Annotated in this window: 45 protein-coding genes (1 of these 45 only partly in view); 32 read left to right on the forward strand and 13 right to left on the reverse strand. The window is 36.4% G+C overall.

Translation table 11 applies throughout. The features are described from left to right. The 4 genes from IPM56_01360 to IPM56_01375 form a co-directional block, all read left to right on the forward strand. Positions 1 to 3,990 carry the 3' portion of an FG-GAP repeat protein gene (locus tag IPM56_01360; GenBank protein QQS36631.1) on the forward strand. Its footprint begins 504 nt before the window's first position, so only the last 3,990 of its 4,494 coding nucleotides appear in the window; its start codon lies beyond the left edge, outside the window; it ends in the stop codon at positions 3,988 to 3,990. Positions 3,991 to 4,223: 233 nt separating this feature from the next. Then, entirely contained in the window at positions 4,224 to 5,645 is a 1,422-nt protein-coding gene (locus tag IPM56_01365) for a GHKL domain-containing protein (GenBank protein QQS36632.1), read from the forward strand. Beyond that, entirely contained in the window at positions 5,642 to 7,303 is a 1,662-nt protein-coding gene (locus tag IPM56_01370; GenBank protein QQS36633.1) for an FAD-dependent oxidoreductase, read from the forward strand. Before IPM56_01365 ends, IPM56_01370 begins: the two co-directional genes overlap by 4 nt. A gap of 193 nt (positions 7,304 to 7,496) precedes the next feature. Beyond that, positions 7,497 to 7,745: a hypothetical protein gene (locus tag IPM56_01375; protein ID QQS36634.1), complete on the forward strand. Its 249-nt coding sequence runs from the start codon at positions 7,497 to 7,499 to the stop codon at positions 7,743 to 7,745. 194 nt (positions 7,746 to 7,939) lie between these two features. Here the strand turns inward: IPM56_01375 and IPM56_01380 are convergent, their stop codons facing one another. Continuing rightward, a complete protein-coding gene (locus tag IPM56_01380) occupies positions 7,940 to 8,434 on the reverse strand; it encodes a hypothetical protein (GenBank protein ID QQS36635.1) in 495 nt (164 codons plus the stop codon). Positions 8,435 to 8,466: 32 nt separating this feature from the next. Beyond that, a complete protein-coding gene (locus IPM56_01385) occupies positions 8,467 to 9,129 on the reverse strand; it encodes a flagellin (protein QQS36636.1) in 663 nt (220 codons plus the stop codon). A gap of 676 nt (positions 9,130 to 9,805) precedes the next feature. On the opposite strand from IPM56_01385, the gene IPM56_01390 reads away from it, so the two are divergent. From IPM56_01390 to IPM56_01485, 20 genes are all read left to right on the forward strand, one after another. Then, positions 9,806 to 10,597 (forward strand): hypothetical protein, encoded by a 792-nt coding sequence (locus IPM56_01390; GenBank protein QQS36637.1) that lies wholly within the window; start codon positions 9,806 to 9,808, stop codon positions 10,595 to 10,597. Between the two features lie 196 nt (positions 10,598 to 10,793). Further along, positions 10,794 to 11,594, forward strand: a complete 801-nt coding sequence (locus IPM56_01395) for a hypothetical protein (protein QQS36638.1) — start codon at positions 10,794 to 10,796, stop codon at positions 11,592 to 11,594. Between the two features lie 152 nt (positions 11,595 to 11,746). Beyond that, entirely contained in the window at positions 11,747 to 13,246 is a 1,500-nt protein-coding gene (locus IPM56_01400; protein QQS36639.1) for a serine hydrolase, read from the forward strand. Between the two features lie 129 nt (positions 13,247 to 13,375). After that, positions 13,376 to 13,864, forward strand: coding sequence for a hypothetical protein (locus IPM56_01405; protein ID QQS36640.1), 489 nt, complete (start codon positions 13,376 to 13,378; stop codon positions 13,862 to 13,864). 32 nt (positions 13,865 to 13,896) lie between these two features. After that, positions 13,897 to 14,733 (forward strand): DUF4097 family beta strand repeat protein, encoded by an 837-nt coding sequence (locus tag IPM56_01410; GenBank protein QQS36641.1) that lies wholly within the window; start codon positions 13,897 to 13,899, stop codon positions 14,731 to 14,733. A 276-nt stretch (positions 14,734 to 15,009) separates the two neighbouring features. Next, the gene (locus IPM56_01415; GenBank protein QQS36642.1) at positions 15,010 to 15,585 is read left to right on the forward strand and encodes a hypothetical protein; all 576 of its coding nucleotides are present in this window, start codon (positions 15,010 to 15,012) and stop codon (positions 15,583 to 15,585) included. Next, positions 15,585 to 16,478: a cytochrome c3 family protein gene (locus tag IPM56_01420; GenBank protein ID QQS36643.1), complete on the forward strand. Its 894-nt coding sequence runs from the start codon at positions 15,585 to 15,587 to the stop codon at positions 16,476 to 16,478. Before IPM56_01415 ends, IPM56_01420 begins: the two co-directional genes overlap by 1 nt. A gap of 38 nt (positions 16,479 to 16,516) precedes the next feature. Continuing rightward, positions 16,517 to 17,422: a cation transporter gene (locus IPM56_01425; GenBank protein QQS36644.1), complete on the forward strand. Its 906-nt coding sequence runs from the start codon at positions 16,517 to 16,519 to the stop codon at positions 17,420 to 17,422. A 474-nt stretch (positions 17,423 to 17,896) separates the two neighbouring features. Beyond that, positions 17,897 to 18,469: an RNA polymerase sigma factor gene (locus IPM56_01430; protein QQS36645.1), complete on the forward strand. Its 573-nt coding sequence runs from the start codon at positions 17,897 to 17,899 to the stop codon at positions 18,467 to 18,469. 55 nt (positions 18,470 to 18,524) lie between these two features. After that, on the forward strand, positions 18,525 to 18,872 hold the full coding sequence (locus IPM56_01435; protein ID QQS36646.1) for a hypothetical protein: 348 nt from the start codon (positions 18,525 to 18,527) through the stop codon (positions 18,870 to 18,872). Position 18,873: 1 nt separating this feature from the next. Then, positions 18,874 to 19,392: a periplasmic heavy metal sensor gene (locus IPM56_01440; GenBank protein QQS36647.1), complete on the forward strand. Its 519-nt coding sequence runs from the start codon at positions 18,874 to 18,876 to the stop codon at positions 19,390 to 19,392. A gap of 1,514 nt (positions 19,393 to 20,906) precedes the next feature. Then, positions 20,907 to 21,410 (forward strand): T9SS type A sorting domain-containing protein, encoded by a 504-nt coding sequence (locus tag IPM56_01445; GenBank protein QQS38198.1) that lies wholly within the window; start codon positions 20,907 to 20,909, stop codon positions 21,408 to 21,410. Positions 21,411 to 21,481: 71 nt separating this feature from the next. Continuing rightward, the gene (locus tag IPM56_01450) at positions 21,482 to 25,657 is read left to right on the forward strand and encodes a helix-turn-helix domain-containing protein (protein ID QQS36648.1); all 4,176 of its coding nucleotides are present in this window, start codon (positions 21,482 to 21,484) and stop codon (positions 25,655 to 25,657) included. A gap of 375 nt (positions 25,658 to 26,032) precedes the next feature. Beyond that, entirely contained in the window at positions 26,033 to 26,209 is a 177-nt protein-coding gene (locus IPM56_01455; GenBank protein QQS36649.1) for a hypothetical protein, read from the forward strand. 235 nt (positions 26,210 to 26,444) lie between these two features. Continuing rightward, positions 26,445 to 27,929 carry a T9SS type A sorting domain-containing protein gene (locus IPM56_01460; protein ID QQS36650.1) on the forward strand — a complete coding sequence of 495 codons (1,485 nt, stop codon included), beginning with the start codon at positions 26,445 to 26,447 and terminating at the stop codon, positions 27,927 to 27,929. 287 nt (positions 27,930 to 28,216) lie between these two features. Beyond that, positions 28,217 to 30,370, forward strand: a complete 2,154-nt coding sequence (locus IPM56_01465) for a T9SS type A sorting domain-containing protein (protein QQS36651.1) — start codon at positions 28,217 to 28,219, stop codon at positions 30,368 to 30,370. Between the two features lie 317 nt (positions 30,371 to 30,687). Beyond that, positions 30,688 to 32,004, forward strand: coding sequence for a T9SS type A sorting domain-containing protein (locus IPM56_01470; GenBank protein ID QQS36652.1), 1,317 nt, complete (start codon positions 30,688 to 30,690; stop codon positions 32,002 to 32,004). Positions 32,005 to 32,441: 437 nt separating this feature from the next. Further along, entirely contained in the window at positions 32,442 to 34,574 is a 2,133-nt protein-coding gene (locus IPM56_01475; protein QQS36653.1) for a T9SS type A sorting domain-containing protein, read from the forward strand. Between the two features lie 16 nt (positions 34,575 to 34,590). Then, entirely contained in the window at positions 34,591 to 35,388 is a 798-nt protein-coding gene (locus IPM56_01480) for an OmpA family protein (protein ID QQS36654.1), read from the forward strand. A 153-nt stretch (positions 35,389 to 35,541) separates the two neighbouring features. Continuing rightward, positions 35,542 to 36,114 carry a hypothetical protein gene (locus IPM56_01485; GenBank protein QQS36655.1) on the forward strand — a complete coding sequence of 191 codons (573 nt, stop codon included), beginning with the start codon at positions 35,542 to 35,544 and terminating at the stop codon, positions 36,112 to 36,114. Positions 36,115 to 36,154: 40 nt separating this feature from the next. On the opposite strand, the gene IPM56_01490 is transcribed toward IPM56_01485, so the two are convergent. Next, positions 36,155 to 37,459, reverse strand: coding sequence for an alkaline phosphatase (locus tag IPM56_01490; GenBank protein ID QQS36656.1), 1,305 nt, complete (start codon positions 37,457 to 37,459; stop codon positions 36,155 to 36,157). A 544-nt stretch (positions 37,460 to 38,003) separates the two neighbouring features. Here IPM56_01490 and IPM56_01495 point away from each other — a divergent pair. The 4 genes from IPM56_01495 (at position 38,004) to IPM56_01510 (ending at position 41,698) form a co-directional block, all read left to right on the forward strand. Next, on the forward strand, positions 38,004 to 38,360 hold the full coding sequence (locus tag IPM56_01495; protein QQS36657.1) for a helix-turn-helix domain-containing protein: 357 nt from the start codon (positions 38,004 to 38,006) through the stop codon (positions 38,358 to 38,360). A 570-nt stretch (positions 38,361 to 38,930) separates the two neighbouring features. After that, positions 38,931 to 39,767, forward strand: a complete 837-nt coding sequence (locus tag IPM56_01500; GenBank protein ID QQS36658.1) for a hypothetical protein — start codon at positions 38,931 to 38,933, stop codon at positions 39,765 to 39,767. Between the two features lie 214 nt (positions 39,768 to 39,981). Next, entirely contained in the window at positions 39,982 to 40,965 is a 984-nt protein-coding gene (locus IPM56_01505) for a hypothetical protein (GenBank protein QQS36659.1), read from the forward strand. Between the two features lie 307 nt (positions 40,966 to 41,272). Continuing rightward, complete coding sequence (locus tag IPM56_01510; protein ID QQS36660.1) at positions 41,273 to 41,698, forward strand: VOC family protein; 426 nt, start codon at positions 41,273 to 41,275, stop codon at positions 41,696 to 41,698. Positions 41,699 to 41,818: 120 nt separating this feature from the next. Here IPM56_01510 and IPM56_01515 read toward each other — a convergent pair whose 3' ends face one another. Further along, positions 41,819 to 42,448: a hypothetical protein gene (locus tag IPM56_01515; protein ID QQS36661.1), complete on the reverse strand. Its 630-nt coding sequence runs from the start codon at positions 42,446 to 42,448 to the stop codon at positions 41,819 to 41,821. A 159-nt stretch (positions 42,449 to 42,607) separates the two neighbouring features. Beyond that, a complete protein-coding gene (locus IPM56_01520; protein ID QQS36662.1) occupies positions 42,608 to 42,802 on the reverse strand; it encodes a YwbE family protein in 195 nt (64 codons plus the stop codon). A 120-nt stretch (positions 42,803 to 42,922) separates the two neighbouring features. On the opposite strand from IPM56_01520, the gene IPM56_01525 reads away from it, so the two are divergent. Then, the gene (locus IPM56_01525) at positions 42,923 to 44,809 is read left to right on the forward strand and encodes an ATP-binding cassette domain-containing protein (protein QQS36663.1); all 1,887 of its coding nucleotides are present in this window, start codon (positions 42,923 to 42,925) and stop codon (positions 44,807 to 44,809) included. Between the two features lie 54 nt (positions 44,810 to 44,863). Here IPM56_01525 and IPM56_01530 read toward each other — a convergent pair whose 3' ends face one another. The 3 genes from IPM56_01530 to IPM56_01540 all read right to left on the reverse strand — a co-directional run bounded on the left by IPM56_01530 (position 44,864) and on the right by IPM56_01540 (position 46,826). Then, complete coding sequence (locus IPM56_01530; protein ID QQS36664.1) at positions 44,864 to 45,409, reverse strand: YceI family protein; 546 nt, start codon at positions 45,407 to 45,409, stop codon at positions 44,864 to 44,866. Between the two features lie 235 nt (positions 45,410 to 45,644). Next, positions 45,645 to 46,223, reverse strand: a complete 579-nt coding sequence (locus IPM56_01535) for a Crp/Fnr family transcriptional regulator (protein QQS36665.1) — start codon at positions 46,221 to 46,223, stop codon at positions 45,645 to 45,647. 30 nt (positions 46,224 to 46,253) lie between these two features. Continuing rightward, on the reverse strand, positions 46,254 to 46,826 hold the full coding sequence (locus IPM56_01540; GenBank protein QQS36666.1) for a GNAT family N-acetyltransferase: 573 nt from the start codon (positions 46,824 to 46,826) through the stop codon (positions 46,254 to 46,256). 72 nt (positions 46,827 to 46,898) lie between these two features. Between IPM56_01540 and IPM56_01545 the strand changes: the two genes are divergently transcribed. Further along, the gene (locus IPM56_01545; protein ID QQS36667.1) at positions 46,899 to 47,273 is read left to right on the forward strand and encodes a hypothetical protein; all 375 of its coding nucleotides are present in this window, start codon (positions 46,899 to 46,901) and stop codon (positions 47,271 to 47,273) included. A 448-nt stretch (positions 47,274 to 47,721) separates the two neighbouring features. Then, positions 47,722 to 51,972 (forward strand): PAS domain S-box protein, encoded by a 4,251-nt coding sequence (locus tag IPM56_01550; GenBank protein QQS36668.1) that lies wholly within the window; start codon positions 47,722 to 47,724, stop codon positions 51,970 to 51,972. A gap of 77 nt (positions 51,973 to 52,049) precedes the next feature. Here IPM56_01550 and IPM56_01555 read toward each other — a convergent pair whose 3' ends face one another. The 5 genes from IPM56_01555 to IPM56_01575 all read right to left on the reverse strand — a co-directional run bounded on the left by IPM56_01555 (position 52,050) and on the right by IPM56_01575 (position 56,271). After that, the gene (locus IPM56_01555) at positions 52,050 to 52,799 is read right to left on the reverse strand and encodes a PEGA domain-containing protein (protein ID QQS36669.1); all 750 of its coding nucleotides are present in this window, start codon (positions 52,797 to 52,799) and stop codon (positions 52,050 to 52,052) included. Positions 52,800 to 52,818: 19 nt separating this feature from the next. Further along, complete coding sequence (locus tag IPM56_01560) at positions 52,819 to 53,319, reverse strand: hypothetical protein (GenBank protein QQS36670.1); 501 nt, start codon at positions 53,317 to 53,319, stop codon at positions 52,819 to 52,821. 153 nt (positions 53,320 to 53,472) lie between these two features. Further along, positions 53,473 to 54,312, reverse strand: coding sequence for a class I SAM-dependent methyltransferase (locus IPM56_01565; GenBank protein ID QQS36671.1), 840 nt, complete (start codon positions 54,310 to 54,312; stop codon positions 53,473 to 53,475). Between the two features lie 23 nt (positions 54,313 to 54,335). Then, entirely contained in the window at positions 54,336 to 55,319 is a 984-nt protein-coding gene (locus tag IPM56_01570; protein QQS36672.1) for a hypothetical protein, read from the reverse strand. Between the two features lie 16 nt (positions 55,320 to 55,335). Next, positions 55,336 to 56,271: an endonuclease/exonuclease/phosphatase family protein gene (locus tag IPM56_01575; GenBank protein ID QQS36673.1), complete on the reverse strand. Its 936-nt coding sequence runs from the start codon at positions 56,269 to 56,271 to the stop codon at positions 55,336 to 55,338. Between the two features lie 403 nt (positions 56,272 to 56,674). Here IPM56_01575 and IPM56_01580 point away from each other — a divergent pair, with 403 nt between their 5' ends. Further along, positions 56,675 to 57,361: a hypothetical protein gene (locus tag IPM56_01580; protein QQS36674.1), complete on the forward strand. Its 687-nt coding sequence runs from the start codon at positions 56,675 to 56,677 to the stop codon at positions 57,359 to 57,361. Positions 57,362 to 57,671 lie beyond the last annotated feature (310 nt).

Raw genomic sequence — 57,671 nt, forward strand, 5'->3', positions numbered from 1 at the left:
GCAGGATCGGCTGCCGGTAGTGCTTTCATTTATTTGGGCGGAAACCCGATGAGTCAGGATTTCTATTTACAAATTAATGGTTCGACAGCCGGAGATCGTCTTGGTATAAGTGTTTCAACAGCAGGTGATGTAAATGGAGATGGTTACTCCGATGTAATTGTCGGAGCTGATAGAAATGATACTGGTGGTGCAAATTCGGGAAGCGCATATATATTTTATGGCGGACAAGTAATGAACAATATTGCTGATGTTATTCTAACAGGAGAAGCCGTTAGTGACGTTTTTGGATACTCAGTTTCTGAGGCGGGAGATGTAAACGGAGATGGATATTCTGATGTAATTGTTGGTGCAATTGGTAATGATGCCGGTGGAACTAGCGCAGGCAGAGCATACATTTATTTAGGAGGATCGCCTATGGATATATTTGCCGACGTGATTCTTACTGGTGAAACTGCCGGTGATTCATTTGGGAGTTCGGTCTCAAGTGCGGGTGATGCAAATGGGGATGGATATTCGGACGCAGTAGTCGGTGCTGATTTAAATGACGTCGCTGGAAATACGGCAGGCAGAGCATATATTTATTTTGGCGGTTCATCAATGGATAACATAACAGATGTCGTTCTTACCGGCGCAGCTTCCAGTGACGTGTTTGGAAGTTCAGTCTCATCAGCAGGCGATATAAACGGAGATGGATATTCTGATGTAATAGTCGGTGCTCAGCAAAATGATACCGGAGGCGATAACGCCGGCAGAGCATATGTTTATTTTGGCGGAGAATCTATGGATAATATCGCAGATGTGATTCTGACAGGCGAGGAAGGAGAAAGGTTTGGTGGTTCGGTTTCCATAGCAGGAGATATGAATGGTGATGGTTATACTGATGTTATCGTTGGGGCTCATTTTAACGATGCTGGTGGAGTGAATGCAGGCAGAGCTTACCTCTACACAAATTCTCTTACCGGTTCAGATATTCCTGATGAATTTTTTACGGGTAGCAACGATCAAGATTTTTTGGGATGTTCGGTTTCTACCGCTGGAGATGTAAATGGCGATGGATATGATGATGTAATCGTCGGTGCATGGGGCACTGGTACCTCAGAACAAGGGAGCGCATATATTTTTTTAGGTGGATCAGGTATGGATAATATTGCAGATATAGTATTAACAGGAGAATCTGCGGGGGATAATTTTGGTTATTCAGTATCAGCTTTAGAAGACGTTAATGGAGATGGATATTCTGATGTAATTGTTGGTGCCAGACAAAATGATGCTGGTGGAAACGAAGCAGGCAGAGCTTACATATATTTTGGCGGAGTGTCAATGGATAATATTGCAGATGTAATTCTGACTGGAGTAGCTTCCGGAGATTTTTTTGGTGAGTCAGTATCCAACGCCGGAGATGTAAATGGAGATGGTTACTTTGATGTAATAGTCGGTGCCCAAAAAAATGATGCTGCAGGAAGTGATGCAGGTAGAGCTTACATTTATTTTGGTGGGGTAAGTATGGATAACATAGCAGATGTAACTTTGACGGGGGAAGCAGCAGGTGATCAGTTTGGTTCTTCGGTCTCAACTTCAGGAGATGTAAACGGAGATGGATATTTTGATGTAATCATTGGTGCCGTCGGTTATCCATTTGGAGGTTCTGACGGCAGAGCTTACATTTATTATGGCGGTCAGCTTATGAATAATGTTGCAGATGTAATAATGACAGGAGGAACTGCAGCAGACTTTCTTGGGAGTTCAGTTTCTACAGCTAAAGATCTAAACAGGGATGGATATGATGATATAATAATTGGTGCCCGGGGAAATGATATGGGTGGAACTAATTCGGGTCAAGTATACATTTATTTTGGTGCGCAAACGATGGATAATATTCCTGATGTAACCTTAAATTCTGAGGCTGCTGGAGACTTCTTCGGGGTATCAGTTCATAGTGCAGGAGATTTTAACCAGGATAGTTACTCTGATGTCATTGTTGGGGCCGATCGCAATGATGCAGCAGGAATCAGCACTGGTCGCGTCTATGTCTATTTTGGCGCTCCTAATATGGATGATGTTGCCGATCTAATATTAACAGGAGAAACCGCAAATAATTTCTTTGGCGGTTCAGTCTCTAATGCAGGAGATGTAAATGGAGATGGATTAATTGATATTATTATAGGTGCAATCGGGTATGACGGTCAAGGGTTTGATTGGGGCAGAGCATATTTACATCTTTCATCTACTCCTCCAATTAAACCTCCACTAAAATCTGTTAAAGATATTCCTAACGATCAGGGTGGTTATGTTAGAGTTAGTTGGAAGAGAAGCGGGTATGATATTCTAGGTCAAAACAGAATTGCAGAATATATTTTGCAAAGAAGTGATCCTCCCGGTACTCCTGGATTTATTTGGGATTATGTTGCTACCATACCGGCAATAAGAGAATTGGAATACTCATATGTTTCTCCAACACCATACGATTCAATGTCAAACACAAGCGGTACTTTTTATTTCCGTGTTATTGCCCGCGGTACACATCCTGATGAACTGTGGTATTCAAATATTAAATATGGACACAGTGTTGATAATCTTTCGCCTTCCGTTCCTCTTAATTTTTATGCAAACATTCTTGGTGATGATGTTAAGCTCGGATGGAAAGCTAACACAGAATCTGACCTTTATAATTATGTTATTTACAGATCGGATGTTGCCGGTGCAAATCCTGATACGCTTGATATTTATACCCAGACTTTTGATACCACTTTTGTTGACACAAATCCTCTTTCAGGAACTGCATACTATTTTCTCAGAGCACAGGATGTTCATAATAATTTAAGTCTGCATACCACTTCAAGTATATCAGCTCAGGCAACGTTTTCATTATCAGTTAGTGTTTACAACGGATGGAACATGGTATCTGTGCCGGGTTTACATCCTGTCGATCAGAATGTTAATACATGGTGGCAATTCAGAAATCCACTCGCAGATGTTTACAGATGGACAACCACTTATGTTCCGGTAACAACAACCGCACCAACTCAGGGTTACTGGATGCTGCACAATGGTTCAGTAACATATAACACCGGCGAAGAGTGGCCTGCAATTCAAAGTGTTCCTAACAATCCTATAACTGTGAATACCGGATGGAATATGATAGGAGGTTATGAAAACTTTGTTCCGGTTAATGCCTTAACTACAACACCACCGGGACTGATAGTGCCGAATACAATTTACGGCTGGGACGGAACATATTTTAATGCTGTCAATCTTGAACCGGGATTTGGTTACTGGATTTTACTAAGTGGAAATGGAGTTATAAATATTTCATCAGACGTACAGCAGCAAAAAATAGTTGCATCTGATTACACAGAGAAATTTGGCAGCATTATTTTTTCTGATGCAAGTGGAAAAAAATTTATTCTTTATACTATCGAAGGGCAAGCAAACCCCGATCATTATTTAATGCCTCCGCTGCCGCCGAAAGGTTCATTTGATATCAGGTATAGTACAGGCAGAAAGGCAGAAGATATAAAAGCCGGATACCAGGTGATCGAGTTTAGGTCGCTGGAATATCCATTTACAATTACTGCTGAAGGAGTTGATTTAAATCTGCAGGATGAAACAGGAAAAATTGTAAACTCTAATCTTAGGTCCGGAGAAAAACTTACAATCCATAATGATCAGATAACTAAACTTTTGGTCAAAGAGAATTTTATCCCGGTTGAATTTTCGCTTAAGCAAAATTACCCAAACCCATTCAACCCAACAACAACAATTTCATATTCAATCCCTTATGTAGAGACGAGGCACGCCTCGTCTCAGCACGTTACGTTAACTGTTTATGATGTACTTGGTAATGAAGTAATAACACTTGTTAATGAAAATAAACCCGGAGGACAATACGAAGTGGAATTCAATGCCGAAGGTTTATCAAGCGGAGTTTATTTTTATCGGTTGAATGCTGGCAGCTTTAGCGAAACAAAAAAACTTGTATTGATGAAATAGGAAAAAAGTTAGAGGTAAGACGTAAAGACGCGAGAGGAAATTGCAAAACTAAAATTAAGGCGATCAATAATGGTCGCCTTTTTTGTTTCCTTTATCCAATTAACAAATCACTTGACTTAGACCGGGTTTTTTCACAATCTTCCTGCGTCCGAATTAATCTCAATTCTCTTAGTAAGTAAAACTCAATCGAATTTACAATCAGCAACTGTTTCAACAACAGTTAAATTTTTTTTATGCAGCCAGCAACAATAGAAGAATTAAAAACAGTAATTGCTCTCAGCGATCTGCCTGACGAACATTTAAACTGGATAATGGATCATTCCTCAACAGTTGAATATGAAGATGGAGAGTTATTAGGCAAAACCGGTGAAGCTGTTGACTGGATGCTTATAATTATTCAGGGTCGTGTGGATTTTTATATGGATGTAAACGGGAGATTGGTTTTTTATCGTTCCTTTGCAAATGATAATGAATCAGGCGGTGTTACCGGTTTACTTCCTTATTCAAGATTGAAAATATCCCCGGGTAATTCTGTTGCGAACGGTAAACTGCGCGGACTTCGCCTTCACAAAGATTTTTTCCCTGAACTTGAGCGGCTGAACCCTGATTTTATTCAACGGTTAATTGGTTATATGACCGAACGTGCAAGAGCCTTTGCAACAACTCAGATGCAGCATGAAAAAGTAAGTGCGTTGGGAAACCTTGCTGCTGGTATTGCACATGAACTTAACAATCCTGCATCCGCAATAAACAGGATATCCTATGAGTTGACAAACCGGTTGTTTCTTAACATAGAACTGACAGAAAAACTGTTGAGTTCAGGCATAGATCCTGACCATATAAAATATTTCAGAAAGAAAATCGAATCGAAAGATAATTCACCCCAGCAAAAACTAAGTGCATTACAGCGGATGAATAAAGAAGATCAGTTAATAAACTGGCTTGAAGAAAAAGGACTTCCTGTTGATCAGTTAGTAGTTCAGACTTTTACTGATGCAGGGTTCTCCGGCAAAGATCTTGAATCAATGGATCAAAATATCCCGAAGGAAAATCTTTCTCAGATACTGATGTGGATTGAAAACCTGTTAAGCTCCCAGAGAATAATAAAAGACCTCGGTGAAGCATCAACAAGAATATCAAATCTTGTCGGCGCTATTAAAAGTCATGTTCATATGGACAGGACAAATGAATTGCAAAGCACGGACATTCATAAAGATATTGACAACACTCTTACTCTGCTTGGTCACAAACTGCGCGATAAAAATATCAAAGTAACAAAAACTTTTTGTAATGATCTAAAAGAAGTCCCGGCGTATATCGGTGAGCTGAACCAGGTTTGGACAAACATTATTGACAATGCTATTTATGCGCTTGGGGCAGGCGGTGAGCTTACAATCGAAACAACTTGTGATAGTAAATATGTTAACGTTAAAATAATTGATAACGGATCAGGAATTCCCCAGGAAATTTTATCAAGAATATTTGATCCTTTCTTCACTACAAAAAAAGTTGGTGAAGGAACAGGCATTGGACTCGACCTTGTAAAGAGAATTATCAAACGTCATAATGCCGAAATAAAAGTTAACTCAAAACCGGGAAGAACAGAATTTCATATCTGTCTGCCTTTATCACACGAAAAACATTCAACAACATGAAACTTCCATTAATAATAATCGTTGATGATGATGAGCAGGTGCTAAGAGCAATTCAAAGAGATGTCCGCTCAAAGTATCACACTGATTACAGGATAACAGCTACTGATTCGGCGAACGAAGCTCTTGAACTTATTAAAGAACTGAAATTGAAAAATGAAACTGTCGCTTTGTTTATCTCCGATCAGCGTATGCCGGAAATGGAAGGCGTAGTGTTTTTGGAAAAAACAAAAGAGATTTATCCCGATGCAAAATTAGTTCTGCTTACTGCTTACTCAGATATCGAAGTTGCGATTAAAGCGATCAACGAGATTAAACTTAATTACTATTTACTGAAACCATGGAATCCACCCGAAGAAAAACTTTATCCTGTTGTTGATGATCTGCTTGAAGAATGGCAGGCACAGTACAAACCGGACCACGAAGGCATACGCATAGTTGGTTTTCAGTGGTCACCCAAATCTCATCAGCTTAAAGAATTTCTTTCAGGAAATCTTATCCCGTATATGTGGATTGATGTTGAAACCAATCCTGATTCCGAAAAATATCTCAGGAGTACCAATGTTAATCGTGATAACCTGCCGTTAGTAGTATTGAAAGACGGTACGTGGGTCAGTGATCCATCCCTTCCTGAAATTGCTGACAGGATCGGACTTCAACAAAAAGCATCTCAAAAAATGTACGATGTTCTTATCATTGGCGGAGGACCTGCAGGTCTTGCAGCCTCTGTTTATGGATCCTGCGAAGGTTTAAAAACTATATTGATTGAAAAAAGTAATCCCGGCGGACAGGCAAGCAGCAGTGCACGTATAGAAAATTATCTCGGCTTTCCTACAGGACTTTCAGGATCAGAGCTAAGCAGAAGAGCGATCACACAGACACTTCGATTCGGAACAGAAATTCTTACTCCCAAAACTGTAAGCAATATTCGCGTACAGGATGGTTATAAAATAACTGAAATGACGGACGGCTCAGAAATTCACAGCAAGTCGGTGGTCATTGCAACAGGTGTGGAGTACACTAAACTTAATATCAACGGATTAGAAAAATTTACAGGCGCCGGAGTTTATTACGGTGCCGCTGCTGTTGAAGCGCATGCGTGCAGGGATGAGATCATCTATATAATCGGCGGAGGAAATTCTGCATGCCAGGCTGCGATGTATATGTGTAAGTTTGCCAAAGAAGTGAACATACTTATCAGGCGCGACTCAATTAAAAGTACAGCAGCAAATTATCTTGCACAGAGTATAATTAAAACCCCGAACATCAAAGTGCATCCGTTTACAGGTATTGATTCAGTTGAAGGTGAAAAAGAATTAGAAAAAATTTCTTTAAAGAATTTACAGACCGGCGAACAATGTATCGTTCCTGCAAAAGCATTGTTTGTATACATAGGTGCTAAACCCGGAACCACCTGGCTGAACAACATTGTTTTTAAAGATGAAAAAGGATTCATCATAACCGGGAACGACCTGGCAAATGTTAAATCATTTCAGTCAATATGGAAACTGGACCGAAAACCTTATCTGCCCGAAACAAGCATTCCCGGAATATTTGCCTGCGGTGACGTCAGGTCGACAGCGTTAACAGGTATTTCATCCGCAGTAGGTGAGGGCGCTATGGCAATTCGTTTTGTACGTAAATATCTTGAAGAGATGTAAGCAGATTACTATTTATGACTTCTAAAAAATTGGATTTAAAAACGTTGTCATTCCGAATTTATTTCGGAATCTTCTCGTTTGATCCTGAAATGAATTCAGGATGACTACTTAATTATAATTTTTTAGAAGCCTCTATTTATAATGATCACCCGGGATAAATATTTTTTATTCATAAAATTTAAAGGAATCAGTTATGCAAAAGTTTTTAGTTATCTCTCCTCACGCGCATGAAGAATGTACACACGTAATCAAACAAACACTCGCCATTGGTTATCTCACTCACTTTTACTGGGGATGTAAATCAGGTGACCATACCGGTTACGCGATAATTGACGCCGACAATGAAAAAGAGGCTCTTCTTTCCATACCGACAGTGATCCGCAGCAAAGGCAGAGCGATAGGCATTGTTCAGTTTGATCCAAAGGTTGTTGAGAAGTGGTGATGGTTAAGCGGCTTAGGATTCGGAGGTGTAAGTTTAGAAGCCAGGAGTAGGAAGCAAGGAATAAGAATTCAGAAGTCAGGAGTAAGAAGTAAGAAAGCAAAAATAACAATTAAGGCGACCTTGACTGGTCGCCTTTTTTAATATTGTTAACCGGAAAACACTATCTATCCGGCAGGTTTATTCCATATTAGTTTTTAACGGAACAAAGTTAGTAATTGCTGCGGTGCAATGTTTACCTGAGCCAGCATTGAAGTACCTATCTGTACGCCTAGACTTCCTTTGGTTGCTTTCAATTGTTCCAATGCCATATCAGCATCAAATAATTTTGATATTGCTGAGTTGTTATTTGCTATAGAAGATGTAAGGAACTCTGTTCGTGATTCTACTATCTGTGACAGATTACCTATCCTGCCAAGCGCAGATTTAACATTGTTTGTAACTGCAGTAAGATTACTTGCTGCCGATAAAACCGCGTCCGGATCAGTTGCGCGTAAACCTGTAGTGCTGGTGGAACCGGTAGAGACTCTAGTTATTCCTAATAGTGTAGTTATGTCTACGCCTGAAGTTGAAATCAGGCTTGTTACATTTGAATTCTGTGCGGTTACTGTGAATTGACCCATCGGATCAAAAAAGCCACTGATTGAAATACCTGCATCCTGCCAAAGAACGTCTTCATAAAAATCATTCACTAGATCCCATAATGTACCCCCGCTCTCAATTGTTACATTGAATGATTCCGAACTTCCATCTGCATAGCGATTTCTACAGTGGAAACTGAATCACCTAATGTATACGGATCAGTAGAATTTATAACTGAGCCCAAATATGAATGTACTCCCGGGTCAGTTACGGTACCACCGTTTAATATTGCATCAAGATCGCTGACATTAAGATAGTCATCACTTGCAAAGTCAATAGTAAGGTCGCCGCCTACTTTAAAAACAGGATTGGTTGCAAGCACCGTTCCATCACTGTTAGCCAGTATATTTCTTCCACCTATGTTTGTGTTTTTGATTATTGCGTCAATTTCGTCTGCGATTGCATTTATGTCTTTTGCGATTGCAGATTTTAATTTTAGCGGATCCTGAGACTCAGTATACTTTTCTGTTACTTTATTCAGTTTATCAACAATCTGCTGCAATGAAGATTCTGCAGTGGAAAGATAATTCATTGCTGAAGAACCGTTATTGATCTCGGCTTGTTGTGTTAATGTCTGCCTTTTAAGTGTATTTCCAACATTGAAGCCGGAAATGTCGTCTGCGACTGAATTGATACGTTTCAAGGTCGCCAAACGTAACTGAGCATTTTGAGTTTGCGAATTAATTTTGGCTAGAGAATTATAAACCTGAAGAGCACTCAGATTTGTGTTGATTGAAAATGCCATGGGCTACCTCCTTGTAACCAGAACAAGAGCTTATTAAGCATCCTTGCTTAATATCAGAAACCAGAACTTAATGTTCCCCAAATGATTATCGTAAAGATTTTTGAAAATTATAGAGCCAAAAAAAAACCGGGTACCTTACAACTTCGTAAATCAAAACTTGTCCGTTACAAGTGGAATCGTTGATCTTAAATCGTTAATCATAAATCGTTATTCATTTCAACTCCAAAACATTCATTCATTCCAAACTCCTTCTTCCCCGTTTCCTGCCCATCAACCATCACACATCAACCATAATACATCCTCCATTTTTCATTTGAAATTAGTTTTCAGTTGCTTTAAGTTGCTAATGTTTTTATGCGCCCCTTTTACAAATCGATAATCCCGGGGCAGTGCTTTGAGGCAGTTGTACATGTTATGATTGTATGAAAAGCGGAACGGGAGAAAAATAGTTTTAGCAGAAGCCAGGAGAAAGAAGTAAGCAGTAAGAATTTTTGCGGGATAACATTCTTTGATATGCAGCATGTTATGCAGCGGAAAGTTTTGAAATTTTTATGAAACAAAAGTTTTTTAATGAATGTAACATGCTTACAGCCGGTGTGTTATATAGCTTGCCCGTCGTGGCGGGGATTATTGGCTGTATAAGTAATAGTTCTGCAACTAATTTTAATTTTTATATATGACCAAAGCGATTAAATTAATTCTATTGGCTTATAGTATCCTTGCATATTCTTCGGATATATTAATTTGTCAAGTTAGAGATAGTAAATTGGATATTAATATTTCTATTATTGAAGGTTATGGTGAATTAGATTATGATCATAGAAATATTGAGCCTTCATATTTCTTAGTGATGCACACAAAAGAAGAATACAGTCAATTTAATTGTGAAATTAAATACCTGGCAAACATTCATCGTGATACAATTGATATAGTTATAAACGGAGTTTCTTGTCCGTCTGTACAGTTCCACGCTTTTGGTCCGGCAAATGCACATTATAAATTACCAATTTCCGAAGGTTTTTATCTCATTAATATTAATAACAATGGTGTAACAAATAAGTATAAGTTAACAATGGATGATGAGAAATTGGAATTTCAACAATGTGATAGTCTGGAAAATAAAGGGAATAATTTACTTTTGTGGAGATTTCCCAAAATGTCATTTGCATTTATTGCAGAAATGAGTCAAGATAAATTTGACGCTTTGGATAAAATGATAAATGATAGTTTAGATTTATCGCAAATAGAAATTAAAGATAAAGGGAATTGGCCATTAAGAGAAAATCCACCTAGAATAATTGATTCAGAATCATTAGTTAAATTTTATAGATATAAGTCTGAAGATGATTATAATAAAATTGATGAAATATTAGATTCATTTATGAAAAAACAAGACAAATATCTAAAAATCAGTTTTATGAATTGGAAAAACAAAATATTTATTTCTAAACCATTAAGTTATTATTAAAAGTTGCATAACATCTTTAATAAGTAAAGAGTCCCGCCAAAGGCGGATGAACAATACCGTAAAAAGAAAAAAAATAGTTCTGGTCGATCTTTTGAAAAGAGTGCTTTAGAAAAAATAAACACAGGAAATCTTTTAATTAATTATAAATACGGCGCTGTGGTTTAACATAACACGCCGTTATATCAATATAAAAGATATGAGTAATTTTTCAAATATAGGTTTTCATATAACATCAGAACAAGAATTATACAAACTTGCAGAAAATATATATGGTATTGGAAAAATAGAAGAAGCACATCATGGTAAATATATTGTTTATTCAGATTCATCTGGTGCTGAATTGTGGATGCAAGTTGATAAAAATAATTCTTTAATTGGGATGAATCCTCATTATAATGGGTATTCAAAAAGATTAGTATGCTTGACTAAAATAATTCAAAGACCAGACAGTATTTTAGATGGCGCTTTTCATTGTTGGTCTAATCCGATCGAAATAAATAATCCAGATTCTGGTGAATATCCATTCGTTTTTGATTTACCAAATGCAAAAACAATTGGTGAAATAAAATTCCCATATAACTTTGAAATCCAACTTTCAGCTTTTGCACAAAAAATAACTTTATATAGTTCTGAAGACGAATTCAATTCAAAACAAACTTCTGATGTAAAATTTGCTACACAATCCTTTATACCTATGGGTTTATTCAAACCTGAAGGTGAATCTACTGAACCACCGGAAGCATTGGGTATGTTTACAGGTATCATAAAAGAGTTTGATATTAAAGTAAATTCATTTACTCGAAATCATTTTTATTGGTTTCTAGTTAATACTTTAGGCGGAGAAATAGATATTGTTGCTGATCCAATACTAATTATAGATAAACCCAAATTAAATGGAGTTATACAAGGTCAATTTTGGTTATCGGGTAAACTGTATTATCAACCATATATTACAAAAGAAAATAATAAAGGATTTTTTAAAAAACTGTTTAGCTAAAAATCGGTATAACCGCTTTAATCCGTCAAAGACGGACAAGTAAGTGAAGGGTTCCAGCAAATGTTTTTAATAATACTGCAGAAAAAATTATTCAGTTAGATCTTGTTCTGAAATAAAATACTACGCATAATATAGATTATAAGGGGTCTATGATGAATCAACTAAAAGTATTCTTTTCGTGGGCGTTTATAGCAATCTTTCTCAATAGTTGTTTTGACAAAAACAGCTCTTCCTCAAATGATATCGAAGGCATCTGGATATCAACCAAAGAAACATCAACTGATTTTGGTGATGCAGAAAATGCTGTTTTATTAATTAAAAAAGATAGTGATAATAAACTGACAGCCCGTTGTTGTTTTATCGGTGACAATGAGTTCAAAATGGGATGGAAGTTTAATGAAGTTCAATATGATAGTATCGTAAAGAGAATAGAAATAATTGATTCGGATTCGGATACATTGATTCTCACCCTGGATGCTGAAAGTAAAATGCTTAAAGGAGGTGTTCATTCAGAAGATGAAATTAAACCTGTAAATTTTGTTCGTACAGGAAAAGATTTTACGAACTTATTCTACCCGCGCACACCGGACAGCCAGGGGCAAATTACATATAGATATACAAAACCTAAGCAACTTGATAATTATTTACTGACAGATTCCATATTCGATTTTGTAAAAGACTCAGCAGCATTTTACAATTTTATAGATAGGATACTTCAACAAAAATCGGGACATCTTGAATCAATATTAATTATAAAAGATGGTAAACTGATACTTGAGGAATATTTCTTCGATTATAATCCAACCAAACTTCATCGCATAAATTCATGCACAAAAAGTATTACCTCTCTACTGCTGGGAATTTCTTTAAACCGTAATAAAATTAGTGATGTTGAAAAACCGATTTTTGATTTTTTCCCTCTGTACAAATCGTATAAAACACTGGTAAAGGAAAAGATAACTCTTAAACATACTTTAACTATGACTGCCGGATTTAACGAGGATGACGATTTTGAAGATCACGGACCCGATAATTTTATTCGATATATACTTAATAGTGAAATGGAAACAAAGCCGGGAGAGAAATTCAGATACAGCGGTAAATGTTCTAATCTGCTCGGCGGAATAATTTATAGCCTTGAGAAAAAACAAGCCGATGAATTTGCAAAAGAAGTATTGTTCAGCAAACTGGGTATTACCGAATTTGACTGGGAAAAAGAAAATGGTGTGGTTCCCTGTGATGCTGGTCTAAAACTTTATCCGAGAGATATGGCTAAAATCGGATTACTCGTTTTAAATAATGGCAGATGGAAAGGTGAGCAAATCGTTCCTGAAGAGTGGATTAAAGAATCAACAAAACCGTACGTTGCCGAAAGCGATTTTTTTGATTATGGCTTTCAATGGTGGTACAGAAGTAAACGCAATAAAAGCTGGTGGAATGATCCCGTTCACGGAAGTAAATTCGAACACGATATGTTTTTAGCGCTCGGTGCCGGCGGACAGTATATAATGGTTATCAGGGATCTGAATATGGTTATCGTAACAGCATCATCTGATTATAGTCACGATGGAATGGAACATCAAAAAATACCAATGGTCATTGAAGAAATAGTTCCGTTGTTTGAGGATGCTTTATTAGAAGTAAAAAGATAACATCTTGCACCCCTTTAAGATGACATCTTTTCCTAAAGATGTCATCTTTAAAAACAAAAAATATTAGGATTTACAAATTGTTTAGTCGTAATTTTAAACAGATCAAATAAACAAATAAGGGTAACCTCAATGAAAAATATCCTGCCGCTGATTTTACTAACCTCACTAATATTTTTTTCATGCTCAAAAACAAAAAGCGGGGATATTTTAACTTTCCCGAGTGACTGGCTGGTGCAGCACGATTATATGGGCTGCCTTATAATGGGTTTAAGTCCTCTTGAAAATGAATACGACCAGTTCCGCGAAAACGGAAACGCGGTAATGGAAAAACTTCCGGGTAGTATGACGTATGACGAATACACAAACGCTAATCTTGAAACGATGAAAAGGGTGATGACAAACTTTGTGGTAATAGAAACTTCGGATGATGAAGTGAACGGGATTGAATGTAAAAAAATCGTATACACACACACGATGGGTCAGCTTGATATTAAAGTGCTGAGTTATTTTTTAGTTGACGGAAAAGAAGGATATGTTCTGACATTCTCGGCATCTCCGGAGCAGTATGAAAAATATTTACCGGAGTTTAAACGGATAGCAGGCAGTATTAATTTATAGCAGTAAATATTATAGGGGAAGGAGTAAGGCAGTTGTTTAATTCATCTATAACGCGGCGCAGTGTTTTAAATTATTTCTCCAAAAAATTAATTCCTCTGGAATCTATCTTACCTGCAATGATTTTTCTGATCATTTGCTTTAACGGATGTGATAATCCCGATGAACCCCAAACAATGTTCAAAGCTGAAGAAAGAGTAACTGGTCAATTTGAATTTCATTCACAGGTAAATAAAATCAGCATAACAAATCCGATCGGTTTCACATACCTGTACGGCGTTGTAGATACACTTAAAACACGCTATGTAATTGACAGAAGTGTTTGGGCAAAGTCGTACCAGGCAGCAGAATCTGAAATGAAAAAAATAAGTGTTGAAAACTCCGTATCCGGTGATTCTGGTATGTATAAAGTCGTCTATCCGTCAAACACCGAAAATATATACGGGTGTAATCTAAACTTAGAGATCAACAAAAGGGTTATCGAACTAACATCACCAAACAAGGGAATACAAACAGATTTCCTGAATGCTGATATTAGCGCAGAGACTGGTTCATACAACGCAATATTAGATCATCACTCCGGTTCAATAAATGTTAAGACCATAAGCGGTAAAATAACTTCCACTGCGGCACTTCCTTATGAAGGTTTTTGTATTTGCTATTCTGAAAGCGGTGATATAAACATAAAAATACCAAAAGGTACGTCAGCGACTGTTGTACTAAAAACAAACAACGGAAGTGTTTCAATCAAAAATCTGGATCTGACTATTCTAACAAACACAAATACTGAGATCACCGGCACATTGAACGATGCAACCGGAGTAATCTATTTAGAAAGTAAAACGGGTAATGTTACTCTTGAGGGAATATAAAATGCGCACAATGAGAAGTGAAACCAATGTTCTGAATTTATTAATTACAAAAATAGCTATGACGTTCTTTTTGATATTCTTTGCCAGGTCGTGCGCAAATGAGAACCCGGTAATTCCACCTCATCAATCTATTTCAAAAATGGCTTAAAACTGCAAAACAGAACACTAAGCTATGACAACATACAACACCACCTGAAAATAATAGTTGTGCTAATTGAAACCGACAGGCTAATGAAAGAGATTGATAAAATATAACTTGAATTGTGGGAGAACAAAATGGCACTTAAATTTGTTGGCACTAAAATTATACCCTCCGCATTAATTTTCATTTCACTAATCATATCAGCAATACTTTTAGATTTCTTATTCCACCTTGCAGGTTTAGTCTGGATTGGAAGATATTTAGGAATAGCAGGAACATTTGTGATTATAGCTTCATTTATTTACTCGCTAAGAAAAAGAAAAATAATTAAATCCGGCTCGCCCAAAAGATTGCTTCAAAATCATGAACTTCAGGGATGGATAGGGGCACTACTAATTCTTGTACACGGCGGTGTTCATTTTAATGCGGTAATCCCATGGCTTGCACTTTTTGCAATGGTAATCGTTGTTGCAAGTGGATTAACAGGTAAGTATCTCTTAAAACAGGCTAAGGAAAGATTAAAGGATAAAGAAGCTGAACTTGTAAAGCAGAATAAAACAACAGACGAGATTGAAAAGGAACTTTTATATAGTTCACTTCTTGTTGATACAATGCAAAAATGGCGCAAAGTGCATATGCCGCTTACTATGATCTTTATTGCGTTTGCACTGATACATATTATCGTCACACTTTTAATGTGGAGGTGGTAATGAAAAGAACATTATTCTTTTTTACGCTAACGTTAATCATAGGATTAACAGCACTATTTTTATTTCCTTATTATACAATAAATCCTGGAGTGCTTGTAAAAGGACATACTGACCTTCAAAACAATTGTTTAGCTTGTCATTCTATTGGCAGCGGTGCACCAACAGAAAAATGTATCAGCTGTCATAAGCTAAGTGAAATAGGATTAAAAAAAGTATCACAGGCAGTTAGTGAAAAACCGAACAATAAAACAAATCTTCTTCATAAATCAATAAAAAACATCAACTGTTACTATTGTCATACAGAACACAATGGCTTATCAAAAGAAAATGCAACATTAAATTTTACACACTCAATTCTGCCAAAACAGATGTTGAATAATTGTGCAGATTGTCATACCGATAAAAAACCCGATAACAAAATTCACAATCTCATTTTAAATGATTGTTCAAACTGCCATACCACTGATAAATGGGAACGTGCTGAGTTTAAACATCAATTACTCGGTGAAAAACAAAATGATTGCAAAGACTGTCACATAAATAAAACTCCTGATGATGAGCTGCACATAGGATTGGATAAAACTGTTCAATGTTTACAATGCCATAACACAAACGCCTGGAAGCCATCTACATTTGATCATAGTAAATATTTCAGGTTTGATAAAAACCATCCTTCGGATTGTAAAAATTGTCACAACGAACAAAAAAAATTCAAATCATACACTTGTTATAATTGCCACGAACATCAGCCGGCACGCATATCAGAAAAACATATTAAAGAAGGTATAAGAGATTTTAGCAATTGTGTTAAATGTCATAGGTCTGGCGATGAAGACGAAGCCAAAGGAAATGAGAATAGAAATAACAGAGGCGATGAGAGTGACAATGACTAATCAAACAAACCATATTTATTATTTTCTGAAAGTCTTTTATGAATACCGAAAAATCCGCCCAGATGTTTGCTATCAGGCTGTCATTTGCATTTGGTATTATAATGTTAGCCATCAAATGGTATGCATACTACCTTACAGGCTCAACCGCTATTTTATCTGATGCAGCCGAATCTGTAATTCACGTAATAGGTGTTGGCTTTGCAGTATTTAGTTTGTGGTATAGTTTTCAACCTGCGGATGAAGGACACACTTATGGTCATCACAAAATAAGTTACTTCTCAGCAGGTTTTGAAGGAGCACTCATAATACTTGCAGCTATTTTTATAATTTTTATTTCTGTTAAGCGATTAATCTTTGGAATTGAAATTGCCAATCTTGATCAGGGAACATATTTTACCTTTGGTGCATCAGTCTTAAATTTAATCTTAGGCGGGTATCTGATCTCAAGAGGTAAAAAAAGCAAATCAATTATTCTTATTGCAAACGGAAAACATGTGCTCACCGATTCCTGGACAAGTTTTGGAGTTGTTGCAGGATTGTTGCTTACCTGGTTAACAGGCTGGCTTCCTTTCGATCCAATTGTTGCAATTGTTGCAGCATTAAATATTTTATGGTCAGGCGGTAAACTCGTAAGACAATCCATCGGCGGATTGATGGACGAAGGAAATAAAGAAACCGCAAATACTGTTAAAAAGATTCTTGATAAGGAAACTGTCACAAGAGGTTTAGCATATCATCAGTTAAGGTACAGAGAAAGTGGAAATGTGTTGTGGTTGGAGTTTCATCTTTTATTTCCCAAAGACACACTACTGGAAACTGCACATAACATTGCGACAGAATTGGAGATAACACTCAAAAAAAATTTTAATACACAGACCAACATCACTACACATCTTGAGCCGTTTGATTTACACGATGAAGTACACACAGAGCCCCATAAGTAAAAATCCAAATGACTTATAATAACTATTAGCAGCCTGTCTCAATAAGCTCCCAAGCCATGACGGTTCCCAACACCCACTCACCACATCCAAAACAAACTCCATCCAAACCCCGCAATAAAAACCACTAACCATACAACAATACTATAAAATCCTAACCTTAGTAACCTTCTAAAATAACAAACAATAAAAACCTTATTACCTTATCAAAAAAATATCAATGATAGAAAACAATAAGCTAAAACGGTTAAAAGAGTTCGTAAAACAAAACCGATATCAGTTTTAATAGATCCTATTGTGTCTATGTGTTAACACTTCATACTGTGATACAGAATCATTCTGGCACTAAACCATTCAATAATTCAAATAGCACTTGTCAATAAGCACTTATTCTGTTAATCCTTCCTTCCACTTCAATTGTCTAATCATTCAGCAACAGATTTATCCAAATAACTGCCGCAGGTATTATATTTGAGTATGGAAGAGAGAGAACTTGTTAATCGCCTTAAGAACGGCGATGAAGAAGCCTTCCGTAAAATCTTCTATGACAACCAAAGGAAAGTATTAAATACCTGTTACAGAATTGTCAATGATAAAGAGACCGCGGAAGACCTGACGCAGGAAGTTTTCATCAAAGTTCATTCAGCGATTAAATATTTCAGAGGGGATTCTAAATTTTCTACATGGATTTACAGGATTGCTGTAACAAAATCACTTGATCATCTCCGGGCTAAAAAAAGGAAAAAAAGATTTGGCTTGCTGAGATTCTCAGACAGTTCAAATGAAATGCAGGTTCAGCAAAAAATTTCTAAACGGGAATTCCCCGGTGATTCACTTGAGAATGATGAAAGGAAATATTTTCTTAATAAAGCTCTTAACGCTATTCCCGAAAACCAGCGCATCGCGTTTTCATTAAGCAAATATGACGAAATGAGTTACCAGCAGATCGCTGATATACTCGGAATCTCACTTTCTGCTGTGGAATCGCTAATTCACAGGGCTAAAAAGAATCTTGAAAAAAAACTTCATCATTATTATAAAAATCTTTAGGGGAACATATCGCAAGGAATTTTATTTTTAGGCGTCAAAACTATCAAAGTGTAAAATGAATAGAGAAAAAATAAATATCGAAGCTGAAATTGAACAGACAATTAAGTTGTTTGATTCAATTGAAACACTCGAACCTGACCAGTTCATGTACACAAGGGTAAAGGCGCAAGTAGAAGAATCAGCCAAAACAAAAAAGCAAAATATATTTTCCGCCTTGTTTAAAGTTGCCCGCGTTATTCTTTTCATTCTGTTGTTAACAGTTAACCTTTACTCAGTTATAGTTTATTTCCAGGGGGATTCTGAATCAACAGCGCTGCGGCAGGATTATCTTGATAGTATAAAGACAGAATATTCTGTTAACCCTGGTTATAGTTCTTATCCGGCATTAAATAGTGTGGATTGATATGGACTGGCTTACAAAACAAAAAACATACGTCTGGCTGATAATAATTCTTGTAATAATAAATCTTACAACTTTAGTTTTATTGTGGATGGACAGACCTTCGCCTTTGAAGCGACAGTCCCCCGGTATGCGGGGTACAGATACATTCCTTAAAACTGAATTGGGTTTAACTGAAGAACAGGATAAGCAGTTAAGGGAATCACGCGATAAATTTTTTGGTCTTACTCGGACATTAAATGACAGTATCGGAACTTTGAAAAGAGAAATCCAGAAAGAAGGGCTTTCAGGAAAATATGATTCAATAAGAGTAGATGCATTAATCAGTGATATCGGTAAACTTCAATCCCGGCTTGAAAAATATGCGTTCGATCATTTTTCCGAGCTTGCAAAATTTCTTAAGCCGGATCAGGTAACTAAATTCCAGAAGATGTTTGAAAGAAACAGGAAACATCCTCCGGGGCATAAAGAAAATCATCATAATGAACCGCCGCCATTTGGTGAACCACCACCACCAATTTAAGTTCATCTGTGTTAGTTAGCAATTATTAGCAGGTGACTTCCCACAGGTTATTGTAGAGTTTATCATCACTAATAACAAATAATTTTTTTCTCGCAAGTTTATATGTATTAAATCGTCAAAAAAATAAACTGACTTTATGAATAACTATGTCCGTTTTCGTACTTAGAATATTTTGAAAAGAATGCTGCATAATGAACTTTTTGATTTCGGCGGGTGTTATAACTTTTTATTATACTAGTAGAGAGAAAGTACAACAAACATTTGCCGGCGTAAGATGACGGAGAAAGAACAAACATCGGAAACAAAACTTAAATCAATTCAAACTCCTGCCGGCAGCCGGTAAGCTGTGATGGAGTAAATGAATTATAAGTTTTTGTCAGATGACAAGAATAGGTTAAAAGAATTTCCAGTTTGTACTTTCTGCTGAAAAGGATTGATGATATAGTTAGTATGAAAATATTTCATCGGAAGAAATTATAAAGTCAGTAACGGATTTCGATTGTTGTAAAAGGACTCCTCGTCGTTAACAACAATAAGGAGGCGTCTCATAAAGTGTTTTTCTGTAAAACTCCTGTTGGGAATTAATTTATTGGAGGTAATAATTATTTCCCCCCTCACTCAGAAAACACAAAGCCCATTGATGACGCCTCCGGTTATTAAAAGATTATTGATATTAATTCTTTAAACCACCGCGATATTAATCTATATTTATTATAGAAAAATCAACATAAAATTACGGGGATGTTATGAAACGTATTGCGGTACTTTTATTCATCATTTCATTCGGCGTTTGTTCAGGACAAAACTTCTGGGAGAAAACAAACTTTCCTTTCGACAGCACATCGTTTTACAGTGTTCATTCACTAATCACCAACTCTTCCGATCATATACTAGCAGGTACTTTTGCAAAGGGAATTTTTAAATCCACTGATAATGGTAACAACTGGACGGAATCTGGCTTGGCAAATCATTGGGTTATTTCTTTTGATAAGAATAGCTCAGGAGATTTGTTCGCCGCATCGATCGGTTCGCAATTCGGAAGCGGTGTGTTTAAATCAACCGATGATGGAAGTACCTGGAATAGGGTCTGGGAGGCACAGACAGCAATGCATTGTATTTATGTTGACGAAGATGAATACATATATGTCGGATTAAATTATTATGAAACATCAGGTGGAATTTTCAGATCAACCGATAACGGTGCAACGTGGAATCAGATTTTCAACCTTGCTGAAAATGTGTATTCAATTATAAAACTTAGTAACGGAAGAATACTTGCTGCCGGATATGGAAAAGTTTTTTACTCTGATAATGATGGCGCTGCATGGAACACTACGACAAACGGTCTTGTCAATTCAACTTCAAGTGATCTTGTTGTTAAAAATGAAAATGAAATATTTTTATCGACACTTGGTTATGGAATTTACAAATCCACGGACGACGGTATTAGCTGGGTTAATAAAACCGGAGCCGGACCTGAATACAGTTGTCTCTTAATAACACCAGGCGGATCAATGTTTGCAGGGACAAGAGGTTACTGGGTTTACAGATCCACCAACGGTGGTGAAAATTGGGGCTTGATAAATACAGGTATGGGAGAAGACAGGTATGTACTAAGTCTGCTCGCATCAAATGATGGTTATCTATTTGCCGGACTCGATTACTACGGAATGTACCGCAGTGTAAACAGAGTAACAGATATTGAAATTGAAGAATCTGTTTCACCGGGAAAATTTTATTTAGATCAGAACTATCCAAACCCGTTTAATCCAAGTACGACCATACGATATACCATTCCGTTAGATGTAAGAAGCGAGATGCGAGAAGTAAGTCTGAAAGTATATGATGTATTGGGAAACGAAATTGCAACTCTTATTAATGAAGAAAAACCTGCGGGAGAATATGAAGTTGAATTTAATCCGGCATCCAGTATCAGGTATCCAGCATCCGGCATCTATTTCTATCAATTAAAAGCAGGAGATTATATTCAAACAAAGAAGATGATATTGATGAAGTAATCATTATAAAATAACAGGCTCTTATTCTTTTTTAATTTGATACTGTAAAATAATTTCTATCCTATAGTTTAATGAAAACGGTGTTGCTTACACTTGTAATCATTTCTTGTAACTATACGCTTCAATTTGCGCAGACTCTCTCCTTTAAATATCTGACGACCGAAAACGGATTATCAAACAATACTGTTTATGATTTGGTTCAGGATAAAACCGGCTTCTTATGGTTTGCCACTGAAGACGGGCTGAACCGTTACGATGGATACGAGTTTAAAATTTTCAGGCACGATCCTACAAATAAAAATTCAATCTCTGATAATTCTATTTGGTCCCTGAGAGAAGACTCAAAAGGCAATATATGGATCGGTACACGAAACGGTTGGCTTAATTGTTATGACCCCGTAAAAAATAATTTCCGGAAATGGCGGATCAGGTCGGAACAACTGGAAACGAACGCCATCACATTTCTAATGGAAGACAATCAAAATAATATTTGGATCGGTACATACAGAGGCGGGCTGTATAAGTTTAACACAATCACTGAGAAGATAGATCACTGGTATCATAAACCTGAAGATAAAAATTCACTCAGCAATAATTACGTTTCAAGTATTCTCGAAGATAAAACCGGAAACATCTGGATCAGCACATATAATGGATTGAATAAATTTAATCCTAGCAGATCAATAGACAAGTTTGAAAAATATTTTTCTCTGCCCGGCAATTCAAACTCAATTAGTGACAATATAGTATGGTACCTGACACAGTCGACACTTGACCCCGGTTTAATATGGATAGGCACAGCAAACGGATTGAGCAGTTATAATATTTATGACAACAAATTCTCCCGGTATAATATTCCCAATAAAAATAATCTTCAATTTGGTACAGGCGCAGGTTCAGTAATTGAAGAGGTGATAGACAGGGACACGGTTCTCTGGATTGATTCATATGCGGGGTTGATAAAACTCAACATAACAGATAACAAGTTTGAAAGATTTACTTCAGAAAAGAGATTGAACGGAAATCTATCCAGCAACCAGTTGCACAGGATACTTAAAGATAATTCCGGAACATTATGGGCTGCATCCGTCAACGGGATAAATTATACATCACAAACCATTCTAAAATTTAATGTTGACATTCATCCTGATGGATACTCTGTTAACACATCATCACTTAAAAACCGGAACATCAAAGCTGTAATTAAAGGTCCTGAAAATTCAATATGGTGCGGTACAGATGACGGGCTTTACTATTCAGTCATCAGGCAGGATCAGTTAGAATTCATTAAACATTCGCAGACAACCGGACTAAACATATGGTCACTTAGTGCGGACACGGATAAAAATATCTGGATTGGCACTTACGGCAGCGGACTTTATAAAATTGATTTAAAAACAAATCACCTGACTAAAATTCCTTTAAAAGACAGAAAATCATTATCGCTTGCAAACGAGTTTAACAAAGCTGTTTTTACTGATGGTGATTCCTGCATCTGGATTGGTTTCTGGGGTGTTGGTCTGGGTAAGTATTCCATTAAGGATAAAAGTTTTAAACGCTGGTTTAAAAATTCATATCAGTCAAACAGTATAAGTTATGATGACGTCTGGACGATCTTTCGTGACAGTGAAGGAAAGTTATGGATAGGAACGGATGGCGGAGGTCTGAATCTGTTTGATGAAGTCAATGAAAAGTTTTATCAGTTTACAGGTGAAGGTTCCATAATCAATAACAATTGTATTTATGATTTTATTGAATCATCATTCAGCCGGAAGGGAAAGCAAAATTCCCGCCCGGTATTATGGGCAGGAACTAACAATGGTCTTTACAGGATTGAATTGAAAAGCTCGGGACAGTTTTCGGAAATGTTAAATGATGCATCAATCAGACATTATACTATTAAAGACGGACTGGCAGATAATTCTGTAAAAAGTATAAAGGAAGATTCAGAAGGCAACCTGTGGCTTGGAACAAGTTCAGGTATATCCTTATTCATCGTTAAGAAAGAGGAATTCAAAAATTTCAGTAACTCTGATGGAATTTTAAATGCTGACATAAACCCCGCAGCATCTGTTTCTGTTGATGATGATATTTTATTAATGGGAAGCACAGCGGGGCTTAACTATTTTTATCCGGGGAGTATAAAATTGTCTTCCACTCTTCCATCTCTAACAATAACTGATTTCCAGATTTTTAACCTGTCAGTTATGCCTGACGAAAATTCAGTCTTAGAGAAGAGTATACTTTTTACGGATGAGATTGAACTGGCTCACTCACAAAATGTTTTTTCATTTGAATTTTCTGCACTGGATTTTTATTCACCCCACTCAATACAGTATGCATATATAATGGAAGGTTTTGATAAGGAATGGATCTATAGCGGATCAAGAAGGTTTGTCACTTATACAAATTTAAATCCAGGTGAGTACATATTTAAAGTCAGATCAACTAATTCAGATGGTGTTTGGGGAAATAATATTCGTCAGGTGAAAATTACAATCATACCGCCATGGTGGCAAACAAACTGGGCTTTAGCATTATACTTCCTGTTTATAGTAATTGGTATATGGGGTATTGTGAAGTTCCAGTCGTACCGCACAAAATTACAGAACGAACTTAGAATGCAGGAGATTGAATCACATCATCTAAGAGAAATTGAAAGTCTTAAATCTCGTTTCTTTGCAAACCTTTCTCATGAATTCAGAACTCCTCTTACATTAATAAAAGGTCCGCTTGAGCAGATACTTAGCGGGAAGATTAAAGAAAATCTTCATCACTACTATAAAGTAATTTTGAATAACACTGAGAAACTCCAGGAACTTATTGAACAACTTCTTGAGCTTTCCAGGCTGGACTTTAAAAGCATACCTGTAATTAATAGCAGGCAGGAGTTGATAAGTTTACTTAAGACACTTACATATTCTTTTATTCCACTGGCAGAACAGAAATTTATTACTCTTAAGTTTGAAGCAAACGTTGATAATCTTGAAGTTCTCATTGACAGAGATAAACTGGAAAAAATTATTAATAACCTTTTAAGTAACGCATTTAAGTTTACACCGGCAGGAGGCAGAATACAGGTAATCATAAACTGCGATAACGCTGACAATAATTCCAATGTGATGATTGAAATAATAGATAATGGAATTGGAATACCGGATCAATTTAGCTCAAAGATATTCGACAGGTTTTTCCAGATGAATACTGAGCTGCATAAAAGTGTAAGCGGCTCAGGAATCGGTCTGGCTTTAGTGAAAGAACTTGTCAACTTGTTGAACTGGGAAATTTCTGTTAAGAGTAAGGAGAATGAAGGTACGACATTCAGATTAACCATGACTCTTGAAAGAGCAGCATCTGTTCAAACAAACACGGAATCAGAAACGGATGAATATTCCGATATTCCAATTAACTCAGAACATGATGAACATATTAGTGAACTTGATAACGAAGAAGATACTGAAAAAATAAAACCTTCAATATTAATAGTTGAAGATTCTAATGATACGCGCAACTATTTAATTGATCTGTTTAAACATGACTACAATATTTTGTCAGCTTCAACAGCAGATGAAGGGATTGAGCTGGCATTCAATAATATGCCGGAACTTATACTGAGTGATATAATGATGCCGGGAACATCGGGGTTGGAGTTCTGTAAAAAAATCAAAACAGACTGGCAGACGAGTCATATTCCTGTAATACTGCTCACGGCTAAAGCTTCGGAGGAAAATAAAATTGAAGGTCTTGAAACAGGCGCTGATGATTACGTTGTAAAGCCGTTCAGATATGAAGAACTTGCTGTAAGAATTAAAAATCTTGTAGAGCAAAGAAAACATCTGCACGATAAATTCAGCAATGATCTGAATATTCAGCCCCACCAGCTTGTAAAAAATAGTGTTGATGAAGAATTTATAAAAAAGGTAACGCAGTCTGTTCAAAAAAATCTGACGGATAATAAATTTAACTCTGAATTATTAGCAAGGGAATTGTTTGTAAGCAGGCGGCAATTGCATAGAAAATTAATTGCCATTACCGGTCATGGTCCCGGAGAGTTTATCAGGATAATGAGATTGAAAAAAGCAGCGCAATTGCTGCTGGAAAATAATCTAAGTGTAACTCAGATTTCGTATGAGATCGGGTTTGAAAGTCCAGCCCAGTTTTCAAGAGCATTCAAAAAACATTTTCATTCGCTTCCATCAGAATTCTATAAAAATAATTCGGGCGACAGCCTGAATCACCAGGGATGATTATTGAATATTTAATCACTCTCCAGAAAAATTATTCTATTTAATAAAAAATCAACTCTTCATTTCATTTCGTCACAAAACAGCAAAACTCTGGCAGCAAACAGCAATTCGCTGCTGCGGCTTTTTAATACATTTCCTTCCGTAAAAAATAACTGACTTAAAATTCTATTCCATTTCAATGGTCATTAAACAAACACATAAAATGACTCACCTTCAATTTCAAAAACCTGCTAAAACTGAGTCTCCGGAAAATTTATTTGCACACAAAAAAAAGAAGGCAAAGTTTTTATCTCTTATGGTTTACGCTTTAATAATACTTATTACTATCTCATTCATGTTGATAATCTTTAAAATAATTATGGCAGCAAATAACTAATGAGCTCAATAACCGCAAATATTACTGAAAAACTTTACAACCACTTTTACAGAATAATTTACCTGATACTGCTGATCCTATTACTGTTATCATTGTTTGGTACTGAAAGCCGGGAAAATCAAAAATTAAATTATGAAGCACCCGGATTTCAGGTTGCAGATCGGGGAAAAAATTAATCCGGATAATTTCAACTGCGGAATACGACAACATTTTCTGTCTGCAGAAGATATTGCTGTGAGTTATGCGGCGAAGCTGTAAAATTTAAAAGCATCAGGTCAATTCATTTACTACGCATTTAATACCGAGCCGACATTTTTATTAATAATTTTTTGATTTGTGATTAATGAGACTCTCAGAATTATTATGTACATTTACAGTGAACCAACCGTATGAACATTCGATAGCAATAAAATGACAAAAAAGATTTTTATTCTTTTGTGCCTCTGTTCAACCTTAATCTGTGCGCAGAATGTGATCATAGTTGTTATTGATGGCGCAAGATATAGTGAAACCTTCGGCGGAGGTAACACGTATATTCCGCATCTTTATGATGATATGCGACCTGGTGGTTGCCTGTTTACAAACTTTAGAATAGCCCAGGAAGGAAAAACCGAAACCAACCCCGGTCATTCCTCAATGCTGACCGGAACCTGGCAGCAAATTGCCAATGATGGTTCTGAACGACCAGACAAACCAACAGTGTTTGAATACTTCCGGAAGGAACTTAACAGCACGCTAACAGAAAATTATGTTTTAGCCGGTAAAACAAAATTAAATGTTCTTTCGTACAGTACCGATTCAGATTATGGCAGTTTATACCAGGCTTCAACTAACTGCTCGACGTTAAATGACGAAGAAGTTTATAGTAATTTGATTTCGGTAATGGACACTTACAGCCCGAGATTAATAATTGTAAATTTTCCTTCAACTGATATTAGCGGGCACTCCGGTATTTGGGATGATTATGTGAACTCACTTACCGGGGCTGATAGCCTTGTTTATGAACTTTGGCAGCGTATTCAGTCGGGTAATCATGGTTACACTTCAACAAACACAACTTTATTTGTCACAAATGATCATGGAAGACATGACGATTCCAACGGCGGCTTTACTGATCATGGAGATGACTGCGATGGATGCGAGCACATTATGCTGTTGGCAATAGGGCGGAATGTAACTCCCGGTTTGGTAAACTCTGATATTCACTATCAGATAGACATTGCACCGACGGTTGGAGATTTGTTGAACTTTGCTACTCCCCAGTCGTACGGTACAAGTCTTTATGATGGTACTAATCCATTACCGGTTGAGTTGAATTCGTTCACTGCAGCATGGGAAAATAATGCAGTGAAGCTTATATGGGAAACGAGAACGGAAGTTGATAATTATGGTTTTGAAGTTCAGAGATTTAAAGCTTCAATGGATCTGACAGGAGAGGAATGGGAAAGTATCGGATTTATTTTGGGGAACGGAAATTCCAACACACTTAAATCTTATTCTTTTTATGATAAAAAAAATGCGACCGGGAAACTTATCTACAGGTTAAAACAAATTGACAATGACGGCGGTATAAGATATTCAGGGACAGTTGAAGTTGAAAATGTTATTCCTGCAGAATTATATCTTGAACAAAATTTTCCGAACCCATTTAATCCTGTGACAAAAATAAAATTTTCTATCCCTTCTGTAGAGACGGGGCATGCCCCGTCTCTACATGTGACTCTTAAAGTTTTTGATGTATTGGGAAATGAAATAGAAACATTAGTAAACGAAGAGAAGCCTGTCGGCAATTATGAGCTAAGATGGAATGCAGAAAGCTTACCATCCGGTGTTTACTTCTATCAATTAAAAGCTGGTGAATTTACTGATGTAAAGAAGATGCTATTGATTAAATAAAAATGTTAGTGTAAAGACGAGGGGTGACTTGTTCCTGAAAAATTATTGTGAATTTGAATTGGCCAAAATGAATAATGCAAATTTTTATTTGCTAAATACAAATTGATAGTTTTTGACATTGTAAATAAAATAATCTACGTTTTAATCAGAAAATATTTTTCTACTCCGAGAGGGCAATAGTTAGCGCCATCTAATTTATTGTTTTCCTTGGGAAGATGACCCACCAACCCACTCTCCCGAAGCAGAAGTTTTGGAAATAATTTTTCAACTTCTAATGGAGGCATAATATGGGAACATTTAAATTCACTTTGTTTTTCTTTTTGCTTACTACACAAATTTGCTTTGGGCAGTGGTTTAGACAAGATAATTTTCCGCAGACTAATTCTTTAAGCTCTGTAAAATTTATTGACCGTTATACTGGTTGGGTAGTTGGTGATGCTGGAACTATACTTAAAACAACTGATGGTGGAAGCGAATGGATAAATCAGAAAAGTGGGACAAGTCAAGGTCTAGGTTCTGTTCACTTCAGTGATATAAATAACGGATGGTGTGTTGGGGGTGAGACAATTCTGCGAACAACTAATGGCGGTTTGAATTGGGAAAGCATTAGTGGTGGTTCACCATACTATTTACGATCTGTACATTTTCACAATGCAAATTTAGGTTGGGTAGTTGGTGGTTTTGACTATAACCGTGAAGTAATATTGAGAACAAGTAATGGAGGAGCGGATTGGGTTCCTTTTATTACCAGTGCACTTATGAGTGATGGTTTTTATTCTGTCCATTTTGTTGATTCCCTTTATGGTTGGGCATATGGAGACGGATATGCAAAATTTGCTACAACAGACGGAGGTCTTAACTGGGTTCAACTTCCAGCGATTGGTTTATGTGTTCTTGATGTATTTTTTATAAACCGGGAAATTGGCTGGACGGCAAGTCTGGTAAGAAGCACAATGCAAGGCCGATCAGCCAGATTAATAAATGGCGGGTGGGACGAAGGTGATCCATCTCATCCTTACATTTTTGATGAGCCGCTAAACGGAGTGGATTTCTATGACACCTTATGTGGATGGATGGCTGGTTCTAATGGAAAAATTTATAGAAGTTGGACCAGTGGAGATTATTGGTACGCACAAATAACAGGTACGAGCAATAACCTGGCTTCAGTGGATTTTGTGGATAGATTTTATGGTTGGGTTGTTGGTGAATTTGGTACAATACTTAAATCTACGGACAGTGGATTTAATTGGATTAATTTAACTAAGGAGACAATAAGAAGTCTCAAATCAGTATGCTTTATAGATGCTAATAATGGATGGGCGGTTGGAGAAGATGGAAGTAATGTTGATGGTAAAGTAATTAAAACTACTGATGGAGGAATTAATTGGGAATCCCGGATAATTAACTGGGATGGACGATTGAATACGATATATTTTATGAACTCAGATAAAGGTTGGACAGCAGGTGGTGAGGGCAAAATATTTTACACAACAAATAGCGGAGTGGATTGGCTGCTCTCAAATAGCAGTTACGCCGGTGAAATTATTTCTTTACACTTTACTGATGAAAACAATGGTTGGGCATTAGCCGAAAATAGAATATTAAGAACCAGTAACGGAGGATTGGATTGGACAAACCAAATAGTTGATACACTAGGATTAATGAATTCAATCTTCTTTGCAAATGCAACAGAAGGTTATATAGTTGGAAGTAAGAACTGTGGATGGTGGTGCACTATGGCAGCAATTTATGGAACTACTGATGGAGGAAATAACTGGACAATCCAATTACAGGACACAAATTATACACCTTTGTCGTCAGTTTTCTTTATAAATGAAAGTGAAGGTTGGGTAGCCGGTGGTAACAAGATATATCATACTACTAACAGTGGATTAGAATGGGTAAAGCAGACTGAAGACACAACGTATATTGATCTGAGTTCAATTCATTTTGCTGATCAAAATAATGGATATGCTGTTGGCTCCACAATCTTGAAAACAATAAATGGCGGAGATGAGTGGTTTACGCAGAATGCAAGTTCTACAAGTCACCTGAATGCCGTATGGTTTACCGATGCTTTAAAAGGCTGGGCTGTTGGGGAGGGAGGGGTTATTCTTCACACCTCAAATGGTGGCGTTACCTTTATTGAAGATGAACAAATTAGTCCAACAAAACCGATTGAGTTTTTGCTTTCACAGAATTACCCGAATCCATTCAATCCATCAACCAGCATCCAGTATCAAGTATCCAGCATCACGCATGTTTCCATGGTAGTCTACGATATTCTTGGCAATGAAATAGAAACATTAATCAATGAAGAAAAACCAGCAGGCACTTATGAAGTAATCTGGTATGCAGAGAATTTACCAAGCGGAGTTTATTTCTATCAACTTAAAGCAGGAGAGTCTATCCAAACTAAGAAAATGATCCTCCTTCGTTAACACTAAGGAGGACAAGTTTTAATCAAATAAAAATGTTAGCGTGAAGACAAGCGGTGATTTGTTCCTGAAAAATTATTGTGAATTTGAATTGGCCAAAATGAATAATGCAAATTTTTATTTGCTAAATACAAATTGATAGTTTTTGACATTGTAAATAAAATAATCTACGTTTTAATCAGAAAATATTTTTCTACTCCGAGAGGGCAATAGTTAGCGCCATCTAATTTATTGTTTTCCTTGGGAAGATGACCCACCAACCCACTCTCCCGAAGCAGAAGTTTTGGAAATAATTTTTCAACTTCTAATGGAGGCATAATATGGGAACATTTAAATTCACTTTGTTTTTCTTTTTGCTTACTACACAAATTTGCTTTGGGCAGTGGGTGCAAGTTGGACTTAATGGTGAAACCCTCAAAGACATTGCTGTGCAGGACCAAAATATTTTTGCTGTTACTGAGGATGATGGAAAATTATATCGTTCTACTGATAACGGTGCTAACTGGACGATGATAGTTGACTCGTGTGCACGTGAAGTGGCAATATCCCAAGCAGGAAAAATCTTTATGGTTGTGAAGGATGGTTTGAATGGAATCTTTGAGTTGAAATCTTTGCATTATTCTAATGATAATGGCAATACGTGGATTTTGTCAAATATTATGGAGCAAATATCGGATTCTCTGCCCTGTATAATGGGGGGATATTGTCCTTATAATATATCAGTTGGTCCAACTGGAATTATTTTTTGTTATGTTGCTCAACGTGGTCCATTAGCGGGTTGTGGTTATGAGGATTATTTCTGCATATCCACTAACGACGGATTAACCTGGAACATTCCAACCGGATTTTCTGATAATAGAGGTGGGGCACTATTTGATTTTAGAAATCAGTATGTAATTACTTATGGAATGCATATGGCTATGGGCGAAGTGGGATACTGGCTATCCTTTTCATCAGATCATGGTATTATGTGGGAGGTTATTGGCGGCCTTGATGGACATTCTGACCTAGTTGGCATTTTTTCAAACGGTAACATTATTTTGTCTGGACCCTGGAATTTGCCAGGAATTCAAATATCCACTGATATGTGCAGTACCTGGACACAAATATCGACGATTACTACTCAGGTTGGCTTATCTTGTTCAAGCGGTTCTTCAGAAGGAATACTAATTGGAACAGATGATTTAGGTGTCTTTCTATTCTCAGATGAAGGTGACAGTTTAGGTTCAAGAAATGAAGGACTCACTAATCTAAGTATCCACTCACTTTCGCTCGATAATAATGGATATGTATATGCTGGAACAGAAAACGGAGTGTGGAGAAGACCACTCTCTGAAATAGTTACCTCAATTGACAACGAGCCAACTCAACCAACAGAATTTATACTTGAGCAAAACTTTCCCAATCCATTTAATCCATCAACGAGCATCCAGTATCAAGTATCCAGCATCACGCACGTTTCCATGGTAGTCCACGATATTCTTGGCAATGAAATAGAAACACTGGTCAACAAAGAAAAACCAGCAGGCACTCACGAAGTAACCTGGTATGCAGAGAATTTACCAAGCGGAGTTTATTTCTATCAACTTAAAGCAGGAGAGTCTATCAAAACTAAGAAAATGATTCTCCTTCGTTAACACTAAGGAGGACAAGTTTTAATCCAATAAAGATTTTAAATAAAGACTTTCGATTCCAATCTCAGCGATACTATTGTGAAAATAAAATGATTGCAATAGGAATCTGATCCCCACCCAAAATAAATAACATTTAGAGTGCTCAATCATATTGTATTTATTCTCGACTGAACGCCCTGATAAATAAAAACTTATTAGGAGGTTCTATATGAGAAAGTTATTACAAACCCGGTTATTCTTTTTTCTGGTAATAATGATCCCCGCTATCTCACAGGCACAGAATTCATTGACTCATAGTACAGGAAACTAAAAAGTAACTATTATGGGCAAGCAGATGGATGCTTTGCCCGCCGGATTTCCGCAGACTTTTATAACGCAAAACTCATCAACGGATTTTATTCCCCCAAAAAATATTTTCATTAACTGATAGTGAGGTTAAGATGAAAAAAATTCTAAACATTTTATTAATGCTGATTTGCTTTGAATCAAATTCTATTGCACAATGGTTATGGCAAAATCCTTACCCGCAGGGTAATGCTTTAAAAAGTGTAAGTTTTCTTGCAAGTGTTGCAAATAGAGGCTGGGCAGTTGGTGAACTTGGAACCGCAATTTATACAACAGATGCGGGCGTAACCTGGCAGCTTGTTAATCTTGGTACTAAAGAAAATCTTAATTGTGTTTTTATGCACAGTGATACACAAGTATTTATCGTTGGTGATAATGGATTAATTATTTATATCTATGATAACGGCGGAACTTTTGAAATCACTTTTCAAACCAGCAGCACTGCAGAAAATCTCAGGTCAGTGACTTCCCACGTTAACGGCTGTTCATGGATAACCGGAGATGGCGGAACAGTTTTAAGATCGACTGATATGGGTGATACCTGGATTGACCAGAGTACAGCTTATAACGGAAATCTTTATTCGCTTCATAATATTGAATGCACAACTGCATGGGTCACCGGGTTGAATGGATATGTGATGAATACGACTGACTGGGGAATTAGCTGGCATGTAAAATCAACACCAACTACATCCCACTTATTTTCAATAGATATTGGCACATTTGATTATATACGTGCGGTTGGAAATTCCGGAACAATGATACTCACAACTAATCAAGGTGCTTCATGGATAACAGAAACCACCGGAACAACTTCAAATTTATATAACGTATTTAATATTGGTTATGCAAGAGCCTATGCAGTTGGTGGAAATGGTGTTATTCTTGAAACTACCGATGTCGGAGAGCCGTGGATTCAACGTAACTCAGGGACTTATGTTTCACTCTATGATATAGATGATATATACGGCTCAAACGACATGTATGTAGTGGGTAATTATGGACTCATTCTGAAAAACTCCGGAACGGGAACAGATTTTACAATTCAGAGTAAGGGAACTATTAAATGGATTCACTCATTAGAGTTTGTTAATACAAGTAAAGGATGGGCAGTTGGCGGGGACTACTATGCTCCTATTAATAAAGGAGTATTTTTAAGAACAACTGATGCGGGAAATACATGGATTGAAACCAATACACTAATTCCGCTCAACTCGGTTGACTTCATAAATGAAGATGAAGGATGGGCTGTTGGTGAAGACGGTACAATAAGGCATACAATAAACGGAGGAGAAAGTTGGGGAACCCAAACCTGTCCGATAAGTTCAGATTTAAACGCTGTACATTTTATTGATGAAAACTACGGCTGGGCTGTTGGAGATTACGGAGATATTATCCGCACTACAAATGGCGGAACAAGCTGGTCCACTCAAAACAGCACAACCCCAAACTGGTTGTACGGAGTGCATTTTGTAAACTCAACAACAGGCTGGGCTGTTGGTTTGGATTCAACAATCGTTCATACAACAAACGGAGGCGCAAACTGGGAACGACAAATATTCGAAACCACAAATAATTTCAGGTTCACAGATGTATTTTTTATTGATGAAATGCATGGATGGGTAGTCGGAGTTGTTGGAAGCATATTCCTAACAACTGATGGCAGCGCAACCTGGCAGCAGATCCCTAGCGGAACATATGAAAGCTTCGGTTCAGTTCATTTTACTGATTATAATAATGGATGGATTGTTGGGAATGCGGGTACAATTTTGAGAAGCAGGGACGGAGGATTTACATGGGAACAACAGTTCAGCGGTGTATCTGCAAATACATTAACATCCGTTTGTTTTGTTGATACTATGAATGGATGGGCTTCCGGTGAAGGAGGCACAATTATTCATACAACTGATGGCGGTGGAATTGTAAATGTTGAAGTCATAAAAACCACAACTGTTTTGCCGGACAATTTTTTACTCTTACAAAATTACCCTAATCCCTTTAACCCAAGCACAACTATCAGTTGGCAATCTCCTGTTGCCGGACATAATTCTATAAAGTTATTTAATGTACTTGGAAGAGAGATTGAAACAATTGTTGACGGATATTTCGAAGCTGGCAATCATTCTACATTGTACATTGTAAATTCTACATTACCATCCGGTGTTTATTTCTACCAACTAAGAGCAGGTGATTTCATTCAAACAAAAAAAATGATCTATCTTAAATAGTTTTAAGGAGGAATAAATGAAAGCGATATTTTTTGTTTTTGTTATTCTCATACTTTTGTTATTCACTTCCTACTGTCCTGGTCAGGATATTGAAGGAAGCAAAGATCATCCAATGTTCAACCGGATGTCGGGATTTTATATTACTGACTATACAGCCGAAGATTTCGGCTCGTATGAATTCTATTACCTTGATAAGTCTGAAATAATTGAAGGAAAAAAGACAATCATATATTATGTAAGTGACAATCAAGTGGGCGCTCTTAAAATCGTGAGAAATTTTTCTAATGCTATTAAGAAATTGGGAGGACAAGCCTATGAGGAGGGTGATAACAGGGTTGTCCTTATACTTAAAAACGGAAATGCTGAGACCTGGGCTGAAGTATGGGCTGCCAGTGATTATTATACTCTTACTGTTATCGAAAGAGGCGAAGTAGAACAGGAAATAACAGCAAATGCAATTCTTGAGGAACTGAATAAAACCGGTAAAGCAATTCTCTACATTAATTTCGATTCCGGTAAATCCACGATCAAACAGGAGTCAATGCCCGTTGTTGAGCAGATAATTGAAATGATGAAACTGGCGGCTGATATTAATATAAGTGTTGAAGGGCATACTGACAGCGACGGCAGCAATGAATCAAACCTTAAACTCTCAGAGGCAAGAGCAAAAGCGGTTGTTGACGCGATTGTTAAGGGAGGAATAATTACATCACGTTTATCATCTGCAGGATTTGGAGAAGAAAAACCAATCGCTGATAATAGTACAGATGAAGGCAAAGCCAAAAACAGGAGAGTAGAGCTTATAAAAAAATAATATAATGCTGATACACTCATAATATCTCTCCTTTGTTGATGCTGATCTGACAATAAAAAATGATTCAAACTAAAAGTCAGAAAAAAAAATTTAATTCAACCCTGAATACACTACTTAATCCCTGAACAAAAAAATATTACTTAGGAGGAAACAATGAACCGAATTATACTGATCGGTCTTTTACTGATTTCTTTCTGCGGTACTCTCTATTCACAAAAAACTTTTTTTACAAAAAAGAATGCTGATTATGGTATCGCAATAGGCGCATGGCTTGGCGGCGAAGTAAGTCTCGCTGATCTTGGAATGGACATCGATAAAGAGGTTGGATTCCTTCTCCAGAGCTTCATCGATTTTTACCTCATTGAAAAACTCGCCTTCGGAGTTTATGCAAATTATTCCAGCCTTTCTTTTGATGATGTCGATAACACAGCATCAATGTACGAATTCGGTATTGCTATAAAACCAAGATTCATACTTGGGACCGGTTCTACTGCGATCAAGCCGGGGCTTCAGCTTGGGTACCGTGTCGAGTCGACTGATATAAGCGGAGTTGATGATGTAAGTGCTTTCGGTTTAAACCTGAGTGTTGAATTCCAGTTTAATGTTAAGAGTAATATTATGCCCTTCGGGGTAATAGGATTTTTAAGTCAGCCCGCAGGCGGCAACGATGATACTGACGTGACATTTGCACCGATCTTTTATTTAGGCGGCGGTGTAGTTTTTTAAACTTCAGTTTTTACTAAACTATTGTTAGTGAAATTGAAATTTACTCCAGCCACACTCCGAACAAAGTTAAATACATATACCTGTAAATATCCGTGTTGTCTATCTTGCCTTTCATTCTTTCTGCGTTAAGTCCATGTGCGCGTGCAACAACTGAACCGCTTAAATCACCATAAGCAGACCACACGATACCGAATGGAAAACTTTTTCCGTTTTTATCGGGCGCTGATATGAACGGAAGCGTGCCGGTACCTTCACGTCCGTCGATAGGTGCGCCGTTTGCATCGTTGGTTGGAAGGGGATTATCAGGACTAAGATTCGGAATTTCATAACCACTTGCTTCAAGTCCACCTGCTTCACTATCTGCCGCTGTTACTAAAAGAGTGTTTGGATTTTTATCAATAAACTTCAGCACTTCACCGATAGCGAGATCAGCGTTGTGTAATGCTTCAAGTTTTCCGTTAGCATTATTTTTGTTTCCAAGATTGTCGGTTCCTTCTTCTTCAACTACGAGGAAAAATTTTCCTTTGCGTGATAAAAACTCTAATGCAAATTTTGTCATCTCATTTACAGTCGGCGCTTCAGGAGAAAAATTTTTAAGCCCTGCTGCTTTTAGATCCTCTTCAGTTCTGTCATTAAACGTATGACGCGCGGCAAAAACACCAAGCACTTTCTTTTCATCGTAAGTAGTTTTCATCAACTCATCTTTTGAGTAAATGACTTTGTAACCGTTCTGCTTTGCCCACTCAATAAGATTCAATCCATCAGTTCTTTTACCGCCTGTCGAATACCTTCCGCCCACTCCTTCCGGCAGTAGAAAATCTTCACCGCCAGAAAAAATAAGATCAGCGCCTGATTGAATTACATCCTTTGCAATTTCAGTATAGTTAGCGCGTTTAATATTACTCGAAACAAAAACCGCTGTGCCCGGTTCTTCAATTGAACCGGAATTAATTATTCCTGTATAAATTCCCTGCGACATCGCCTCTTTCATTATACTCATTCGTTTACCGGAACGTGAAAGAGTTATCTGCTCATCAGTCATTCCAAAATCATTAAGGTCTGCTTTAACACCGTAAGCGTGAATTGTAGCTCCCGCATTTGATGAGGAAGTGATCCTGTTCCTTATATGTCCCTGGTACAAACCAACAGAAGAAAGTTTATCCCAGTTAAGTTCACTGTCAGGACCAACTGTCAGAATACGCAGCGCGTTCCAGTCTGCCAGACCTGTTCCATCGGGATGAATAAAAATTACATTACCCGTTTTGTTTTGAGTATATACAATTAACTGTAAAAGAAAAATGACTGTTGCCGCAAAAAATATTTTCATCTCGTTCTCCCGAAACATTTACAATAAACTAACACAAAAATAAAAACTAACAGTTAATGATGTATTAATTAAGTGTTAAAAAACTGCATAGCCGGTTAAAAACTTGTATGATTGATTTGGTGAATGACTGAATGAAGGGGAGAACCGAAGACAGTTGCTGGATACCGGATGCTGGATACTGGATTCCAGATGCCGGATACAGGGTGCTGGATAACTTTGTAAAACATAAATTGTCTGTCTAAGGTGGAATGGTTGAGCTTAATTAGTTAAGGAGTTTTGGTTTGGAAATGAGTACATTCTGATTCACGTTTAGTACATTTCCGTTGCCGTTTAGTACATTTGAATTGTAATTGAGTACGTTTTTGTTGTAGTTTAATACATTTCCGTTGTATTTAAGTACATTTTCGTTGTAAACAAGTACAATTCAATTGTAGTTTAGTACATTTTAATTGTAATTTAGTACATTGCCATTGGCATTTAATACATTTTGATTGCAATTTAGTACATTCAAAAGAGAATTTTATTTGTTTTTTTTGAATAAATAAAGGAAAGGATATGTCTTATGTTAAAGTTTAATTTTAAGACTGTGTTTGCGGCACGCGGTATTCAGAGTCCTACCGGGTTTTTGAGGAAGGCAGGGTTTTCGCCTTTTACCGCTTCTTATATTGCAACTGGTAAGCTGGAGAAGTTGAATTTAAAGCAGCTGGAGAGGCTGTGCATTTTGCTGAATTGTACGCCTCACGATTTGCTTGAGTGGGAGCCTGACAGCAAGCTGGGTGAGCCAGGCAGGTTTGAGTTGAGCAGGTTGATTGGAGGAAAGAAGGTGTTGTCTATTCAGGATGAGTTGAAGGGGTTAACGCTGGAGAAGGTGGGAGAGGTGCAGAGGTTTATTGAGGAGAAGAGGAGCGAGGGAAGTTGAGAGAGTTATGAATTCCGCCACAAGCGGACAGGTTTGAGTTATGAGTTAAGAATTTTGGATGGATGTAATTTTGTTTGATAAAGAAGTGAGGGTTAGAATATAGGAATAGTCACGGAGTGATCTGCCATAGGGACAGGCGTGACTGCCAATTAATTAAACCTCACCCCCGCCCCCTCTCCTTGTAAAGGAGAGGGGCTGATGGGTTAAGAAAAATTATGGTTGAGTTTTATTTTTGGTTGCTTTAAGTTGCTGTTGAGTTTATATCGCCCCTAGTTATCTTATCCAGAATCCCGGGGCAGTGCTTTGAGGCAGTTGTACAGGTTAGGCTTGTATGTGGAAAGCGGATCGGGAATAATAATTTTAGCAGAAGCCAGGAGAAAGAAGTAAGTAGTAAGAATTTATGCGGGATAACATTCTTTTATATCAGGCATGTTAGACCGCATTAAGTTTTGAATTTAATTTGAAAAAGATGTTTTGGTTGTAATCTAACATGCTTGTCGCCGGTGTGTTAGACCGAATACTGTGGGGATAATTATAAGTTAGGTTGTAATTTCTGAAGGATAATCTTTTATGAAAAATTATAAAAAATCCAAATATTTATTTGGAATTTTATTTTTCTTACTTTTTTTATTGTTACCATATCAGTTCTTGTGGGGTAAATTGTTCCCTTATTCACCAGTGAAATTAGGTTTTAAAAAAATTGAATTGTCTAACATTGTCGTATTCGTGCAAGATGGTTCCGAAGCTTACAATTATAAATTTCTAGATTCATTAATCCCTTCAGTTGAAAAATTTCATAAGCTAAAATTTGTTCACAAACCTGAAATAATATTTTTTCGGGATGCAGATAGCTATTATCAACTTACAACTACAAAAGCACGTTTTTACGCATATCCTAACGGTAGTTTAGTCGTCTCACCTTGGGCTGTTAAAGAAGCACTTGATAATGAGATATCAATGGAAATTTATCTTAAACACGAACTATCGCATACACTTTTATATGAACATATGGGATTTATAACTGCTTATTTCTTTTATCCTCGATGGCTATTAGAAGGAATTGCAGTTTACAGCTCAAATCAAATGGGAACATCCTGGTATCCAAGCAAAAAAGATACTTATCAACATATCGCTCAAGGATCATTTTTGCATCCTGAATATTTTAACACAAAAAAAGAAGATGAAGCAATACTTAATGTGAAAAATAAATTAGCTTTTATCTATTCGGAATTTGCGTGCATTGTTGATTATCTTAATGAACAATATGGTAAGGATAAATTCCAGAATTATATGGTTAAACTATTAAATAGCTGGCAACCAGAAAAAGTATTTAAAGATGTATATGGAATTGATTTTTATACCTGTTTAAATGATTTTAAAAAATATGTTAAAGAACATAATTACTAAACAACCTAACCTCTTTAATCACTCAAAGACGGACAAGTAGGTATGGAGCCACATAGTGGCAGGTAATGTCGTGAAAAAAATAGTTCGGGTTGATCTATTTAAATAGGATTCTTTAGAGAAATAAACGTGCAGGTAAGGTATTAAATAATTTTAAACTTTGTGCTGTGTTTTAACATATGAAGTTGTTAGACAACAAAAGTAAGCGAGGTTAAATATGACTGTTAATAGTGTCCTTCGTTCAATGGCAGTTTCCGCTAGAAGAGCGGAAAGAGAATCTTTAAGAAGACAAAGAGAATACCAAAGACATTTAAAACAACAAGCTAAATATCAAGCTATTGAAGAAGCTGCACTCGAAGTTGAAGAATATGAAAATAGAATTTTGTTACTGAAATCAATGCATCAAGATTGTAGTGAAATATGGAACTGGGAAAATGTTAAAGAATCTAATCCGCCCAACAAACCTATAAAGAAATTGGATAACGAAACTACAGCTACAAACAAACTAAACAATTTCAGACCAAGTTTTTTTGACAAAATATTTAAAAAGGTTGAATTGAAAAAGTCTAATCTAAAAGAAGAAATTATACGTGCTAGACAAAAAGACGAAAGAGAATATCAAAAAGAAGTTGAAAAATATAACATAGCATTTACTGAATGGACGGAAATTCGTGATTTAGCAACAAAAATATTAGATGGAGATTTAACTGCATTTAAAGATGCTATTGAGCAAGTTGAACCATTCGGTGAAATTAAGGAAATTGGCTCATCAGTTGAATTTAAAATTATCAATTCAAAAGAAATTGATATTACGCTAAATGTTAATTCGTCGGAAACTATTCCATCAGAAGAAAAAACTCAATTAAAGAGCGGGAAATTATCTGTTAAACAAATGCCGAAGGGAAAATTTTACGAGCTTTATCAAGATTATGTTTGCAGTTGTGTATTAAGAGTTGCAAGAGAAACATTTGCACTTTTACCAATAGAAAAATTGTATATCACTGCTGTAGCGGAATTATTAAATTCTAAAACTGGGTTTATTGAAAATCAACCAATACTATCGGTATTAATTCCGAAACTTTCTCTAAATAAATTAAATCTTTCTATGATTGACCCATCTGATTCAATGAAGAATTTTGTTCATAATATGAACTTAAAAAAAACTTCTGGCTTTGATGTGGTTGAGAGATTACAATATTAATGCCCTGTTGGCTAACATCGTTTATCCTTCAAAGACGCACAAGTAGGTAAAGAATCCAACCTCGGCGAGTGATTAATAGCACACAAGAAAAAATATTTAAACCCCAAGTACATTTCCTGGTTTTGAATTCTGACCTTTCATTTTTAATTTCCTTTCAGCAAGTCCTTTTAATAAAATTCTTAACAATGAAATTGAAAGTGAGATCATTATGATTTTTATCATGATATTCTTAGCAGTGTTTATGATAAACGGGTTTAACAAGTCAACAGAAATAAAAAGCAACATTTCAAACAAAGGAGCAGTGATTATGCCCGAAAGTAAAAAGGTGACAGGAATAGGAGGGATTTTTTTTAAATGCAAAAGTCCTGAGCAGATGAGAGAATGGTACAGTAAAAATCTTGGACTCGTGACAAATGAATATGGTTCAATGTTCGAATTCAGGGAATCAGAACCGCCGCACGAAAAGGCATACCTGCAATGGAGTCCGTTTAAGGAAACCACAAAATACTTTGAGCCATCGGACAAACAGTTTATGATAAATTATCGAGTTGAAAACCTGGAAGCGCTTGTTGAAGAGTTGAAGAAAGATGGTGTGACTGTACTTGATTCAATCGCAGTTTATGACTACGGAAAGTTTGTTCATATACTTGATCCGGAGAACAACAAAATTGAGTTATGGGAACCCGCACCTGTTACAGATTCAAATGAATTTCCCGGTGAGACTACAAAGTAAATATTTGTAAGTTGTAAGTTCAATTAGATACTTGATCCTTGATGCTGGATACTGGAAGTTCTTTAGTAAATGAACAGGAAAGTAGGGCGCATTAACATTTATAAATAAATTATTTTTGGTCTAAGCTTTCTTATAATTTTTCTTTCTTGTTAAGCCAATGATTAATCCAAGGCCTCCAATTGTAACACAGATAATTCCCCAGAAAAAAATGTTATAATAATCGACTATAACCCTGTAAATAAATGTGAAAAGGAAAAGTCCCAGTCCTGTTAACTGCCAGGTAATATCTTTTTCAAAACGTGTTTTGTTTTCAATCTCAGGTTTCAGGTTAAACAGAATTTTTAATTCATTCCATTCCCAAAATATCAAAATGCAGTTTGCTAAAAGCATCATTCCGGTTATTACCGGTGTTAAAGCAAAGTAGTATGAAATTGTAATTACAAAAATGTTTGATGTGATGGGGAATGCCAGCAATGCACCAGGTTTTGAGTACCGCTGCGTCATTAATAAAAATCCAGCAGCAAGTTGACCAAGCCCTATAAATTTCCAGTATAAACCTGATTGATACATCGTTTCAAAAAAGTGCCAAGCTGAATTGATTGGTTCATTTTCACCGCTGAGAGTTGTAAACCGGTAACCTTTAATTTTAATCAGACTCGCAAATACAAGTGCGCCGCCAATTAAATAGCGGGTGTAAACGACAAAAATCTGTGCGAATAAGTTTTCTTTGACTTTGTTTAGCGCATTCATTTTTAAATCCATTTATTAATAAAAAATATTCAACCGGTCAGGAATGGATGGAAGTGTAAAAATCAGGAAGATATTGCTGATAAAATTATTTTAAGACTATAAGAGTTTGGTGAAATCAATTATACATGTGATGAGAGGGGGAATAGCTGTATGAAGTAATCAATCCAATACTTCTTTTACCCGCCCTACCTCACCTGTTTCAAGGCGGACTTTAATTCCGTGTGGATGTCTTGGGGATTTTGTCAGAATATCTTTAACATATCCTTCCGTTAATTCACCGGTTCGCTGATCTTCTTTCATTACAATTTTTACATGCATACCGGGTTTTATATCTGAGCGTTTTATTTCATTCATTGCTTTTTTTTCTCATTTAGTGCGGACAAATTTAATTAATAAATCCGGAAATAAATTTATTAATGGATGATTACTTAATCCCTTACTGTATATTTGCATCACAAAAATAATTTATTGCTAATGCCCGATAATGTTACTCCCGTTATTCTAACCGCACTTGAATTGGAAGTTCACTTTGGTGAACAGGTAATACTTGATAAAGCTTCGTTAAGTGTTCACGAAGAAGATCGTATTGGTCTTGTCGGGAGGAATGGTGCTGGCAAATCAACATTCTTAAGAATTATTTCCGGTTTGATGCCTCCGGATTCAGGTGAAGTTGCGAAGAAAAAAAATCTTGTAACGGGTTTTCTTTCCCAGGATTTCAGTTTGGTTGAATCATCAACTGTGTATCAGAATGTTCTTGATGGCGCGGATGCGGAAACAGAACTAATAAAGCAGTATGAACAAACTCCGTTTGATGCACCGAACAAACATCATCTTGAAGAAATAATTTTGAGAAAGGATTCATGGAATCTTGATAAACGGATCAACATACTCATTCAATCACTTAACGCACCTGATGCTGAAAGGATTGTATCAACACTTTCCGGTGGAGAAAAAAGGCGTGTTGCACTTTGCCGTGCATTAATATCCAAACCTGACATGTTAATACTTGATGAACCGACAAATCATCTCGACACAACATCAATTGAGTGGCTTGAAAATTTTCTCGCTGATTATAAAGGCACTTGTATCTTCGTCACACACGACCGTTACTTCCTTGACAGAATTGCTAACAGGATAGTTGAACTTTCAAATGGAAATTTTTATTCACATCCAGGAAACTATACTGATTATCTTATCAATAAATCAGAACGACAGGCGATAAAAGAAGTTGAAGAACGTAAACGACAGATGTTTTTGAAGCGTGAACTAGAATGGGTTAAACGCGGTCCGAGAGCGCGGCGTACTAAGTCAAAAAGCCGTCTGGATAATTTTTATGAGTTATCCTCCCAATCAAATGATGATGTTGAACTGGATGTTGATCTGATTATTCCACCTGCAGATCGGTTAGGTAAGAAAGTTGTGGAATTAAATAATGTCGGAATAACTCTCGAAGACAAATTGCTTTTTCGAAATTTTAACTTTGCATTTGAAGCCGGAAAGAAAATAGGAATAGTCGGGCATAACGGCGCGGGTAAAACAACTTTGTTAAAAATAATTCTTGGACAAGTGATCCCGACTCAAGGCAAAATTGAAATAGGCGAGAACACTCAATTCAATTATGTTGACCAGGCTCGTCTCTTACTGAATGATGAGGATACAGTTATCAAAGCAATTGGTGAAGGAAATGAAACCGTAAAGTTCGGCAAGTATCAGTTAAGTGTGTGGACTTATTTAAGAAGATTTCTCTTTGCAGATGACAGGATCAATACTCTGGTAAGCAGACTTTCAGGCGGAGAAAAAAGCAGGCTCACACTTGCTAAAATTTTATGTGCCGGCGGAAATTTTCTTATGCTTGATGAACCGACAAATGATCTTGACCTGCCGACATTAAGAATACTTGAAGAAGCATTGATTGCATTCGAAGGCTGTGTTGTTGTTGTAAGTCACGACAGGTATTTTCTTAACCGTGTATGTTCCGGCATAATTGCATTTGAAGGCGACGGTGAAATTTATTACAGCGAAGGTGATTATGATTATTACATTCAAAAAAGAAATCAAAGAATTACTGAACACGTTGTCGAAAAACCGAGAGAGCAAAAAGAAGAGATCAAGGTTAAGTCAAAACCAAAGAAGCTTAGTTACAAAGATTCACTTGAGTTAGATTCAATCCAGGAAAAAATTATTGAAGCAGAATCTGAAGTTGAAAGAATTGAAAAAATTTTTGTTTCACCTGACTTCTATGAAAAATATGCTGCACAAACCAACCAGTTAAATCATCAGCTTGAAGAAGCAAAAGAAAAAGTAAAGTTACTTTATGACAGATGGGAAGAGTTAGAGAAGAAAAAACAGGAGTTATTGTAAAAAATATTTCTCTGTCACCCAGAGCCAGTCGAAGGGTGACAGAGAAGAAATAATTTATGCAGCTTTTACTTCAGCCTGGACTTTGTTGAACTCTGCAAGAATTTCAATTTTAACTTCGTTGCTTACTACAACTCCGCCAGCTTCGGTCAATGCATTCCATTGAAGACCAAAATCAAACCGGTTAACTTTGCCGTGAATTTCAAAGCCTGCAACTTCAGCTCCGCCAAAACCGGCAACGGTTCCGTTGTAAACAACATCAAGAGTAATTTCTTTTGTGATGTCGCGTATGGATAAGTCTCCGGTTACTTTCAATTCATAATCAGAAATTTTCTTTACTGATTTAGAAACGAATGTCATCTTTGGATGATTCGCCGCATCAAAAAAGTCCGCTGATTTCAGATGGGCATCTCTCTGTCCGTTTTTTGTATTGATACTATCAATATCGGCTTCAAATTTTATAATAGCATCGCTGAAGTCATCTTTAGCTGTTTCAATTGATGCTTCGTAGTTTGTAAAACTTCCTCTTACTGTTGAAACCACAAGGTGTTTAACTTTGAAGTTAATTTCAGAGTGTGCTGAGTCGATATTCCATTTTGTCATTTTAATTTCCTTTCAGATTTTAGTTTTGTTAAATGAACTACTCAAAACTAATCACCTGCATACAGCAGTGCATTCACACGCGGTAATAAATTTTATTAACATAGGTTAATTGTATAAGGAAATGATCTTTACGGATGGGGTTGCGTTTTGAAGGAATTGAAATAAAGACTTGAAACAAATTCACAGTCTTTATCGACCATACGTAGATAAGCTGATTGTTACAGAAAAATCTTATTTACTTTTCGGCAAGTTCCTTGCGAATCCTGCTTAATGATTGCGGCGTTATACCAAGATATGATGCAATCTGATTTTGTGGTATTTGTTCAAAAAGTTCAGGATAAGTATTTATAAATTTTAAATATCTTTCTTCGGCTGATGCACTGAGTGAATCAATTAATCTTTGATTAGTCGCAATGTTATTTGACTCAAGTAATAAACGGAAAAACCTTTCCATCTTTGGACAGTTATCAAGTAAAATTTCTCTGTCATTTCTTTCAAGCAAAAGAATTTCTGAATCCTGCAAAGCATCGATATTATACTGCGAAGGTAAACCAGTTAAAAAGCTATTCATATCAGAGATCCACCAATCCGCTATCGCAAATTGTATTATGTGTTCAGCGCCTTTGTTATCTACGGAATAAATGCGGAGGCAGCCCGAAGTGACAAATCCGGCGTATCTGCATGCTTCGCCTTCCTGCAAAAGGTATTGATGTTTCCTGAGTTTTTTATGTGTGAAAAATTTTGAAGTTATTTCAAATTCTTCATCCGTAAGATGAACTCTTTTTTCAATATGATTTCGAAGGAGATTGAACATAATTCTGGCTTCTAATTTTAGTTTGTAAAATTATTCCGTTTGGCTTTTTATATAAGCACTAACTAACAATGAATAAATCGCGCTATCCAAAAATTTTCCTTCATAAAAATAATTTTCTTTGAAATATGCTTCTCGCACAAATCCATTCCTTTCAAGAAGTTTTATTGATGCTTCGTTAAAAGGATTTACATTAGCTTCAACGGAATGAAGTTTCATCACATTAAATCCATAGTCAAGAACTTCTGAAAATGCTTCCTGCATAATTGCTTTACCATGAAATTCGGGCAGAAGAACATATCCTGCTTCGGCACGATAATGTTCCTTCTTAATATTCCAGTAACAAATTGTCCCGACAAGTTTTGGATTTTCTTTAATCGTAATTGCCCATGTAACTGCTTCATTGTTTTTTTCGAGATCAGAAATTGACTGCAAAAATATTTTAGCGTCCTCCAGAGTTTTAGCCGGGGGTCTGTCAAGATATTTCATAACAACAGGATCTGAGCGGAGAAGAAAAATTTCATCCGCATCACTCATTTCAACTTTTCTTAAAAGTAACCTGTTTGTAGTTAGTACAGGAAAATTACTGAAATCCAATTGCAGCATATTGTTCTGTTAGAATATTTATATATTTATTTTAAAGATAGGAAGATTTCAAAAATATTTTTAGGATTAATAATGAAGACTGATCTTGCTGAAATAAGACTAACATTGATAAATATGCTGACTGCAAATGTTCCGCCTTTAAAAGTAAATAAAAATTCAAGCTTGGTGTTTGAGGTTACAGGGACAAAGGAAGTAATGCAGGGAAAACAAAAAGTCCCGGGTTTTTATTTCGGTAGTGTGGTACCAAAGCCAAAAGATGTGCGACTATATTTTTTCCCAATATATACTAATGTAAATAAATTTGATAAAAGATCGGAAGAATTAAAAAAATGTCTGAAGGGAAAAAGTTGTTTTCATATTAAAAAACTTAGTGCAGAGCTTGAAATAGAAATTGAAAAGATGATAAAATTGGGGGTGGCTTTATATAAAAAAGATAACCTGATCTGATTCCAAAACTAATTAAGAATAACGTCTCAAAATCATTACTAAATATGAACAAAAATCTAAGGTAAAGTAATGTTTAAACTTGCCGATAATAATTGAATGATGGTATATAATCATCAATAAGATGCAATTGAAGTTATAATATTTCACTTAAGAGTTTTATTTGTTATTTTCAACTTGAAGTTTGAAAAGGAAAAGACAATTATTGTCGAAATTTTTTGTGGTGAATTATGCAGCAAAAAATTAAACGGGCAACAGGGGCGAATTCAAAATGCTCAAATTATTGTTTGGCTTTCCTAAAATATTATAGTTTTTATTTTTTATCAAATGTGTTCAGTTCAGAGATACGACTGATTAAGCTGGTTTTGAATAATTAAGGATAGAGACTTTATGGAATCGGTTCTGCATTTATTAAATATGCAAGTATCTTAACCATTAAGGGGTGAGCAAAATGGAGAGCGATCATACTATCAGGATAGTTTTTGTCGAAGACTATCTGCCGGATATGGACCTTGCTGTAAAACGTCTTGAAAAAAACGGCATACTAGTTAATCCGGTTCGCGTGGAATCAGAAAAAGAATTCCGCAATGCATTAATAAACTTTCAGCCTGACATTGTTATTACAGATTATATCCTTCCTTCATTTGAAGGTAAAAAAGTTCTCATCATTTCTAAAGAATCCGATCCTGACCTGCCCGTAATAATTTTGACCGGAACAATTAACGAAAAGATAGCTGTAGATTGTATGAAAGCCGGTGCCGCGGACTATGTGCTTAAATCAAACCTGGAACGTTTACCTTTTGCCGTAAGTGAAGCTTTAAAGAAAAAGCAAACGATCAAAGAAAAAAAGGCAGCCGAAGCATCTGCAAAAGAAGGTATGGAAACATTCCGCCGTTTATTTGAGGCATCAACAGATCCAATACTACTGATTGAAAAAACAGTTTTTGTTGATTGCAATCCCTCGACTGTAGAAGTACTTGGATATGCTTCGAAAGATCAGATCATCGGTAAAAATCCATGGCAGCTTTCACCCGAAATGCAGCCGGATGGTAAAAAATCAGAAATTTCCGCTGCAGAAAAAATACAGACTGCATTGGAGAAAGGTTACAACAGGTTCGAGTGGCTTCATTCAAAAGCTGATGGATCTGAATTTCCAGTAGAAGTTATGCTAACCCCGGTGATGATAAACGGGAAACAACTTTTTCATGTTATTTGGCGCGACATTTCTTCAAGAAAAATAATTGAAGAAGAACTAAGAACCACTCTCTATAGTATCGGTGACGGAGTAATCACAACCGATATCTATGGAAAAATAAAAAGAATGAATTCAGTCGCCGAAGAACTAACCGGATGGAAAGAAGTTGAGGCTTCGGGAAAACCACTGATCGAAATATTCAGAATAATAAATGAGGACACCGGATTAGAAGTTGAAAATCCTGTTCAAAAAGTTATAAAGGAAGGATTAATAGTCGGACTGGCAAATCATACCTTGCTTATAAACAGGAACGGAAAAGAAATACCGATTGCAGACAGCGGCGCACCGATCAAATCTTCCACTGGGGTAACTAAGGGGGTTGTATTAGTATTTCGCGATCAGACTGCAGAAAGAGAATCTGAAAGAAAAATTAAAGAGAATGATTTACTTCTTGAAGATATTCAGGCACGTGTTCATCTTGGCGGCTGGGCACTTGACCCATCCACCGGGACTGGTATCTGGTCAAAGGAAATGTTCAGATTGCATGGATTAGAACCTTCCGACGTACCCCCACTGTTTGAGCAATTTCTAACTTATGTTCATCCTGAAGACAGAGAAGAATTATTGAGAAGGCAGAAAGAATCAATTGAGAATAATATTCCTTTCAACTTTGAATATAGAACAAATCCGGATGTTTGTCCTGCGCGGATTATAAACGCGAGATTTGAAATTGTAAGAGGTTCCGATGGTCAACTGATCAAATTAGTAGGAATAAACCTCGATGTAACGGCACAGAAACAAGCAGAAGCCGAAACTAAAAAAAGATTTGAGATTCAGGATCAGCTAGCAAAAGTCGGGGCAAGTGTACCGGGTGCAATTTGTTCTTTTGTAAGAAGAGCAGACGGAACTAATTTAATGGGATTTACAACACCGGAAATTGTTGATTTATATGGTATAGCTGAAGAAGTATTGCATAATGATTTAACAACCTTATTCGCAAATATTAATCCAGATGATATTCAAAATTTCATTAACTCTGTAAATCGTTCAGCAGAAACCATGACAGCATGGCACGCTGTATACCGCTATAACCACCCGTACAAGGGTGAAAGATGGATGGAAGGTCATTCTCTCCCTGTCGATGGAGGTGATGGTTCAATTACATGGCATGGTTTTGTGATGGATATTACTGATACTAAAAAACATGAAACCGAATTAAAATTTCTTAATGATAAACTTCGGCAGGTGATCGATCATGTACCTCATTTAATATTTGCAAAGGATATTGATGGTAAATTTTTACTTGTAAATAAAGCGATTGCTGATGCATACGGAACAACAGTTGACAGTCTGAGAGGGAAAAGGGATTCTGATTTTACACCTACCGCTAAGGAGGTTGAACACTTCAGAAAAGATGACCTTGAAGTTATAAATTCAGGTAAACCAAAGCTGATCCCCGAAGAAACGGTCACAAACAATAAAGGTGAACAAAAAATTTATCAGACGTTTAAAACACCATTTACGTTTTCAGGCGCAGACAAACCCGCTGTACTGGGTGTTGCTATTGATATCACTGAAAGGAAAAAAGCAGAAGAAGCCTTAAAAGAAAGTGAAGAAAAATTCAGACGTGTGGTGCAAAGTGCGGAAGCGATACTATTTGTACTCGACGAAAATGGCATTTTCACTTTATCCGAAGGACTTGCATTAAAAAAACTAAACCTTGAGCCAGGCCAGGTAGTTGGAATGTCGGCGTTAGAGATTTATAAAGATCATCCATCAATTTATAACAGCATTCTTGAAGCACTTAAAGGAAAAGTAGTCAGAGTAAAAAATGATGTTGGAGATTCCACTTTTGATACCGTCTATTCTCCTTACATCACATCAACGGGAAAAGTTGCCGGCGTTTTAGGAATTGCAATTGATGTGACAGAAAGATATAAAGTTGAAGAAGCTTTAAAGGAAAGCGAAAACAGATACCGGTTTATGGTTGAGACCTTGACTGTAGGAATTGTGATTCATACAGATAATAAAATACTCTTTGCCAATGATGCAGCAATAAAAATGATGGGGGCAGAATCTTTAGAACAAATAAAAGATAAGACAGTTATTGAATTTATTCATCCGGATGAACGTAACCGAATTCTTAATTTAATTAATGCTTCGTACTCAGGAGAAATAAGCGGAGAAATCCTTAGAAATGTTGAAGAAAGGATTATCAGGATCGATGGTTCAATTATAACAGTGGAAGCATCGGCGATTACAATTAATTATCATGGAAAACCTTCACTCATGGTTATGTTCAATGACATCACCATCAGAAAGCAGGCTGAGACAGAACTTATACGCGCCAAAGAAAATGCCGAACTATCTAACAGACTGAAAGACGCTTTTATTGCAAACATATCTCATGAAATACGCACACCTTTAAATGGAATACTTGGGATGAAGAGTCTTATCCAGGAATCATTCTCAAGGTTTGCCTCAAAGGATGAAGAATTTTATTTCAATTCAATCGACAGATCAAGTAAGCGCCTGATGCGTACAGTTGATATGATACTTAACTTTTCACGCATACAGGCAGGTGATTTCCCCATCAATCCTAAACCGCTTGATCTTCAGAATATCATAAAAAATCTTTTGGGTGAATTTCAGATCGCCGCTGAATCAAAATCCATCAAGCTAAACTTTATTGATCAGGTAAATGACCTGCGTGTTATAGCGGATGAATATACTACAACACAGGTAATTGCAAACCTTCTTGACAATGCTATCAAATACACCAAAGCTGGTCATGTAAATGTACTGCTATATAAAAATGAACAAAATCATATAATGATAGATGTGATCGATACAGGGGTTGGAATATCAGAAGATTACCTTCTTCATTTGTTCCAGCCCTATAGTCAGGAAGAATTTGGATACAGCAGATCATATGAAGGAATAGGACTCGGTCTTTCCATTGTAAGTAAGTTTGCTGAAATGAACAATGCAAAGATATTCGTTAAAAGTAAAAAAGGTGAGGGTTCGACTTTTACTGTTCACTTCATAGAAGGCACAGTTGAAAAACCGAAAAAGATTCGTGGACCCAAGAAAAAAGATAAAGATGAAAAACAAGTGGTTATTGCCGAATCCAAAAGAAAGGATAAACCTTATATACTTATTGTTGAAGATGATTTGACAAGCCAGGAATTGATGAAAACCATCCTGCGTAAATATTATATAGTTAATATTGCAACAACCGCGCAGGAAGCTCTTGATGCGCTAAAAGAAAATCCGTATGAGCTAATCCTGATGGATATTTCTATTAGAGGCGGTGTAAACGGGTTGGAACTAACAAAACAGTTGCGGAAAACTCCTGAATACAGTGATATTCCGATTATTGCTGTTACAGCGCATGCATTTCCGTCAGATCATCAGCGTTCTCTTGAAGCAGGATGTAATGAATATATCTCAAAACCGTTTGAGTCTAAGGAATTATTAGAAAAGGTTAGAGAACAGTTGGAATAATGATTCGTGTTTGGTTGTGATTTTTTAAAATGAAAAGTCCCGCACACGGCGGGACTTTTTTATTTATAAACAGCTAATTAGAATCTTGGGAAGTTAGCAGCATTGTTGTACCACCAGGTGATCACAACAAATGCCGGGTTTCCAGGTGTACCACCACCAAAAGCAGTTATCTTAGCTTTTGAATAGTGACCGTCATCATCATAAAGGAAGAAGTAGTTCGTTTCTCTGTCGCCAACATTATTAGTCCAGGTTCCCGAAGATACAAGTGGTGAGTTAGTTCCATCGCTTAGTGTCCCTGAAGTTCCTGCTCTGAATTGAGTAACTCTAGTTAATCCATTTGTAGTATTTAGGTTAGCACTTTGAACTAGGAATCCATTAGATGAATAATAAATATCAACATCCATCTTATTAGCACTTGAAACACCATAGGCCATTCCGGTTGAAAGATCCAGACCACTAGGCTGTGAAGCTGACGTTCCTACCGTTTCCCAAATTGTATCCTGGTAAACTGTATAGTTCAATGCTTCATTTAATGTGATACTTGGATTTTGTGTTTGATTTGCAACAACTGTTATAGAGAAAGTTGTATCAAGAAATTCAGCTAACTTAAGTGTAAACTGATGAGTTCCCGCTGATAGATTTGAAATTGTATTTGGTGTTACTTTACCTGAGTCTACACCATGAACCCAAATCTGTGCACCGGAAGGCGTTGAGCTAATAAACACTGAACCGGTTTCTGCGGGTGTTACCGGATCATCTGTGCTTTCGCAAGATGAAATAAATACTCCCAGTACTCCTAACATCAATATTAAAAATAGTTTTTTCATTTATGTGCTCCTTTTATTGTTATTTCTTTTTCAGGTTGAAAGTGAATTTTGTTTTGTCAACATTCTGCGTGAATGTTCCGCTTAATGAACCAAGATCTTCCGATAGATTTGCAAAGTAACTGCCTGCATACCGGCTGTGCAGTAAATCCTTCATAGTCAGTGTGTTCTTTTCAAGATTAAGTTTTCCAGATACCTGCTGATTAATTACTTCACGGTAATTAATTGTTATTGTGCCTTTAAAACTTAAGCTGTCCTGCTCAGTAATTTTCAATGTTGTTGCTCTGCTGTCAAACTTTCCTGTCCAGGTTCCTTTTAAATCAGGTATACTAACAGTCATCTCGGGATCCTCAGCCATCATTGTGTCTTTTGGTTGCTCGGCAGGGGTTTGTTCAGTGATTTGAGTTTTTGGCTGCTCTTCCATTTTTGGTTCTTCTTTTTTCTGTTCACCGCATCCGGCAACAAAAATAATTAGTGCAGCCAGCAAGAACGTAAATATTCCCGCAAAACTTTTATTGCTCATTGTTTTCCTTTCAATTTTTGGATGGTCTAATTTAATATTTATAAGACAGAATTAAAAATTCGTACAAGCTTGATTTAATCTTAAATGATTAAGAAATCAACAGGTGTAAAAATTTTTCATCTTACATTTTTGATGAAAAAAGAATTTATCAAATTATTCTATTAATTCTGCATCTATAACAAGATAGGGAACAGACAGGCTTATCCCATTATCAGTATGTGCCTTAGCATTCAGTTTCGATTCGATTAACAAAAAAATTTCCTGAGCTCTTTCGGATGGAATGATTTTCTTCCAGCTTTTTATAAATGCTATTCTGATCAGGAAATAGTTTAACATTGATGTTCCATCTGCGAATTTATAGCTGAAAGAAGACAATGATTTATTTACTCTGAAATTATTTTCTTCAAACAGTGCTATCATCTCATCCACCGGTTTTCTCTTTTCATAAATGTGTTTGTCAACATCGGCTGTCAGTTCACGTAATCCTGATTCAACAAGAGCATCTTTAAATACATTATAAAACTCAATCATAGTTTTGTCGAGGTTCATAGTAGCAACAAACTGACAGCCATTTTTTGCAATCCTTCTGCATTCACTTAAAGATCTTCGAAGATCCTGGACATTGTTCAAACCGTTATTGGATACGATTAAATCAATTGAATTATCAGGTAGATTTATTTCTTCGGCGTAGCCATTGATTAATTCGACATTACTAATGTTATAGACTTTAAGTTTTGATGTTAAATGATCAAGTGCCGCAGTCCATGGATCAAGTCCGTATACTTTAGATGTTGAACCAAGCCGCATGGCTATTTCAGTCAAAGGAAATCCGGTACCGCATCCGATATCCAGCGCAGTGATATTTTTTTTATATCTCACCTTTTCCAACAACGCAATTCCGAACGGTGCTGACCAGAATGGAAGTTCATCCAGATATGAAACCAATTCAGGATCATCGAAATTAAATTCAGCAGATAGAAAATCAGGCTGCATTGTTGGAACCCATTTTATTTTTATCAAAAAGAAAAATCGAATTGTGCAAAAGGGAAAACAAAAAACTTTTTAGACAATTCCTCAATTCCCATTGCATACATACATCTTGCACCGAATGCTATTCTGTGATTCGGTGTAACATTGAAGAAAAATCCGGGTGATGCATTAATGAATGCAGCAGAAGATTCCCCTCTTGTATCATCAACAACATTATTTAAAAATAAACCTGAAAATTCAGGGTCATATTCATTCGGTTCAAAGTCCGTTAATGTTTGTCCGAAGATTCCGAATGACAGAAAGAAATTAACCGGTAAGGTTTCAACACTTGAATTGTATGTAAGCTGAACAAATGGATTCAGGTGCATTTCTTTCCCGCGGTCCCTGAATAGACTTACGATAGTATACTCGGAAGTGAATGCAGGTCTAACCGTTGTTACAACAACAGTAGAGGCAAAGTACTGGTATTCCTGAAATAATATTCCGAGATCAAAACGGAGAGAAAAATTTTCTTTAACTGAATAAGTACCTACGGAAACATTTCCGTTAATCAGGCTTGTGCTATTCGAATTTGTAAACCCAATTCCCATTCCGACAGCAAATAACTTTGAGATCTTAAAATCTATATCAAGTCCGGCGGATATTTCGGGCATGCTCCATGAAAAATTATCTTTATCATAATCGAACCGGTTTGCGTCGGAGAAATGCAGAGTAGGTCTCCCATCCTGCATAATAGTATCAAGTTGCAGAACCCCAAATTCATTCACCTTTGTATGTCCCTCTACTTTTCCTGAAATATTTTTGGAATTGTTATGATAAATTACTCGTGGAGAAATAGTAACGGAAGCATCTTCACCATCCTGCATCAAATGAACCGGGGGAACATTCACTGGTCCGGTCACTTTGATATCCTGTAAATAGATTACCTGTTCCGTTGATGTACAACCTGAAAAAAGTATTAATGCATATAACACAAAAATGATCGCGGAGAGAACAACTTTCTGCCTCATTTAATACCTCACAAATCTAATTGAACTTAATTTTGCTTAGTACCGGGTAATGATCTGAAGGAAATCTGCCTTCGTATTTTTTTGCAATTATTGAATGAGAATTAACACTGATATTTTCAGTGACAAAAATAAAATCTATTTTTTCACCCGGTCCTTCAATTGTTCCAAATCCATTAAATGTAATATTGCCTCCGGTATGCGGCGTGGCTGAAACAAATTGAGCGTCAAACATTTTTTTATTACTGCTTGAGGTAATCTCTTTATAACCTTTTGATTCTTTTGTAAAATTAAAATCACCCATAAGTATTACTGGGTCGCCGGAAGTTTCTTCAACTATCTTATTCATTATTAGTTTTGCGCTTTCATATCTTGCGGAATCACCGACGTGATCAAAATGAGTATTGTATACATAGAAATATTTACCCGATTCTTTATCCTTTAGTTGAATCCACGTTGCGACTCTGTTAAATGCAGCGTCCCATCCTTTTGAAGGTTTATATGGTGTCCATGAAAGCCAGAAAGTACCTTTAGTAATTAATTGAAATTTATCTTTCTTATAAAATATGGGAGAGAATTCTCCTTTTTTAAAACCATCATCCCGTCCTATGCCCTCCCAGTTATAAATTATCAGTACACTATCAATATAATTTATCTGGCTTAACAGCGCTTCCTGCAGTCCTATTATATCCGGTGAATTTTTAATGAACAGATCAGTTACAAAATTTTTTCTGTGTTCCCAGTCATTGGTATCTGATTGAGGATTCACTCCCGCAAATCTGATGTTATAAGTCATTACTGTAAGCTCATTGCTTTCAGAATCTGATTGAGCAATTAAATAGCTTTGATTAAGTGCAGCTAACAAAAGGACAGTTGAAAATACTGGACTAAACTTGGTTGAAATGATTATAAAACTTTTCTTAAAAATGTTTTTTGCGAGTGAACGGTTTATCATAAAAATGTAAATGCTGTTTAATTATTTTTTTTGATGAATCAACTTAATGAGAAAAAGAATAAATATTAAAACAAAAATTTTTAGCTAAATGCAGTCTATTGATACAGTCGTGTATTTAATTGAATTGGTAAATATTATTTACCTGTGTGTAAAATAGTTATTTACAAATAACCGTTTTCGTAAAAAGTACCGGAAGTAATTACCATTCTGTTACTTTTTACATCGTAAATATTACAGGCACCATTCTCATCTTTAAACTCTACCTTGGTCTATCAATCTAAAATCCGATTAAAATGAGACGCGTATTTTTCAGATGTGTGGAATAATAGTTGAACTAACTAACCCGAATCCCGGTTACCGGATTCGTAATTAAATATTTATTAAAAATAATCAGGGGAAAAAAATGAAATACGCAGGGGTATTTTTCGTTTTTGTAGCAGCTTTAATGCTCACATCTTGCAGCAGTCTCGATCAGGAAAATCCAACAACAGTTCAAATGCAAAAATCATCGGTTACAACATTTGTGTATCCGTATGCATTTATGACTGAGTTCCAATCAGTTCCTGTAAAAGACTACTTCACATTTAATGATGCCATTCGTGTAACAGTACCAGGAGTTCCATTCAAGGTTGAACAGATGTTCGCATTAATAGAATATCTGCCAAGTCCGGATATGGATTACTCTGTTTCAACATTGTTATTCTTAGGCAATCCAAATGCTGTAGAATTTACTATACCTGTTCTTGGCGATAAAAATATCGTGAATGTAGAAGTATTTGCATTACCACAAAGGAATATTCCAGACCTGGTAACAAATTTTCCATACGATTTTTGCCAGGACTTTGACAAACTCAATGTCAACAACTGGAGTGCAAGTGGAAAGAATATAAAAATCAGTTGTGATGATGCTGAAAACGTAAACGAATTATTTGCCGAAATTTTTTATAAAGCCGGAAAAGTTATTGTATATCTTGGTCAGCCAGAAAACACTACTTTTGAAATACCAGCTTTTGGAGATATGGGTGTAACATCAATTAATCTTTTTGGATATTCAGGACCGGAAGATTACAGAACCGCATCAGTCAAATAAGCACGTAGTTCAAGATTTTAATTAAAGCCGGATTTAAACACCCCGGCTTTTTTTATGTTTATCCATTGTTACCTGTTCGTAAGTTTTACCGATAATTTATTCTTATCACTAAATGATTAATTGAAACTGTCTTAGTAATTTTTTTGAAACGTCAACTGCGAATAATGGCATTATAGTTGCGAAAATCTTACTAAAATAATACAGGAGATTACAATGGGTTATCTGGAAATAGGGGTTATACTTTACCTCGCTGCACTTGTAGTTTTAGCACGTAAAAATTTCAGGAAAGTTTCTGAGGCAATGCGCGGCT

The organism is Ignavibacteriales bacterium, from assembly GCA_016700155.1.
GTDB lineage: Bacteria > Bacteroidota > Ignavibacteria > Ignavibacteriales > Ignavibacteriaceae.

Coding starts and splice junctions, on each gene's coding strand:
- IPM56_01535 (QQS36665.1), bottom strand. CDS start 46,223: ATGTTCAATCTCCTTCGAAATCATATTGAAAAAAGAGTTCATCTTACG.
- IPM56_01495 (QQS36657.1), top strand. CDS start 38,004: ATGTTAAAGTTTAATTTTAAGACTGTGTTTGCGGCACGCGGTATTCAG.
- IPM56_01430 (QQS36645.1), top strand. CDS start 17,897: ATGGAAGAGAGAGAACTTGTTAATCGCCTTAAGAACGGCGATGAAGAA.
- IPM56_01475 (QQS36653.1), top strand. CDS start 32,442: ATGAAAAAAATTCTAAACATTTTATTAATGCTGATTTGCTTTGAATCA.
- IPM56_01555 (QQS36669.1), bottom strand. CDS start 52,799: ATGAAAAAACTATTTTTAATATTGATGTTAGGAGTACTGGGAGTATTT.
- IPM56_01425 (QQS36644.1), top strand. CDS start 16,517: ATGAATACCGAAAAATCCGCCCAGATGTTTGCTATCAGGCTGTCATTT.
- IPM56_01385 (QQS36636.1), bottom strand. CDS start 9,129: ATGGCATTTTCAATCAACACAAATCTGAGTGCTCTTCAGGTTTATAAT.
- IPM56_01440 (QQS36647.1), top strand. CDS start 18,874: ATGGACTGGCTTACAAAACAAAAAACATACGTCTGGCTGATAATAATT.
- IPM56_01570 (QQS36672.1), bottom strand. CDS start 55,319: ATGAGGCAGAAAGTTGTTCTCTCCGCGATCATTTTTGTGTTATATGCA.
- IPM56_01525 (QQS36663.1), top strand. CDS start 42,923: ATGCCCGATAATGTTACTCCCGTTATTCTAACCGCACTTGAATTGGAA.
- IPM56_01365 (QQS36632.1), top strand. CDS start 4,224: ATGCAGCCAGCAACAATAGAAGAATTAAAAACAGTAATTGCTCTCAGC.
- IPM56_01405 (QQS36640.1), top strand. CDS start 13,376: ATGAAAAATATCCTGCCGCTGATTTTACTAACCTCACTAATATTTTTT.
- IPM56_01520 (QQS36662.1), bottom strand. CDS start 42,802: ATGAATGAAATAAAACGCTCAGATATAAAACCCGGTATGCATGTAAAA.
- IPM56_01480 (QQS36654.1), top strand. CDS start 34,591: ATGAAAGCGATATTTTTTGTTTTTGTTATTCTCATACTTTTGTTATTC.
- IPM56_01455 (QQS36649.1), top strand. CDS start 26,033: ATGAGCTCAATAACCGCAAATATTACTGAAAAACTTTACAACCACTTT.
- IPM56_01565 (QQS36671.1), bottom strand. CDS start 54,312: ATGCAGCCTGATTTTCTATCTGCTGAATTTAATTTCGATGATCCTGAA.
- IPM56_01530 (QQS36664.1), bottom strand. CDS start 45,409: ATGACAAAATGGAATATCGACTCAGCACACTCTGAAATTAACTTCAAA.
- IPM56_01505 (QQS36659.1), top strand. CDS start 39,982: ATGACTGTTAATAGTGTCCTTCGTTCAATGGCAGTTTCCGCTAGAAGA.
- IPM56_01485 (QQS36655.1), top strand. CDS start 35,542: ATGAACCGAATTATACTGATCGGTCTTTTACTGATTTCTTTCTGCGGT.
- IPM56_01390 (QQS36637.1), top strand. CDS start 9,806: ATGACCAAAGCGATTAAATTAATTCTATTGGCTTATAGTATCCTTGCA.
- IPM56_01550 (QQS36668.1), top strand. CDS start 47,722: ATGGAGAGCGATCATACTATCAGGATAGTTTTTGTCGAAGACTATCTG.
- IPM56_01435 (QQS36646.1), top strand. CDS start 18,525: ATGAATAGAGAAAAAATAAATATCGAAGCTGAAATTGAACAGACAATT.
- IPM56_01450 (QQS36648.1), top strand. CDS start 21,482: ATGAAAACGGTGTTGCTTACACTTGTAATCATTTCTTGTAACTATACG.
- IPM56_01515 (QQS36661.1), bottom strand. CDS start 42,448: ATGAATGCGCTAAACAAAGTCAAAGAAAACTTATTCGCACAGATTTTT.
- IPM56_01510 (QQS36660.1), top strand. CDS start 41,273: ATGCCCGAAAGTAAAAAGGTGACAGGAATAGGAGGGATTTTTTTTAAA.
- IPM56_01415 (QQS36642.1), top strand. CDS start 15,010: ATGGCACTTAAATTTGTTGGCACTAAAATTATACCCTCCGCATTAATT.
- IPM56_01460 (QQS36650.1), top strand. CDS start 26,445: ATGACAAAAAAGATTTTTATTCTTTTGTGCCTCTGTTCAACCTTAATC.
- IPM56_01445 (QQS38198.1), top strand. CDS start 20,907: ATGTTTGCAGGGACAAGAGGTTACTGGGTTTACAGATCCACCAACGGT.
- IPM56_01580 (QQS36674.1), top strand. CDS start 56,675: ATGAAATACGCAGGGGTATTTTTCGTTTTTGTAGCAGCTTTAATGCTC.
- IPM56_01420 (QQS36643.1), top strand. CDS start 15,585: ATGAAAAGAACATTATTCTTTTTTACGCTAACGTTAATCATAGGATTA.
- IPM56_01560 (QQS36670.1), bottom strand. CDS start 53,319: ATGAGCAATAAAAGTTTTGCGGGAATATTTACGTTCTTGCTGGCTGCA.
- IPM56_01465 (QQS36651.1), top strand. CDS start 28,217: ATGGGAACATTTAAATTCACTTTGTTTTTCTTTTTGCTTACTACACAA.
- IPM56_01540 (QQS36666.1), bottom strand. CDS start 46,826: ATGCTGCAATTGGATTTCAGTAATTTTCCTGTACTAACTACAAACAGG.
- IPM56_01545 (QQS36667.1), top strand. CDS start 46,899: ATGAAGACTGATCTTGCTGAAATAAGACTAACATTGATAAATATGCTG.
- IPM56_01490 (QQS36656.1), bottom strand. CDS start 37,459: ATGTTTCGGGAGAACGAGATGAAAATATTTTTTGCGGCAACAGTCATT.
- IPM56_01470 (QQS36652.1), top strand. CDS start 30,688: ATGGGAACATTTAAATTCACTTTGTTTTTCTTTTTGCTTACTACACAA.
- IPM56_01575 (QQS36673.1), bottom strand. CDS start 56,271: ATGATAAACCGTTCACTCGCAAAAAACATTTTTAAGAAAAGTTTTATA.
- IPM56_01395 (QQS36638.1), top strand. CDS start 10,794: ATGAGTAATTTTTCAAATATAGGTTTTCATATAACATCAGAACAAGAA.
- IPM56_01375 (QQS36634.1), top strand. CDS start 7,497: ATGCAAAAGTTTTTAGTTATCTCTCCTCACGCGCATGAAGAATGTACA.
- IPM56_01400 (QQS36639.1), top strand. CDS start 11,747: ATGAATCAACTAAAAGTATTCTTTTCGTGGGCGTTTATAGCAATCTTT.
- IPM56_01370 (QQS36633.1), top strand. CDS start 5,642: ATGAAACTTCCATTAATAATAATCGTTGATGATGATGAGCAGGTGCTA.
- IPM56_01500 (QQS36658.1), top strand. CDS start 38,931: ATGAAAAATTATAAAAAATCCAAATATTTATTTGGAATTTTATTTTTC.